This is a genomic window from Rubripirellula amarantea (assembly GCF_007859865.1).
GTDB lineage: Bacteria > Planctomycetota > Planctomycetia > Pirellulales > Pirellulaceae > Rubripirellula > Rubripirellula amarantea.
Window position 1 is genome coordinate 922,744 of sequence record NZ_SJPI01000001.1, and the last position, 57,671, is coordinate 980,414.

General features: G+C 53.6%; 47 protein-coding genes (2 of these 47 only partly in view). 27 read left to right on the plus strand and 20 right to left on the minus strand.

The window, feature by feature from the left end; genetic code table 11:
- Together Pla22_RS03305 and Pla22_RS03310 are read right to left on the minus strand one after the other, a co-directional pair.
- Positions 1-88, minus strand: partial view of a lysophospholipid acyltransferase family protein gene (locus Pla22_RS03305; protein ID WP_146513343.1) — the 5' end (the start) only. Its footprint begins 1,136 nt before the window's first position; only the first 88 of its 1,224 coding nucleotides appear in the window; the start codon lies at positions 86-88; its stop codon lies beyond the left edge, outside the window.
- 16 nt (positions 89-104) lie between these two features.
- Positions 105-1,700 (minus strand): serine/threonine protein kinase, encoded by a 1,596-nt coding sequence (locus tag Pla22_RS03310; RefSeq protein WP_146513344.1) that lies wholly within the window; start codon positions 1,698-1,700, stop codon positions 105-107.
- A 473-nt stretch (positions 1,701-2,173) separates the two neighbouring features.
- On the opposite strand from Pla22_RS03310, the gene Pla22_RS03315 reads away from it, so the two are divergent.
- Genes Pla22_RS03315 through Pla22_RS03325 form a run of 3 tightly spaced genes read left to right on the plus strand, consistent with a single transcriptional unit; the run spans position 2,174 to position 4,708 of the window.
- Positions 2,174-2,878: a TIGR04282 family arsenosugar biosynthesis glycosyltransferase gene (locus Pla22_RS03315; RefSeq protein ID WP_165440499.1), complete on the plus strand. Its 705-nt coding sequence runs from the start codon at positions 2,174-2,176 to the stop codon at positions 2,876-2,878.
- Between the two features lie 2 nt (positions 2,879-2,880).
- A complete protein-coding gene (thiO, locus tag Pla22_RS03320) occupies positions 2,881-4,011 on the plus strand; it encodes a glycine oxidase ThiO (RefSeq protein ID WP_242631768.1) in 1,131 nt (376 codons plus the stop codon).
- Positions 4,012-4,021: 10 nt separating this feature from the next.
- A complete protein-coding gene (locus Pla22_RS03325; protein ID WP_146513346.1) occupies positions 4,022-4,708 on the plus strand; it encodes an NAD(P)/FAD-dependent oxidoreductase in 687 nt (228 codons plus the stop codon).
- 47 nt (positions 4,709-4,755) lie between these two features.
- On the opposite strand, the gene Pla22_RS03330 is transcribed toward Pla22_RS03325, so the two are convergent.
- From Pla22_RS03330 to Pla22_RS03365, 8 genes are read right to left on the minus strand one after another with little or no spacing between them, the layout of a single operon-like run.
- On the minus strand, positions 4,756-6,207 hold the full coding sequence (locus tag Pla22_RS03330) for a neutral/alkaline non-lysosomal ceramidase N-terminal domain-containing protein (RefSeq protein ID WP_146515197.1): 1,452 nt from the start codon (positions 6,205-6,207) through the stop codon (positions 4,756-4,758).
- Positions 6,208-6,254: 47 nt separating this feature from the next.
- The gene (locus tag Pla22_RS03335; protein ID WP_146513347.1) at positions 6,255-7,349 is read right to left on the minus strand and encodes an NHL domain-containing protein; all 1,095 of its coding nucleotides are present in this window, start codon (positions 7,347-7,349) and stop codon (positions 6,255-6,257) included.
- Between the two features lie 17 nt (positions 7,350-7,366).
- The gene (locus Pla22_RS03340; protein ID WP_390620240.1) at positions 7,367-8,647 is read right to left on the minus strand and encodes a DUF1501 domain-containing protein; all 1,281 of its coding nucleotides are present in this window, start codon (positions 8,645-8,647) and stop codon (positions 7,367-7,369) included.
- Complete coding sequence (locus tag Pla22_RS03345; RefSeq protein ID WP_146513349.1) at positions 8,647-12,393, minus strand: DUF1553 domain-containing protein; 3,747 nt, start codon at positions 12,391-12,393, stop codon at positions 8,647-8,649. Before Pla22_RS03345 ends, Pla22_RS03340 begins: the two co-directional genes overlap by 1 nt.
- On the minus strand, positions 12,393-13,811 hold the full coding sequence (locus Pla22_RS03350) for a DUF1501 domain-containing protein (protein WP_146513350.1): 1,419 nt from the start codon (positions 13,809-13,811) through the stop codon (positions 12,393-12,395). Before Pla22_RS03350 ends, Pla22_RS03345 begins: the two co-directional genes overlap by 1 nt.
- A 2-nt stretch (positions 13,812-13,813) precedes the next feature.
- Entirely contained in the window at positions 13,814-17,011 is a 3,198-nt protein-coding gene (locus Pla22_RS03355) for a PSD1 and planctomycete cytochrome C domain-containing protein (RefSeq protein ID WP_146513351.1), read from the minus strand.
- On the minus strand, positions 17,008-18,663 hold the full coding sequence (locus Pla22_RS03360; protein WP_146513352.1) for a FecR domain-containing protein: 1,656 nt from the start codon (positions 18,661-18,663) through the stop codon (positions 17,008-17,010). Before Pla22_RS03360 ends, Pla22_RS03355 begins: the two co-directional genes overlap by 4 nt.
- Positions 18,660-19,244, minus strand: coding sequence for a sigma-70 family RNA polymerase sigma factor (locus Pla22_RS03365; protein WP_146513353.1), 585 nt, complete (start codon positions 19,242-19,244; stop codon positions 18,660-18,662). Before Pla22_RS03365 ends, Pla22_RS03360 begins: the two co-directional genes overlap by 4 nt.
- A 479-nt stretch (positions 19,245-19,723) precedes the next feature.
- On the opposite strand from Pla22_RS03365, the gene Pla22_RS03370 reads away from it, so the two are divergent.
- The 8 genes from Pla22_RS03370 to Pla22_RS03405 all read left to right on the plus strand — a co-directional run bounded on the left by Pla22_RS03370 (position 19,724) and on the right by Pla22_RS03405 (position 25,403).
- Positions 19,724-19,966 (plus strand): flagellar FlbD family protein, encoded by a 243-nt coding sequence (locus Pla22_RS03370; protein WP_146513354.1) that lies wholly within the window; start codon positions 19,724-19,726, stop codon positions 19,964-19,966.
- A gap of 56 nt (positions 19,967-20,022) precedes the next feature.
- On the plus strand, positions 20,023-20,784 hold the full coding sequence (locus Pla22_RS03375; protein ID WP_146513355.1) for a motility protein A: 762 nt from the start codon (positions 20,023-20,025) through the stop codon (positions 20,782-20,784).
- Positions 20,785-20,786: 2 nt separating this feature from the next.
- Complete coding sequence (locus tag Pla22_RS03380) at positions 20,787-21,554, plus strand: OmpA/MotB family protein (protein ID WP_146513356.1); 768 nt, start codon at positions 20,787-20,789, stop codon at positions 21,552-21,554.
- Positions 21,555-21,589: 35 nt separating this feature from the next.
- A complete protein-coding gene (locus Pla22_RS03385; protein WP_146513357.1) occupies positions 21,590-22,153 on the plus strand; it encodes a dihydrolipoamide acetyltransferase in 564 nt (187 codons plus the stop codon).
- A gap of 174 nt (positions 22,154-22,327) precedes the next feature.
- Positions 22,328-22,795, plus strand: coding sequence for a flagellar motor switch protein FliN (gene fliN / locus Pla22_RS03390; RefSeq protein ID WP_146513358.1), 468 nt, complete (start codon positions 22,328-22,330; stop codon positions 22,793-22,795).
- Positions 22,796-22,824: 29 nt separating this feature from the next.
- On the plus strand, positions 22,825-23,523 hold the full coding sequence (locus Pla22_RS03395) for a FliO/MopB family protein (protein ID WP_146513359.1): 699 nt from the start codon (positions 22,825-22,827) through the stop codon (positions 23,521-23,523).
- 204 nt (positions 23,524-23,727) lie between these two features.
- Positions 23,728-24,549 (plus strand): ABC transporter permease, encoded by an 822-nt coding sequence (locus Pla22_RS03400; protein WP_146515198.1) that lies wholly within the window; start codon positions 23,728-23,730, stop codon positions 24,547-24,549.
- A 5-nt stretch (positions 24,550-24,554) separates the two neighbouring features.
- Entirely contained in the window at positions 24,555-25,403 is an 849-nt protein-coding gene (locus Pla22_RS03405; RefSeq protein ID WP_146513360.1) for an ABC transporter permease, read from the plus strand.
- Here Pla22_RS03405 and Pla22_RS03410 read toward each other — a convergent pair.
- The 4 genes from Pla22_RS03410 to hpnC all read right to left on the minus strand — a co-directional run bounded on the left by Pla22_RS03410 (position 25,382) and on the right by hpnC (position 31,652).
- The gene (locus Pla22_RS03410; protein WP_242631769.1) at positions 25,382-27,844 is read right to left on the minus strand and encodes an FAD-dependent oxidoreductase; all 2,463 of its coding nucleotides are present in this window, start codon (positions 27,842-27,844) and stop codon (positions 25,382-25,384) included. The genes Pla22_RS03405 and Pla22_RS03410 overlap by 22 nt on opposite strands.
- A gap of 214 nt (positions 27,845-28,058) precedes the next feature.
- Positions 28,059-29,651 carry a hydroxysqualene dehydroxylase HpnE gene (hpnE, locus tag Pla22_RS03415; RefSeq protein WP_242632010.1) on the minus strand — a complete coding sequence of 531 codons (1,593 nt, stop codon included), beginning with the start codon at positions 29,649-29,651 and terminating at the stop codon, positions 28,059-28,061.
- On the minus strand, positions 29,651-30,688 hold the full coding sequence (locus Pla22_RS03420) for a phytoene/squalene synthase family protein (protein WP_146513362.1): 1,038 nt from the start codon (positions 30,686-30,688) through the stop codon (positions 29,651-29,653). Before Pla22_RS03420 ends, hpnE begins: the two co-directional genes overlap by 1 nt.
- A gap of 52 nt (positions 30,689-30,740) precedes the next feature.
- Positions 30,741-31,652 (minus strand): squalene synthase HpnC, encoded by a 912-nt coding sequence (gene hpnC, locus Pla22_RS03425; RefSeq protein ID WP_146513363.1) that lies wholly within the window; start codon positions 31,650-31,652, stop codon positions 30,741-30,743.
- A 142-nt stretch (positions 31,653-31,794) separates the two neighbouring features.
- Here hpnC and ispH point away from each other — a divergent pair, with 142 nt between their 5' ends.
- Together ispH and Pla22_RS03435 are read left to right on the plus strand one after the other, a co-directional pair.
- Positions 31,795-32,748 carry a 4-hydroxy-3-methylbut-2-enyl diphosphate reductase gene (gene ispH / locus Pla22_RS03430; RefSeq protein WP_146513364.1) on the plus strand — a complete coding sequence of 318 codons (954 nt, stop codon included), beginning with the start codon at positions 31,795-31,797 and terminating at the stop codon, positions 32,746-32,748.
- A gap of 27 nt (positions 32,749-32,775) precedes the next feature.
- Positions 32,776-33,498, plus strand: a complete 723-nt coding sequence (locus Pla22_RS03435; protein ID WP_146513365.1) for a hypothetical protein — start codon at positions 32,776-32,778, stop codon at positions 33,496-33,498.
- A 43-nt stretch (positions 33,499-33,541) separates the two neighbouring features.
- On the opposite strand, the gene Pla22_RS03440 is transcribed toward Pla22_RS03435, so the two are convergent.
- Complete coding sequence (locus Pla22_RS03440; RefSeq protein WP_242632011.1) at positions 33,542-34,849, minus strand: 3-keto-disaccharide hydrolase; 1,308 nt, start codon at positions 34,847-34,849, stop codon at positions 33,542-33,544.
- A complete protein-coding gene (locus Pla22_RS03445; RefSeq protein WP_242631770.1) occupies positions 34,833-36,011 on the minus strand; it encodes a sulfotransferase family protein in 1,179 nt (392 codons plus the stop codon). The genes Pla22_RS03440 and Pla22_RS03445 overlap by 17 nt, the downstream gene beginning before the upstream one ends.
- Before the next feature lie 320 nt (positions 36,012-36,331).
- Between Pla22_RS03445 and Pla22_RS03450 the strand changes: the two genes are divergently transcribed.
- From Pla22_RS03450 to Pla22_RS03465, 4 genes are all read left to right on the plus strand, one after another.
- The gene (locus tag Pla22_RS03450) at positions 36,332-36,646 is read left to right on the plus strand and encodes a MazG nucleotide pyrophosphohydrolase domain-containing protein (protein WP_146513366.1); all 315 of its coding nucleotides are present in this window, start codon (positions 36,332-36,334) and stop codon (positions 36,644-36,646) included.
- Positions 36,647-36,784: 138 nt separating this feature from the next.
- Complete coding sequence (locus Pla22_RS03455; RefSeq protein ID WP_146513367.1) at positions 36,785-38,947, plus strand: hypothetical protein; 2,163 nt, start codon at positions 36,785-36,787, stop codon at positions 38,945-38,947.
- A 60-nt stretch (positions 38,948-39,007) separates the two neighbouring features.
- Positions 39,008-39,946, plus strand: coding sequence for an ABC transporter ATP-binding protein (locus Pla22_RS03460; protein WP_146513368.1), 939 nt, complete (start codon positions 39,008-39,010; stop codon positions 39,944-39,946).
- 96 nt (positions 39,947-40,042) lie between these two features.
- On the plus strand, positions 40,043-41,023 hold the full coding sequence (locus tag Pla22_RS03465; RefSeq protein WP_146513369.1) for a suppressor of fused domain protein: 981 nt from the start codon (positions 40,043-40,045) through the stop codon (positions 41,021-41,023).
- 74 nt (positions 41,024-41,097) lie between these two features.
- Here Pla22_RS03465 and holA read toward each other — a convergent pair whose 3' ends face one another.
- Positions 41,098-42,132, minus strand: coding sequence for a DNA polymerase III subunit delta (gene holA / locus Pla22_RS03470; RefSeq protein WP_146513370.1), 1,035 nt, complete (start codon positions 42,130-42,132; stop codon positions 41,098-41,100).
- 379 nt (positions 42,133-42,511) lie between these two features.
- Between holA and ffh the strand changes: the two genes are divergently transcribed.
- From ffh to Pla22_RS03500, 6 genes are all read left to right on the plus strand, one after another.
- Positions 42,512-43,984, plus strand: a complete 1,473-nt coding sequence (ffh, locus tag Pla22_RS03475; RefSeq protein WP_146513371.1) for a signal recognition particle protein — start codon at positions 42,512-42,514, stop codon at positions 43,982-43,984.
- A 233-nt stretch (positions 43,985-44,217) separates the two neighbouring features.
- Complete coding sequence (gene rpsP / locus Pla22_RS03480) at positions 44,218-44,634, plus strand: 30S ribosomal protein S16 (RefSeq protein ID WP_315854180.1); 417 nt, start codon at positions 44,218-44,220, stop codon at positions 44,632-44,634.
- A 14-nt stretch (positions 44,635-44,648) separates the two neighbouring features.
- Entirely contained in the window at positions 44,649-45,332 is a 684-nt protein-coding gene (gene trmD / locus Pla22_RS03485; RefSeq protein WP_146513373.1) for a tRNA (guanosine(37)-N1)-methyltransferase TrmD, read from the plus strand.
- Positions 45,333-45,374: 42 nt separating this feature from the next.
- Positions 45,375-45,728: a 50S ribosomal protein L19 gene (gene rplS / locus Pla22_RS03490; protein WP_146513374.1), complete on the plus strand. Its 354-nt coding sequence runs from the start codon at positions 45,375-45,377 to the stop codon at positions 45,726-45,728.
- A 149-nt stretch (positions 45,729-45,877) separates the two neighbouring features.
- The gene (locus Pla22_RS03495; RefSeq protein ID WP_146513375.1) at positions 45,878-46,333 is read left to right on the plus strand and encodes a YraN family protein; all 456 of its coding nucleotides are present in this window, start codon (positions 45,878-45,880) and stop codon (positions 46,331-46,333) included.
- Positions 46,334-46,393: 60 nt separating this feature from the next.
- Entirely contained in the window at positions 46,394-49,003 is a 2,610-nt protein-coding gene (locus Pla22_RS03500; protein ID WP_146513376.1) for a glycosyl hydrolase-related protein, read from the plus strand.
- A gap of 30 nt (positions 49,004-49,033) precedes the next feature.
- Here Pla22_RS03500 and queC read toward each other — a convergent pair whose 3' ends face one another.
- Complete coding sequence (queC, locus tag Pla22_RS03505; RefSeq protein ID WP_242631771.1) at positions 49,034-49,711, minus strand: 7-cyano-7-deazaguanine synthase QueC; 678 nt, start codon at positions 49,709-49,711, stop codon at positions 49,034-49,036.
- Positions 49,704-50,660, minus strand: coding sequence for a 3'-5' exoribonuclease YhaM family protein (locus tag Pla22_RS03510; RefSeq protein ID WP_207310288.1), 957 nt, complete (start codon positions 50,658-50,660; stop codon positions 49,704-49,706). Before Pla22_RS03510 ends, queC begins: the two co-directional genes overlap by 8 nt.
- Positions 50,661-50,912: 252 nt before the next feature.
- Between Pla22_RS03510 and Pla22_RS03515 the strand changes: the two genes are divergently transcribed.
- The 3 genes from Pla22_RS03515 to Pla22_RS03525 all read left to right on the plus strand — a co-directional run bounded on the left by Pla22_RS03515 (position 50,913) and on the right by Pla22_RS03525 (position 55,175).
- Entirely contained in the window at positions 50,913-53,051 is a 2,139-nt protein-coding gene (locus Pla22_RS03515) for a protein kinase domain-containing protein (RefSeq protein ID WP_146513378.1), read from the plus strand.
- Positions 53,052-53,356: 305 nt separating this feature from the next.
- Positions 53,357-54,052: a hypothetical protein gene (locus Pla22_RS03520; RefSeq protein ID WP_146513379.1), complete on the plus strand. Its 696-nt coding sequence runs from the start codon at positions 53,357-53,359 to the stop codon at positions 54,050-54,052.
- A gap of 94 nt (positions 54,053-54,146) precedes the next feature.
- Complete coding sequence (locus Pla22_RS03525) at positions 54,147-55,175, plus strand: c-type cytochrome domain-containing protein (protein ID WP_146513380.1); 1,029 nt, start codon at positions 54,147-54,149, stop codon at positions 55,173-55,175.
- Between the two features lie 20 nt (positions 55,176-55,195).
- Here Pla22_RS03525 and Pla22_RS03530 read toward each other — a convergent pair whose 3' ends face one another.
- On the minus strand, positions 55,196-55,375 hold the full coding sequence (locus tag Pla22_RS03530; RefSeq protein WP_146513381.1) for a hypothetical protein: 180 nt from the start codon (positions 55,373-55,375) through the stop codon (positions 55,196-55,198).
- Between the two features lie 279 nt (positions 55,376-55,654).
- Here Pla22_RS03530 and ppk1 point away from each other — a divergent pair, with 279 nt between their 5' ends.
- Positions 55,655-57,671: the 5' portion of a polyphosphate kinase 1 gene (gene ppk1 / locus Pla22_RS03535; RefSeq protein ID WP_146513382.1), read on the plus strand. It continues 224 nt past the right edge of the window; only the first 2,017 of its 2,241 coding nucleotides appear in the window; its start codon is at positions 55,655-55,657; the stop codon falls past the right edge of the window.

The window sequence follows — 57,671 nt, forward strand, 5'->3', positions numbered from 1 at the left end:
CGATTCGAAACGTCTGAATGAAAGACGGCCACAGATTGCCCCGATGCGGCGGAACAAACTGATAGGGTCGTCCTAAGACAACGCTCATAGGTGCATCCTGCGCCTTAAGGAGTGGTCAAGCGAGCGAGAAAGAAGCCCACGGAAACAGCTACGATTACCAGAGCCAAGATTAAGGCTCCCAACAACATGGGATCCATCGCTTTGCGTTGCTGACGCCCTGAACCCTGTCCTCTCGACGAAGCACTAGATCCCGAACGACTTCGGTAGACGTCGGAGTTATCACCTAGTTGAATGCTCGACTTACCGCTGTGCGAACGTTCGCCCTGAGCTGCATTCGACGAAGACGATGACCCTTGGGGCTGTCGCCCCACAGTTGAATTGGGACGGTAGCCCGATTCAAGTTGCAAGTCCAAGAAGCTACCGTCGATCAAGTCCGGCCGTTTTCGCACATCGACCAATCGTCCGCTGTCACTACTGCTAATTCCTTCTTTGCGAAGAAGAGCGCTTCGCGAATCGGCGAGTGTTTCTTGGCCTTTGTTGCTGATCGTGTCTCCCTGAATGTCCGACGGTCGGCCAAGGTCACCGAACGAAATCGACGACGAGTTCCCATCTGATTCGGGTCGATCACCAAGCCCTGCTGTAACTTTGGCTCCTTTGGGAACCTTCGCGACAAACTTCTCAAGCACCTCGGCAACGTCGGCGGCGGATTGGTAACGATACTTCGGATCCTTTTGGATCATCTTGACGCAAATGCCTTCGAGCTCGCCCGGACAATCAGGACGAAGTTGGCGGATCGCGGTGGGCATTTCGGTTTGGTGCTTTGCAATTCGCTGCGCCAACGTCCCATCACTAAACGGTGGCTTTCCGGTAAGCAGATAATAGAGCGTACAACCGAGCCCATAGATGTCAGCACGATGATCAACCGTGTGACTGTTAAGTGCCTGCTCGGGTGCGAGGTAGTCGGCTGTTCCCAAGACGTTTTCGTTATTGGCCACCGTCAAGGACTCGTCATCACCGGCCGCAACCAACGCCAAGCCCATGTCTAGCAATTTGACAACACCGTTGGGGTCAATCAACAAGTTGGCCGGTTTGACATCTCGATGGATCACACCTTTGCTGTGGGCATGTTCAAGACCGCGTGCTGCCTGAGCGATAAGATCAGCCGCAGTGGAAAAGTCCGTCGCGCCGTCGCGTTTGACAAGCTGTTGCAGGTCGACTCCATCGACGTACTCCATGACGATGTAATGAACATCACCCTCGTTGTCGATGTCATAGGCAAGCACGATGTTGGGATGATTAAGCGAAGCGATCGCTTTGGCTTCGAGTTGAAAGCGAGCCAAGTAGGTTGCGTCGGCAACTCGGCTCTTGGGGAGCACTTTGATGGCTCGTCGATCACCCATCCGAACATGCTCGGCCAGATAGACGCTGCTCATTCCCCCCGTACCGATATGCCCGAGCAGCTTGTACTTGCCGAGGAAAAACCCCTTGTACTTTCCTACCAGCAGCTTTTCGATGTGCCAGGATGTAATCAGGCCTTCGCGTTTGAAGAGCTTGGCGAGCTTCATCGGATCAGAAGGAAGACCGCCATCTAGCTGGGCCCGAACCTTCTCCACAAGCCGGGCCGATTTCTTCGGATCGACGATGCCGCTTTTGGCGAGCATTTTCACAAATGTTTCGGAGTCGATCTGTTTTTGAGTCATTGGCTTCCAGCCATCATCCCAACAAAGTGATAATCTCAAGCCCTAGAGAGAGTCTAACAGTCGCGACCGTGAAGTGCGAATAACAAGGGCTATGGGAAGAGTATCTCGCGTGTGAGAAGATAACACGTTTGGAAGAGCCAGTTAAGCGTTTCCCGCCCATCTGGCAATTTCATTTGGCACTGTTTATCTCCCTTTGCTTAGTCTAGTTGCTCCACGCCAAAATCGTGCCAAACAAACCCAGAACTCAGCGAGTTGATCCACCGTCGCCTGACGCAAACCTGCCAGACCTACAGCTCGACATAACCCCACCTAGAGACCGTGGTGCCGAGGGCCAAACGGCGTCACCTAGATCGGCTCCGAGAGACCCAGCGACGCAGGATTCACCAACACAGGATTCACCAACGCACAGCTCATCTGCACTAGGTTCATCACTGGGCTCATCAACACTGGGCTCGTCAACACTGGGGTTGATGATGAAGTACTGGAACCCCGGCGACGTCAAAACTCGCTTGGGGTCCTCAATTGGATATCAGCAAGCTGCCCACCTGCATCGGACCTTCGTCGGCCACTTGTGCCAACAATTGGCGAAAACAGCCGGACTGAGAGAACTGGTCGTCTGGCCTCCTGAACAGATTCCCCTGGTTTCGCAGCAACTTGCCCAATGGCAATCTGAATCCTGGAATATCCGCGTCCAAGTCGATGGTGACCTGGGCCAGCGAATGGCAAGATGGATTGAAGATACGCTGGCCCATTGCGAAGTTGCGATATTGATCGGTGCCGATTGCCCGGTGCTCAGTCACGACGATATCTCCACCGCAATCTCTATGCTTCAAGCCAATGACGTCGTGTTGGGTCCTGCTGCCGATGGCGGGTATTATCTGGTCGGAATTCGAGGGCCGTGGAAAGATCAGATGAACCGACTGTTTGAAAACATGACGTGGAGCCAAGGCGACGTCTTCCAAACAACCGAGCGGCGAATCACCGAAATCGGTCTCAAGATGGGTCAATTGCCAATCCGAGAAGACATCGACACCAACGCTGAACTATCGCGATTGCGAAACGAGCTGACCATTTCTGACAACCCGACCGACCGCACGCTAAGTCGACAGATTGACTTAATTTTGAACACCGATGCGGAAGACAACACGATCTCCTCATTGCCAATCGCTTCTGAATGACGATGCAAAACCGAATCACGATCATTGGTGGTGGCGTTATTGGCCTTTCCTTAGCTTGGGAAATGTCAAAGCGAGGATGTGCCGTAACCGTGCTCGACCAGGGCTCGATGGCCAGCGCCACATCATGGACGGCCACCGGAATTTTGCCGCCGGCCAACTTTGAATTGGCGACTGATCCGCTGGATCAACTCCGAGGGCTTTCCCATCGTTTGTATCCCGAATGGTCTCAACAGCTACAAACGCTGACTGGAATTGACATCGGACTACGTCGTTGTGGCGGTTGGTACTTGGCCGATTCGGCTGGCGAGAGAGCAGCCATGATTGGCATGCGCAGCTATTGGGAAGATCTGTCCATTGATTGCGAATCCGTTGAGATCTCACAGTTAGCCGAGCGGGAACCAGAACTCGCTTCGTGGGCGGCGAGCGTATCGGATGTTGCCGCATGGTGGGTTCCCGATGAACACCAGATTCGGCCACCTCGGTTGCTGTCGGCATTGATCGCCGCGTGCCGAAAATCGGGAGTGGAATTGATCGAAAACTGCCGCGTGAGTGGCATTCAGTCCTCACCGGCGGATTCGATCGTGAACATCAAGACAGATAAGCAAACGTACCAGTGCGATGACGTGGTCGTTTGCTCGGGCTCATGGAGTGGCCAAATTGCCGAGCAGTTGCAACTTCAGCAGTCCATCATTCCGATACGTGGGCAGATCTTGCTTCTGAAGACCGAACGTCCCTTGTTGAAAGCGGTACTGAATCTGGGAAACCGGTACATCGTCGCTCGCGAAGATGGTTACACGCTCATTGGGTCCTGCGAACAAGAAGCAGGGTTCAATCCGGTGACGCAACCAGACATCATTTCGGGTCTAGACGACTTTGCCGTGTCGATGCTTCCTTCGTTGAAGTCAGCGACACGAGTGAAGTCATGGGCGGGCTTAAGGCCGATGACCTTCGATGGATTCCCCATGATCGGTCGGGTCCCCAATCACAAACACATTTATGTAGCCGCTGGACATTATCGCAGCGGTATTCACTTGGCTCCCGCAACTGCTGTGACGCTTGCCAGTGCCATCCTTAATCAACCTTCCGAGATGGAACTCGATGCGTTCCGAATCGGTAAACAGCAAACTCGATAGACGCCTTCTTATGAACGATTTTGACGAACTTACCCTTGATCCCCCTGGAACCATCGCTGTGATCGGCGGCGGTCCGCTCGGTGTAGAGGCATCACTTTACGGTCGCTACCTTGGTTATGAAGTCACGTTGTTTGAAACTCATACGGTAGGACACTCGGGTGAACCCAAACGCAATGAACCGTTGCCGATCCTTCCCGATCAATGCCTATCATCGCTGGCGATCTCTGCACTGTCGGCTCAACATCACGAATCGGGTCCGCAAGTGCTGCCGATGACGTACGGGCAATGGATCGATGAAGGTCTCGGGCGACTTTGCCAATCCGATCTTCTCCGTGGGCGAGTTCGCGAGCACACCGCGGTTCAAATGATCGAAATGAAGCCAGTCGAAACCGACGATGAGGATCCGGACGATGTGCCCGATGACTTTTGCCTGCACCTCCGCAATGAGGGTGGTGACGAAACTGCGATCTTTGAATCGGTAATCATCGCGACAGGGCAGGGCGGGGAACCAAAGATTGCGAACGCGACGGATACTAGCTCAGTCGATTATCTGTTTCGCATCACGGGCAATTCAGACGACCTTAACAGCAACGATCTCAACGCACACCTTCGTGCTGGCTACCGACAAATCTCGAAGATCTTCGCGTCCTTGATGGGTCGCGAAGATCTAGACCTATACCGACCCAAGCGGGTTTAGCTATGAATTGTTGACGACACTCGCAAGTTCCTCTTGCCGATCATTTGTCATTTCACCGCAGGTTCTTTGGCGAGTTGGTTGAACATGTCGAGGACTTGTTCAACGATCAAAACCGATGCATCCTTTTGCACACGATTGGTTCCAAGCCACGTTTCGTATCCGCCGAGTTCGTGCTGGGCAGGCGTCGGCAGGTAGCCTTCGGAACTGTTGGCCAGTTCAATCGTGAAGGTGTCAGCAAAAGGTGTCTTCTCCTTCAGCTCCAAACCAATTTCCACAAAGACCTCAAACGGTAACGCAGCAATTGCAAGGTTTCCAATTCGAAACGCCTGCAAAGGAACCGCGACCTCATCCGGTCCTTCAAATTGTCTTTGAGCAGCGGCACCATGGTATCGCTCTTGAGCGTGATACGTAGGCGAGTCATCGGACTTGGCGAGAACCTCGGCGATATAGTTGCGAGTCGTCGCATCAGGCTTACGTCGCTTCAGCGTCAACTCTCGGTGCTGCGAGCCAAGAGTCACACGCTCGTTGTATTCGATGTTGTCGCACGCCTCTTTGACGTGATTGGCAACTAGGTCCGCTACGAGGTTGATCTTCTCGTAACGCTCTTCCGATGAACGTGGTTCACGGAAATTGACATTGTTGATATCGCCCGATGTACCGTTGGTTAACAAGCCTACAAAGGGCGGGTTCGCCGACTTGGTATCCAATAGTTCTGCGATGCGTTCTGCAAACACGCCAAAGTAGTCGGCCGAAACGTCCCCTTTGTTGACGTTGCCTACATAGTGCAGCGAATAGTTCGCCAACACTGCGATGGGTCGACCGTCCGAAGACTGGACACTCAACACGGAAATCTCAGGATCAATCGGACCAGCCGGCTTCACCAGCGACGGATGGTTTCGAACTGGATTCATACGAACTTGATCCACGCCGCCGTATGGGTTTCTTCGCAGGTCAGGATCAGAAACGTACCAGCGACGATTGAACACCTGAGAAGGTTCGTCGATGCCTGACCAACCGATCTTCGCTGGCTCAAGGTTCGCCATTGCAAGACGCACGGATTCCACAATCCCTCGCACCAACACGGGACGGTACTTCTCTGTGTTCGCTCGCGTAGCCGAGTGCGTATGCGTGGCCGCCATCAAAACGTTTTGCGGAAGCAACGTTGTTTGCTCTGCAATTTCCTCGCGAGCTTCGTCGAATATCTCACGCGGAATCCCGACACTGTCGCAAATCACAAAGCCGAGTTGCGTTCGGCCGTCATCCAATACTAAGCAACGGGCGTGAAGTTTGTCATGAATCACCGCAGCGGGAAAAGGCTCAAACCCGCCCACCACAAGTTCGCCTAATGGCGGAGTGATATCAGCGACAGCCGCTCCCGCTCGCAAATCACCGCCGGACGTTCTTGCGACGACCTCATTGGCATTAACCCCACTAGGCGAATGGGCGATTAGCACTACCCAAACGCATGCTACTTGAATTAGTCGAAACCTGGTTGTCATCATCTAGCCTATCTTGAAGTAACGAGTGCAGGCGTATCAGCGTGCGTCTAAGGGGAAACACATCGTACCCGGTGGTTGTTCGTGTCGCCGATGTAAATCAATCCGTCGGGTCCGATGCCAATTCCATGCGGCCGATCCATTTGGGCTTCGGTGGATGGTCCGCGATCACCGTCACCGCCGCGCTGCTTGGGCCCAATTCCCGCAACCGTTGAAATGAGATGAGTGGTGGTGTCAATCATTCGAATGACTTGGTTTTCTGTATCCACCACATACACATTGTGATCTGGCCCCACCGCTATGCCCTTAGGCCCGTTAAACATAGCGTTGATCGCAGGACCGTTGTCGCCTCCGAATCCTTGCTTTCCAGTTCCGGCGATATGCTTCCAGGTGCCACTGGTAAGTGAAAGCGTCCAGACCGAATGACCTTCCCGTAACGCCACCCACATCGTGTCCCCATCAATGAACAACGCGCGTGGACCAACAACGGAGTTCCCCAACGCTAACTGTCCGTCCACGGGAGGGCGCTTTCCACCATCTCCCGCGATTGTATCAATGACTCCCGTTTCCAGGTCGATCCGACGAATCCGGTGATTGCCAATATCAGCCACATACAGACCCCCGCGGTGGTCCAAAGCGATACTGTGGGGGCGGTTGAATTGTGCATGCGTTGCGAGTCCACCATCTCCCTCAAAACCAGGTTCTCCGGTGCCTGCGATCGTTTGAATCACCCCTGTCGCTGCGTCGACGCGACGGACAACGTGATTCATCATTTCGACAAAGTACATATTCCCTTTCCGGTCAAAACGCACCTCGTAAGGTTCATTCAGTTTCGCTTCGGTCGCTTTGCCGCCATCTCCGGAATGCCCCTTTTTCCCGCATCCTGCTACCGTCGTTAATTGACCTGACTTCCGATCGACACGCATCACGCGATGGTTTTGCACCTCGGTAATGTACAACGCATCGTCGGGACCAACCTCTATTCCAAACGGTTGACCAACATTGACCGCAGTCGCTTGCCCGATAGAACCATTGTCGTCGGGCTTCCCAGTACCGGCTACCGTATCAATGGTGGCTGCTAACAAAAGGTGGCCGTTCAAACCGACCACCCATGCAATCACACTCAATGCAATAATTTTCATCATCAGTTTCTAATCGTTGGTTAACTAAACAGCTTGGCAATCGGTTGTCCCTGATCAGTGATCGGAACGGGGCGATCACCAGCGTAAAGGTTCTTGCGATAGTCCACTCCCACGGCAGCACAAATCGTCGCGAAAAAATCAGGAACACTGACGGGATTGGAAATGATTCGTTTCGACAGTTCATCTGTCTCTCCCCATGCTCCTTGATGCGAAAGCCCACCACCGGCAAGCACACAAGTAAACGCGGTTCCTTGATGGCCGCGGCCACCGCCACTGTCAAACTCCGGTGGTCGGCCGAATTCGGTAGTGATCACGATCAACGTCTTATCGAGCAATTTTTTATTCTCGAGGTCGATCATCAATGTCGCGACCGCCGTGTCCAGCTCTTGAATCAAACGGTGCTGTTGTTCGATCCCCGCATTGTGAACATCCCAACCAGCGCCATTGAGGAAGTTTAGATTGTGAGAAACTTCAATGAACCGCACACCACGTTCGACCAATCGTCGGCTGAGCAGGCATCGCTGTCCAAATTCACCACCGTATTGTGATCTCAATTCACTTGGTTCGCGATCAAGATCGAACACCCGAGAAAAATCAGGGCCACTTAGCTTCAGACTTTGCTGGATCGCTGCGTCATAATCGAGCAACCGTTGTTGAGAAGTTGCATCACCGTTCTGGTTGAGCGCGTTCAAAAACTGTTCGCGCCGTGATTGTCGTTGATCTGATAAACCGTCGGGGCGACTCAAACCCGCTGGCCCGCGACTGGTGTCGGTCAAATACAAGTAACTATCACGAGCTCCTAAAAATCCGGGGCCACGTGTAACATTGGGGTAACCGATCAAAACGTATGGTGGAGCCACATCGCTAAGTGCACCACGCTCGTGAGCAACAATGGATCCGATAGATGGATACGTGATCGTGCCGCTAATTGAACGCCCGGTATGCATGCGGTTGGTAGCTGCGGCGTGTTCATCGATGACTTCGTGATGAACACTGCGGACGGCGGTTACGCGGTCCATCAACGGCGCCAAGTTAGACAAATGCTCACACACACGAACTTCAGGAACCGCAGTATCGATAGACGAATAATAGGAACCGGATCGCTTCGCTGCGGGGTCACCCTTGCGTTTGGGATCGAATGTATCGATTTGCCCCATCCCTCCACCAAGCCAAATCGAAATCACGTGCTCGGCGTTTCCGACAATCGAGGCATCAGACGATTCACCGTGAGCAAACGCAGGCAGCATTGAAAGCGCACCGGCGGCAAGAAGCTCACGACGACTTGGTGAATATTGATTCATCATGGGATCCAGACAAATTCACGGTGATTAAGGAGACTCCAGACAACGTCTTCGTAGACTTCACGCCATTCGGTTTCCAATCTCGGATCCGGCAATGGGCCCGATTGAACGCGGCGTTCATGCTCCACTTGAATCTCGTTGGCCTCAGGACGTAAATGATTAAACCAAGTCACCAAGGGCAGTGGTTTGAGTTGAACAAGTTCGGAAACATCCGGTTCGGCGATCAACCGCGACTCGAAACCGCTCGCGAGAGCGTGCACGAACGTGTCTCGCTCATCCGACGTTGGCAGGCGTCCAAGACACCGCAAGAACAATGATTCTACCAGAGAACTAGGTGAATCGGCTTCAAGAGCCAGTCTCGCCAACTCACTATCGTGTGATGCGCGCGCGAGCGTCATCACCAAAATTCCGTTGGCCAGGATCCCCGGCTGCAGCACATTGGGATCCGTCTCACGCTGAACAATCGGCATTTGTCTCGACCCGGTCCAACCGAACGCTTCAAGCACGTCGACAACGGCCCGTGCTTTCGGCAGGGATAAGCTTGGACGGTCCCGCTCATTCTTTAAGTCACCGAACATCCACGCACGGCGCGGCCGCCCTAGTGTTTGACGACTTCCCAGAGGTCGACGACCATCATGCACAAACGTTAGTTCTTCCACATCAATGGGTTGTCCCGCAGCATGATGCAATGAATCGACGACCTGTTCAGCGGTTAGGCGACGGCGTTCCGGAGCATTGAAGAACCGCAGTTCAGCCGCAACAGTCGCGTTGTTTCCAACCGCTTCACGCTGATACAGATCCGACGTCACGATCAACCGAACGATGTGCCGGAAATCGTAGTCATGCGAAACCAATTCGGCAGCAAGCCATTGAAGCAACTCGGGATGACTTGCTTGTCGACCTTCCCAATCGTGTACGGGTTCGACAATCCCCACACCAATCAACTGCTTCCAAATGCGATTGACCAACACTTGAGAAAACCTAGTATTCGACGGAGCAGTCACTAAAGCCGCTAGTCGTTCGCGAGTGTCGCTTGGTGTCATCATCAGTGCATCGATGTCTGGTCCGTCGTCAACGCCGGTTACGGAGGCGAAGGGCCACTTTGGCGTGACCGCTTCATCAGGTTTCAGGGTGACTTGGATCAATGATTCGCGATCTGTCTGGCTTTCAAAAAATGCTGCGGGAACTCGACTGGTTGAAGGAACGGTTACCGCCTTTCGATCCATCATTGCCGCGAGTGAGTAAAGGTCGCGTTGTGAGGTACTGTGGTACGGCGAGTCGTGGCAACGAGCACATTGCAGCTCAATCCCCAAGAACGCAGATGCAATCACATGACCTTTGGCAGCCATGGGAGCGTCATTCTCGGCAGCGATGCCAAAACCAGCGCTACCGCCTTCAGCGGCATCTCCACGCAACATAAGCAATTCGGTGACCATTCTATCGATCGGCTTGTTGTCGCGAAGTGAATCGTAGACAAACCATCGAAACGGACCGGTGCTGTTGAGCGAAGCGTTCAGCAGCGATGGATTCTCTGCCAGCAAGTCTTGCCAAAAGCCCATCCAATGGTCCGCAAACCTCGGGTCCTCAATCAGCTGATCAATCACACGTTGGCGTTTCTCAGAACGATGGTCGTCCAAGAAGCGTCTTGCTTCTTCTTGCGTTGGCGGGACGCCGATTGTGTCAAGAAAAACGCGACGCAAAAACTTCTCATCACCCGTCACGCGTGCGAGCGCGACATCAGTTTCCGCCAAAGGTGGCGATGGCCAAAGAGCACCATTGGCCACCCATCGTTCCAACGTAGCAATTTGGTCGTGAGAGAGTCCTTCATCGGTGGGCGGCATCGCCCCCTCGCGAATTTGGGAAATCAATTCGCTTGCATCAAGATCGCCAGGAACGACTGCTGGAATCTCCGATTCACCAGCCATCATCGCTGCTTCACGCGAATTGAGTTTCAAATCTCCTTTGTCCTTATCTCCATGGCAGCGAAAACACTGCTCGCGCAGCAAGGGCAGAACCTCACCGTGAAAGTGCTCAACTTGCTCGCTGTCAGATTCAGCCGAGGCGGCGAGCGATGCTTCGATTTTATCGCTGATGAATTGGTCGATCAAATTTTGGTCATTCGGATTTTGACCTTTCGGGGAACGTTCGAGATGTTGAACAGTGGGATACTGATTGGTGGGATGCTGATCGGCCCAAGGCTTCGTTGTTAGCGAATTTTGACTGACCCACTGACGAGCTTTTTCGTGCCTACGATTCCAAAAGGCATTTTGAGAATCCGCCGCTGCTCGTCGGCGATCGTCATCGAATTCGCTGATCGTCGATGCCAATCGCGTTAGCTCGGCCAGGACCGCTGAGTCCGTCAGTGACACTCGCCGCTCGTTCGCGGCAAGCACATCATACGACCGCCCATCTTCGCCCAGGATCGCGACGCAGACTTCGCCAGTCTCGGTTCTTCGGCCTTTCCCACCGACAACCCACTCCAATACGACTCGGCAACGGCGACTAGCTTCGTTTGAATCCGACGCAATCGTTGCTTCACCAAACACTTCTTGTTGTCGATAACCATGGGCTCTAACGCCAGGCAAAGGCGGACGAGCGACCGGAGCCATTTGCTCTTCACCATCAGGTGGACTCTTGGTTTGAGCTTCCGTCCTCGCCACTAATTCGCCATCGATCCACAACCTGCTTTGGTCTCGGACCCGCATCAGGAAACGGTTTGTACCAACCGGAAGATCAACGTCAGCCGCCATTCGTAACAACAAAGGCGCCTTCCAGCTTGAACGAATTCCCCATGCGTCGAATTGCTGCGGAAGCTGAGACATCACGAAACTGTCGCTGGTCCATCGCAACGTTTCATCGGGCCAGCTTTCACTCTTGTAAAGCCAGCGTTGATGAGTGGGCAAGCCTTCGCAAAGTTGCACTAGGACACGCCCTTCAGGCACGCCGCTGACGTCGGGCATCACCTCAGGCTGCAACACGGCGACTCGCGGTTCGCCCACACGTCGAAACTTGGCAGCGATTGTTTGATCATCAAGGACCTCACGATGAATCGCCACCGCGTCGATCAAACCTTTGAATCGGCTGCCGATACGAACTTCGTCATCATCGACAATCGGTGGTTCTTCCGTCGGCCCTCCCATATCCCATTTTCCATCGGTGGGTTCACCATTGATATAGCCACGAATCGAACCGGGGTCCCCGAAACGATACGTGACCGCGATATGGTGCCATCCGGTCGCCACAGGGAAACTTTGATTCGATGTCCATCGATGCCAATGCTTGTCACTCGCAGTCAACTTGGTTGCGAAAAGAAAACTGATGCTGGCTTGACTATTCTTTCCGACAATTCGCAGTGCCCAATTTTGGTTGTCACGCGAAAAGTTGGGGGAACCCGTTCTTCCTTTGCCGATCACATATCGCGGTTCACCATTGCGAATGTCATTCGGATTCACCCAGGCTTCGAGCGTGACCGAATCATCAGTGGTGAAATCGAAGACGCTATTCGCCCCAACATCTGGCACCGCTAGGTAACCGCCATCGATCTGCACGGCCGTATTGTTGTCGGCGAAGTCTGGAAATTCGGGCGGACGAGGTCCCGCCTGATCTCGCAGGACGTTCCCGTGGATCTTAAGCTCGGTCGCTTCTTCACTACTGAAGTCCCAGCGAACATCACCGGGATATTCTGCAACTGCGGGAACGACGCAAAACGTGCAACCGAAGATCAACGCGAGGGCGGCGTAACGCATTAGCTAATCAGCCCTTCAAAAACCTTGCCTTCGTTCAGATCGACTCGTTCAGGCCGTCCTTTGTGCATGTAAACGACCTTGGTGTGGTCCATTCCTAGCAAACCCATGATGGTCGCATGGATATCGTGGACATGCAGCTTGTCCTCGACCGCGTACAGTCCCAATTCGTCCGTCGCGCCGATCGTTTGCCCACCCTTCACGCCGCCACCGGCCATCCACATGGTAAACCCGGTTGGATTATGGTCCCGCCCAGTCCCTTTTTCGCTCATTGGCGTGCGTCCGAACTCGCCGCCCCAAATCACCAGAGTTTCATCGAGCAAACCGCGTTGCTTCAAGTCCGTGATTAAGCCTGCGATCGGCTGATCGACACCACCACAAAGTCGCGAGTGATTAGATTCAATATTGCTGTGAGCGTCCCACTTACTGCCGGCGCCCGAATACAACTGCACAAATCGCACACCACGTTCGACTAGCCGGCGAGCCAACAAGCACTGTTGCCCGTAGACCTCGGTTTCTTTCTTGTCGATTCCGTAGAGTTCTTTGATGTGTTTGGGTTCTTGTTCTATATCGATCGCCACGGGAGCATCGGCTTGCATCTTTGCAGCCATCTCATAGCTTTGAATCCTCGCGTCTAACTCGGTGTTCGATTCACGACCTTGATAGTGGCGGCGATTGAGTTGATTGATAAAGTCAAGTTTGCTTCGTTGCTGTAAAGCGGAGACATTCGTGGGATTGTGTAAGTTGCGAAGCGGTTCGGCTCCGGTTTCGAACAGAACACCTTGGTAACTCGAAGGCATGAAACCCGAACCCCAAATCCGGACTCCATTGACAACCATCGCGGCGCTATCTTTCATCACCACGAACGTGGGAAGAGAATCGGTCGCTTCGCCAAGACCGTATGAAACCCACGCCCCCAACGAAGGTCGACCACCAAAAACGGCCCCGGTGTTCATTTGACTCACACCACCAGCATGATTGATTCCGTCCGATACACAGGATCGAATCACGCACAATTCGTCGGCGATGCTGCTGTGTTGGGGCAACCAATCAGATATCCACAAGCCACTTTCGCCGTGTTGTGCCCACTTGCGTTTACACTCCAAAAGCGGCGAATGAGCTTCACCCATCGCGGTGACGGGACGGGTAAAACTATCCGGTAACGATTGGCCAGCGAGCTTGTTGACTTGCGGCTTTGGATCAAACAGGTCGATATGACTTGGCCCACCTTCCATGAACAACCAGATCACATTCTTGGCTTTGCCGAGTCGCTGCGGAATCTTGCTGGCCGCCGGATTTTCCGGACGAGCCGCAACGAGCGATTGCCCCGACATCGCGGCGTAGGCCAACGCTCCGAAACCACCGCCGGCGGCAGTTAGGAAATCGCGTCGTGATTGAGGTTGAATGATTTGGTTACACATGATCAATGCAAATACAGAAATTCGTTGGAATTGAATAACGCGTGACAGAAACTTGTTACCGCGCTTAACGTCTTCGCCGAGATGTCGGTGCTCTTAGGTTCCATTCGACGCAGCCATGCCGTATCGGGTGCAGGACGTTCACCATCGGTTCCCTTGAACGCCAAATCGATCAGCAGACCTTTGCCATCCTCGCGATCCACGGATAAGTTTGCGAATTGCCCGTCCCACTGGTGACCGTTTGCATCACGTCCTCCTAGGATCAGCTTGGACTTCGTGTTCTGAATTCCGCTGACCACTGCCGTATCCACCACAACCGTTTCAGGTTGAGCGTTTGGATTGGACAAATCATGTAACGAGAACGTTACCTTTCCGTTGGTAGGATTGTCCTCGGATGTGCTGGCTGAAATGGTCACGCTCACTTGGACGGGCTTGCCAAGCGGAAATTTCAATCCGGATGCGACAACTTCATACTTCGGTTCGTCTTGAAACGTTCGTCCCACCAACTGCACGATTAAGCTGCCGGGCTGATAGGCCGACTTCTGGCTCGTCACCCCGATGCTCCATCCTTCGGATTTGGTACTACCGTTCCAACGCGACAGCAATGTGTTCACACTGGCGTCGGGATACAAACGATCTAAAACCGTGATCGTCTTAACAGTGAATTCGTCACTAAGTTCGATACTCCCTTGCAAATGCAACCGCTCGAAGCGACTTCCAGGTTGAACCCAAAGAGCATTCTCACCCACGGACCTATCTTGGAACGCTGCAAAATACTGTGACACTGGGCGTAGCCCTGTTTCGCCGGGATACTTGTCTTCGACTTGGGGAGCATTCACTAACGAAGCTTGCTGACGGACAAATCCAATCGCGTCACTGATTTCGGAATCAGTCGCGTCACGACCATAGGCAAGCCGATACGCCATCCGAACGTTGTCATCTTCGAACTTGTCTTTACCGGCAAGCAAACGTTTTGCAAATGTTTCCGCTCGACTAAGCGTCCAAGCGCCGTTGACTAGCAGCAACGATTGCACCGGAGTGGTGGTCGAAGTTCGGTTGGGCGCTGACTCGAACCCCAGGGGTGCATCAAATCCGCACAGCATCTCGTCTGGTTTGTTGCGAAGTTTCTTCACGTACACGCTGCGATAGGGTGACGTACCGGCAACCGATGCTCCGCCATTTCGGTGTTTCAGCTCACCAGAAACTGCCAACATCGCGTCTCGCACTTGTTCCGCATCGAGTCGCTGCGGTGGGTAACGCCATAGCAACCGATTTTCAGGGTCGAGCTCGTTTTCCAAGGATGTTGGTTCGCGATGAGCAGTCTGACGATAGGCAGCACTGTTCATCATTAGTTCATGCAGAGGTTTTAACGTCCATCCACTTTCAATAAAACGTTGAGTCAACCAATCCAGCAATTCAGGATGACTTGGCAATTCGCCAAGCGTGCCAAAATCATTGGGAGTCGGTACGATTCCGGTCCCAAAGTGACGCTGCCAAATCCGGTTAACAATCACTCGAGTGGAAAGCGGGTTCTCGTCCCGCACAATCCAGTCCGCCAGTGCGGTTCGGCGACCCGTTGTCATTTGGGTTGGCGTGATCGTTGGAGGTGGTTCATTCATCAGTGCCAAGAACGATGGCTCTACCGCTTCCTTGGTTGTCCGTGTCATCAGATAGGTAGGTGCTGGCTCACAACTAACGTCAGTCGCGACAAAAGCGTCGGGAAGCGGATCTGGTTTGATCGCGTCGAACTGCTTCAATTGCGTCTCGAGTTCTTGATACCTTGCCAACTTCTCTGAATCTTTCTTCAGCTCTTTGGCATAGTCGAACTTACTGGCTGCACGTTGTGCCTGACGCTCCACGAGGTAGGACACCTGTTTCTCATAGGTAGTTTTTTCGGCTTCAGGCTTGAAGTAGATGGCTTGAACGTCGGGCGGAAACTGCTCGACGGTGTATTTTTGGTCCGCATCGAAACGTTCCTTTGCCAACGAATGAATTTCATCGCGAATCTCAGCCGTTGCATCCTCCCAAGCCGCGAACTTCTGGCGGTACGCTTCGATCTCTTCTTTTGTCGCTAACTCACGTTTCAACGGCCACGCGACGGATGACAAAAACGCCTGGAGACCGAAATAGTCTTTCTGCAAAATCGGGTCAAACTTGTGATCGTGGCATTGGGCGCATCCAATACCGATTCCGAGAAACGCTTCGCCCGTGACCCGAGTCATTTCATTGACGATCAGGTCCCACTGCATGACGGCATTGCGTTGGTTCCATTCATAGACTCCATGACGAAGGTACCCCGTACCGATAAACACATCGGGGTCGTTAGGAGCAATTTCATCGCCGGCAAGGTGCTCTCGCACCAATTGGCGGTAGGGCTTGTCATCATTGAGCGAAGCGATGACGTAATCACGGAACTTACCCGCACTGGGTCGAAACGCGTCCTCGTTGTAACCGTCGCTTTCGGCGAAACGAACCACATCAAGCCAGTGCTGAGCCCAACGTTCGCCGTACCGAGGGCTGTCGAGCAATTCTCGAATGAGACGCGGCCAAGCATCGGGCCGATCGTCATTCACAAATGCGTTCACTTGATCGGGCGTTGGCGGCAAGCCGTGAAGGTCAAAGTATGCGCGTCGAACCAACTCGATCCGACTAGCTTCGGCGGCAGGCTCGAGTCCTTCACTTTCAAGTTTACGCGCAATGAACCGATCAATCTCGTTGACCGCCCATCCATCGCCGCAATTGGGAACCGACGGATCGGCAACCGGTTGAATCGCCCACCAATCGCGATCCTCTTGCGTAAACTCTTTCTGGGAAGGACGAATGAGATGTTCTTTATCACTCGGCCACGGCGCTCCCATTTCCACCCAGCGTGTCAGCACTTCAATCGCCTGATCGCCAAGTTGCTTGCTCGGTGGCATCTCGAACGAGTCGTAGTTGATCGCTTCCACCAGCAAGCTCTCGTCTACTTGGCCTGGCACAACCGCTTGGCCGCTTTCACCACCCTGCAACATCATCGCTAACGAATCGAGTCGCAGGTCACCTTCCTGTTTATCCTCGCCGTGGCATGAAACGCAGTTAGCGGCCAGCAACGGGCGAACTTCATTCTCGAAAAAATTCTGGTGTTCGATATCACTAGGGTTAGCAGCATATGCCAACGCCGAAGCGAAACCGAATCCGAGAAAAGCTACACAACGATAGTTCATCTTGCATCTCTCATTTGGGGATCCAACGCAGGCAATCCACCTATGAACACAGGATCGACAAAGTTTCCGTCGTCCATTGCATCTTGTAAGAAAAGTCCTTCGACCGATTCGTTCTCGGCATAGCCCAAGTCGGACAAGTCGATACCGACGGCCAAACCACGAAAACGCATGGTTTGCTTTCTTGGAATCGTTTTCAAACGGTTCCAAGAATCAAGTGAATCAGCAACCTCGGTGGTGAAATGAACGTGGAAGCTTCGAAGCTCCATTGCCTCGGGCGACTCCATGGTCAGATCGTATTTGCGGATGGTGTGAGATCGAAGACCATCACGAAACGCCAGCGGGCTAACATGGAAAGCATCACCATCCATCGGGTTGCCAAATGTTTGCAGATCGAAGAAGACCACATCGGCACCAGGTCCATTTCGAACAGGTCGTTCAAAGCCAATCGCCATACCCGGAGTCCCACCGGTATCGAGCATTTCAGGATCGCTTGTTAGTGGTTCCACACTTCCGCCCGGGTTGATTGCTCCCGTGACAAGACTGCGATCCGAAGCGACTTCCATTCGCGAATCGGGCAACTGCTCACGGCCACACAAAAACGCCACTGATGTTGTTGAATGAAACCAAGTTAATCGCGACGCAATCAAATCATTGACGTCAATGGTTTCGGACCGTCCACCGCGCTGCACGGTAACACTGGTCAAAAGATCGGCACCGCCATCAACCGTAGTCGCCTGATACGAAACCACTCGGTCGGGCAAACGACGCCGATAGCCACTCGCATCAAAAGGAACCGCTACGGTATCAAACGCGCCTTCGGTCGCAAATTTCCCTGCCTGACCATCGGTCAAACGTTTCTGAGAATCTGCTTCAGGACGACCGAGGGGATAAACGTCCGCCTCACCCTCAATCACATGCACTTCGGTTTCACTCGTTTCGGCCACACTGACAGAAAACCGAGTCCCACGATCAACCACTCGTGTCATCGGAGTATCAATGCGAAACCCTTCGGCGCCATCGGGTGCGTGAACCGAGCACCGACCGACGTCTAACGCCAAACTTTCATCTGAGGTCACTCGAAATACCGCCGGCCCTTCGAGAATCGCGGATGCCCCCGCGGGGAATGCAACCTCGATCAATCCACCGGTCAAGACATACTCTCGCCCCACTGAAAGAATCGAATTCACCGGCGGTGGCAGCTCACCAAAAAATCTTGCCTGCGATGCACTCGCCAACCTCACTCGACTTGTCGCGGGCGGATCCACGACGGCGACTGGATCATGTGATTGCCAGTAGGAAACGCCCACCAGTAAAACCAATACGGCAGCGGCAGCGAGCAACCACCGAACGACCGGCAATCGGCGTTCGACGGACACACCCGCACGATCGACGCGTGACATGACACTGCCGACAAACTCGCCGTGGTTGGCCGGCAATTTTGACATCGTCTGACGTACAAACTCGTTCCGTTGCGTTGAATGCTCTTGCACCGTCAATCCTAGAAGGCGGTGCGTTTGATAGAGGTCAGCCGCCTTCGCTAGCAGTTCATCGTCGGTGCTCAACAATTCGCGGAGGCTGGCCATGCCGTCGTCATCCAACTCTCCTTCGAGAAAATCGGTCCACAAATCTGCAAAGCGATCTTGTGAATTCACGATGCACCTCCTTCAAGCATTTCCATCCGAGCCTCTACGCACTTTTGCAACTGTTGCCTGATTTTCCAAAGCTGCTTCTTGACTGCCGCAACCGAACGCCCACTTCGTCGAGACATCTCGTCGAGGGGAATTTCTTCGTCATACCGCCAAGCAACGAAACACCGCGACTGCTCGGCCAGAGCTTCTAGACACTCGGTCAACGATTCAAACTGGATCGCACAGTGGTCCGGTGGATCGTCACAACGACGATCGAGTTCCCGCCTCAGCAAATCCGGCCCAAATCGAGAGTGATAATCAGCGATACGCCGTAACCGTGTTGTTTCAGTTCGCAATTGAAACCGAGCGATCGTGAACAACCATCCAGCGAAATTGGTTCCTAATTCGTACTCTGGCAATCGCGTGAATGCGGCAACAAAACTTCGTTGTGCGATCTCGTCGACGTCCACTCCGGGCGGCGCATGGGCTGCAAACCACGCCCGTAGCGGACGCTCAAACCGGCGTACGATTCCCTCAAACGCAGACGTTTCGCCGCGTAAAACCCGGGTCAGAAGATCGTCAATGTTTGGATCTGAATCGTTCATCACAACATTATGGCAGAAGATCCCCCCGGGTTACCCCGAACCGATGTTTTCACGCCGAGCAATCTCGCGACAGCGGCAGGCAGTGACATTCTGTTCACATCGCCATCGGCCCGTACGTGTCACGTTTCATCCGGGACGCTCCGGGTCGAGGTTGATGGACATCATTAACCTTGCCGTAACGCGAAAGAATCGCAGCGGAATCTGCTTCGAGCGGAAAAGTGAGGTGACATGCAGTGCGGCGGTGCGGATTGTGACGGTCAAGCCGGTAGTGCGATCTAACGAAGGTTTTCCTGGTCCGGGGCGATGTTTCTTTTTCACCACATCCGTCCGCTACGTTCACCGTGTCCTAGCTTTGATTGAATCCAAGGTGGGATCTCGTTTGGGAAACCAAGCATGATTCGCATCCTTGAATTCGAATCGCACATTGAATGGTTTCATTTGAGCCGATTGGCTTGGAGAAACGTTCCGGGGACTTCTTGATGATCAAACTGACACGACTCGACGGCGAGCCATTTGTGCTCAACGCTGAACTGATCCGCTATGTAGAGAAGCGGCCAGACACGTTTATCACGTTGACCTCCGGTGATCGCATCGTCGTTGCTGAAACGATGGATGACGTCATAGAGAGAGCTGTGCAGTATCAGCAGCACAAGCACTTTATGCCGCCGCCGGTGCGAATGACCGCAAGCTCCGACGCTTCGATCCCCAACGCCAGCGCCTAGTAACTTCGCCCTCAACCAAACCTATTTACTGATTTTCGAGTCAGAGACTACACATCATGGATATTGCCAGCCTCATCGGTTTGATTCTCGCCATCGGCCTGATCATCGGTTCGATCGCGATGGGCAACGCCCCTTTCAGCGCCTTCATTGACATTCCATCTTTCATGGTGGTGGTGGGCGGTGCGTTTGCGGCTGCGTTAATTTGTTTCCCGATGGGAAGCATCATGAAGTCGCCACTAATCGCGCTGAAGGTATTGCTCAACAAGGGTGAAGATCGTCTGACGATGATCAAGCAAATTGTTGAACTCGCCGAGACAGCCCGCCGCGATGGATTGTTAGCCCTGGAATCAAAAGTTGGCGACATCCAGAATCCTTTGATCAAGACCGGCATTCAAATGGCCGTCGATGGCAGCACTCCTGAAGTGGTCGAAGAAGTTCTGCGAACTGAAGTCGAAGCCATCCAAAAACGACATAAGGAAGGCAAGAGCATCATGGACCAACTCGGTCGTTTTGCTCCGGCGTACGGCATGATCGGAACTTTGATGGGTTTGATCATGATGCTTCAAGACATGAGCGATCCGTCGGGTATTGGTGCGGGTATGGCCGTCGCGTTGATCACCACCCTTTACGGAGCGATCGTCGCGAATGTGTTCTTTAGCCCGTTTGCCGAGAAGCTCGGACTCAATAGCCGCAACGAGATGGTAAGCCATGAGATTGCGATCCGCGGTGTGATGGCGATTCAGTCTGGCGAAAGCCCTCGTGCGATTGATCAAAAACTACGCACCTTCTTGCCACCAAAACAACGGGATGCTGAATAGCCATGGACGAAGAAGATGATGTCATTGGAATTCCCGAATGGGTTGTCACCTTTGGTGACATGATGAGCTTGCTGCTTACGTTCTTCATCATGTTGGTTTCGCTTAGCGAGATCAAAGAAGAAGAAACGTACCAAGCGCTCGTCGATTCGATGCAACGACAGTTCGGATATGCTCGCACCTTGGATGCTCTTGCTCCCGGTGAACAGAAGCCACGGCAATCAGCTTTCACCACACTTGCGACCACCGGTCGAGCCAAGAAGAAAGACACTGCCAACGGTGGTGTTCCGGATAAGGCACCGGTGGGCGAAGAGCCCAAAGTACGAATCGTTCGTCCAGGGCAAATGACCGCCGTGGGTAGCGTCGTGTTTTTCGAGATCGGCTCGGATGAGCTGACGACATCGGCACGCGGGGTATTGAAGAATTTGGCTGCCCAACTGCGTGGAAAGCCTCAGAAGATCGAAGCCCGTGGTCACGTTTCGGCTGAATTCGCTGCTCGCACAGGGAATTCAGATGAAGCGATGCTGTTGGGCGTCAAACGAGCCGCTGCGGTTCGTGAGTACCTCGTGAAGGTAGAAAAATTGCAAGCAAATCGCTTCCGTATCTCATCGGCTGGCGACAGTGAACCCATGAGCAATGGACAATCGGCGACTCAGAATCCTCGAGTCGAAGTGTTCATGCTCGATGAAACGGTTGAGGATTTGCTTGGAACAGCCGATGAAAGAGATGCGGCAACGATTGAAATCAGTGATTCCACCAGATCGAATCCTTAATCCAATACAAATCCGTTAATAAATACGAAGCTGAAATGGCTGACGAAATCGAAGAAAAGCAAGACGAAACGACCGCTGAACCCGTGGCTCCGCCAACGGGTGGCGGTGGCCGCACGTTGATAATCGCCTTTGTGGCAGTCGTCGTTTTGATCGAAACCGCAATGTTCTTCTTCCTGGTGCCTAGCGCCGAGGATGTCAGCGCACTGGCCGAAGCCAAGCTGATCAAGTCCGTTCAAGAAGTCGACGCGGAAGCGGAAGAACAAGCTTCGGACGAAAATAAGGTCCAAGAATTTCAACTGGGAATGTACGGCGAAGTTTTCAGCCCGCACGATACGGAGCGAAACTATCGCGTGGAACTCGATCTCTATGGTCTGATTCGCAAAAAAAATGCGGACAAGATGAAGCTGGAGTTCACGGACAAAGAAGGACGTCTACGCAACGCAATCCGCCGCAAAATCCGTAATAGCTCGCTCGAGGAGCTCAACGAGAACAATCTTGGACTGCTCGAACGGCGAATTTTGACGTCGTGCAATCATTTGCTCGAAGAAGACCTGTTGCTTGCGGTCGGCTTTAAGAGCTATCAACTGCTTGAGCAGTAGCGCATCATCGCAGATTAGGCCGTTGCGCAACGGCGCAAATCAAGCGGTCACGTCTTAGACGTGCAATGGGCGTGAAACACGAAGTCGAGAAGTCGTATCGCTAGTTGATGCAGCAGCAAATGCCGAGCATCATCGTTGCCGAACTTCATCAAGGTTCCAAGGAAGGAAATCGCAGTGGCAGATCCGGAAGACAAACCTCAAAAAAGTGGCGATGCGGCAGCAACGGCCCAAGACGCGAAGCCAACTGAGAAGCCGAAAGAGAACGTCGACACCGACGATATTGAAAAGCTCTTAGAAGAAGCCTCTGAAAATCTCGAGCAGGCCGTGGGCCAACCCGCGGGAACGCAGAACCAGCCCAAGCCGTTTCAGCTAGGTGACCTCGCCGGCGATGCAGCGCCAGGTGAGAATCAGCCGATCGAGTTGCTCAGTGAAGTCGAGATGGACCTTCGCGTCGAACTCGGACGAACCCAGATGCGTCTCGAAGAGGTCTTGCAACTGCGATCCGGTAGCGTTGTGGCCCTAGATAAACTTGCGGGCGATCCCGTCGACATCTTCGTCAACGGTCGACTCATTGCACGCGGAGAAGTGTTGGTGATGAACGACAATTTCTGTATACGAGTAACAGAACTTGTTGGTGCTTGACCACTTCTTACAACGAATAGGCCTCTGCGATGCTCTCCCCACGATGCTTCACCTTGTTCATCTTTGCCTCATGCGTTGCCGTAACCAGCAATGGGCAAGACCAACCTGAAGTAAATCCTTCGGTCTACGGTCGCCGAGCGGTGGTCAGCATATCCGAAGGCCAAACAAACTCGAACACACTCGTTCAGGCCTCTTACGAGACCGACCCCAGCACACGCGCTTCTAACTTCCCGACACTGAACTCGATGGCCGTCGACGACACGGACGAGTCTGGGGACTCATCAGCCGTGCCGGACGCGGACTTTGCTGCACCGATGGTGACGGTCACGTCCTCATTGGCAGTCGTACTCGGTCTTTTCGCCGCGATGGTTTGGATCACTCGCAAGTACGGGGCCAAGAGTATGGGAAGCCAGATCATTCCCAAGGACGTGCTCTACAGTTTGGGCAGCACTTCGATCGACCCAAGAACTCGAGTATCGATGCTTCGAGTTGGCGGAAAAATTTTGGTGATCGCACATACGGCCAGTGGGATTGAACCACTTTCCGAGATCACGGACGCAGACGAAGTACGCCGACTAACGGCCGCGTGCAGCGGAAAATCCAAACAAGAATTCGCCAGTACGATCGCCTCGATTGAACGCGAGGGCGCCGAAACCGGTTTTGTCGACGGCATCCGCCCGACTCCAGCTACCCCTCGTCGCCCGGGAAGCCTTTTCGCGACGGCTTAGGTTCTCTGGATTCAAGTGGGACAACCACCTTGGCTCGTCAAAACCAAGGATTGACGATATGAATGGTGCAGTGTTTCGTCCCTGCAACGTTTGTTCGATATTGGTCCAGTCCTCGTGAGTCAGCCCGTCGCCTCGCCCACCGACACGTGCCCGCCAACGATCGCCTTGCAAACGGGCATCCGGCAAAGGCTGCGTGTCTGGGGAATGATTCTCAAAACAGCGCTCGGCGAACGCTTGGTGTATCGAGGCGATTTCGCCCTGGGAACGCTGATGCGTTTCCTACCGATCATTACTCAAATATTCTTGTGGTACGCGGTTTTCGATTCGATCGGCGACGCTGAGGGAGAAAACGCGACCAAGATTGGCGGTGCCGAAAACGGATTCGGATTTCGCGAGATCGTTGCCTACTACTTGCTAACGATGATCGCGCGTGCGTTCTCAAGCATGCCAGGACTCGCATCGGGAATTGCTCGTGAAATTCGCGAAGGCGAAATCAAGCGTTACCTGATTCAACCGATTGACCTGATCGGCCTGCTGCTACTGAGCCGCGTGGCTCACAAGATTGCCTACTACGTGGTCGCCGTCGCACCGTTCGCACTGGTGTTCTATCTGTGTCGGGATTACTTCGAACACGGTTGGCCCGAGCCCCATATCATTGTCGCGTTCATTGGGTCGCTGATCATGGGCTTCCTAATTGGGTTCTTCTTAGAAGCTGCCATCGGCATGATCGGCTTTTGGTTCTTAGAGGTTTCTTCGCTCCTGTTTGTCTACATGTTGTTCAGCTTCTTTTTGTCGGGGCACATGTTTCCGCTATCGTTGCTGCCCGACAACATCGAAGCGGTCGTGAACTTTCTGCCACTGAAGTACTTGGCTTACTTTCCAGCCGCCGTGTTCTTGGGAAAGATCCCGGAAGAAGATCTTCCCATGGAAATGGCCATCGAGGCAGCATGGCTGGCATTCTTCATCATCATTTGCCGCTTCGCCTATTCGCGTGGCGTAAAACGATACAGCGGTTACGGCGGGTAAAGATCATGCAACCTTCGTACACAAAAGTGTTTGCCACGTTCGCTCGCAATTCATTGATCCGGGACATGACGTTCCGGACCAACTTCGTGCTGCAGTGCATCAGCAGTCTCGGTTGGACAGCGATGAACGTAGGCTTCTATCTGATCTTGTTTCAGTACACCAACTCGATCGGACAAGACAGCGGCTGGGACCGCGAAAAGTTTTTCTTGTTCATCGCAACAACGTGGTTCATCAACTCGCTCGTGCAAGCGTTCTTCATGCCCAATGCGGAAGAGTTCAGCGAGTTGATCCGCACTGGCGGGCTAGACTTCGCGTTGCTCAAACCGATCGATACGCAATTCTTAATTTCGTTTCGAAGGATTGATTGGTCGGCATTGGCAAACTTCTTTGCTGGTGGATTGATCGCGGCCGTCTCGCTCTATCGGTTGGCCACGCGAGAAGTGGATCCCATGGTTCCGTCGTTGGGGTCGCTTGTCCTGTATGTCGTCTTTGTTTTGTGTGGCGTTGCGATCATGTATAGCCTGATGATCTGCTTAAGCGCAACAAGCATTTGGCTTGGCCGCAATCAAACGCTCTATAACTTTTGGTTTTACATCACCAACTTCAGCCGCTATCCGATGGAAATGTACAACCACGGATGGGGCTCAGCTCTTTACGGATTCTTTACGTTTGTCGTCCCCGTCTTGGTGGTCGTGAACGTTCCTGCTCGGCTGATTGCCAAGCCGATTGATCCTCGGACGAATGAAGACTGGTTGCTGGCGGCGTGGGGGCTAGTCGCGACGGTATTGAGCGTCATCGCGAGTCGCTGGGTCTTTAAGAAGGCACTACTGAGCTATCGCAGTGCGAGTTCGTAAGTCGGCTTGCGATCGATCGTCAGGTCCCGCAAAACGACTCCTGCAGCCGCCATCCCCGAAAGAAACGCTCCCTCGATGCGAGGCCCGCCGCACCAATCGCCACAGGCAGCGATTCCAGCGGCCGAATCCCACAAACAATCTTCAGTGATTGGATTCTCGGGGATTGCATAAAGCCAACGGTGGGCCGTGATGTAGCGGATGTTTTCGGGCGAATGTCCTGTCGCTTCGGCGAACGCAGCGAGCAACTGCGTTTGGGCTTCGTCGCGAGTAAGTTCTAAATTTGACGCCGTCCAGTCATTCGACGCGTGCACGACCCACGACTGTCCTTGCTCGGGCATACGACGCGGTTTCGAGTTATTCTTTGCAATCCATGACAACGGCCCTTCGTTGATAAACGCGGCATCGAAGTCAATGTTTTGCAGGCCATCGGCATAGAACATCATCGACCAAGTCGGGTTCATTCGAACTTCTTTGACGGTGGATGCCATGGCCGAGTGACCGTCAATGAGTTCCAAAGTCTGCAGCGGAGGACAATTGCAGATCACTTTGTCAAACGGTCCTTGGGTGTCACCATTGGCATCCCGCAATAGCCAATCGTCATCCGCTGTGCGTTCCATCTTCACGATCCGCGTCTCAAAGTGAATGGGAAGCTCGTCGGCTAGATGTCGTGCAATCGAACTCATGGTCGGCACTCCGACGTAACGCGACGTCGAGTGTTTCTCGCTAACGATCTCACCACCGACTTTCAGCTCGACGATGCGACCAAGCCAGGGTTGAACCACGCCATCATGGATCCAACTGTGGACATACCGGCAAAAACGTCGATCCTTGGCTGTAAAGTACTGTGCGCCATGGTCGAAAGTGAGTCCTTCGACATCTTGCACCCGCCGTGTCGCGGTCCGGCCGCCGACGCCACGCGACTTCTCGAAAACAGTCACATCGATACCGTGGTCCATCAAGGTCCGCGCCGCCATCAGACCGCCGATCCCAGCACCGATGACCGCAACTCGGGTGTCAGAAACCGTATTGGGTCGCGCAACAACCGTTTGCACGCTGTCCCAGCTAGGGTCTTCTGTTATTTCGTGCGAGCTATCATTTCGGATGGCTCCAAAGATCGGTCGTTCATGTTCGGTTGGACGGTCAAATTGTCCAAAGCAAGCTAACACTCCCGCATAACCGCAAGGATCGCGTCCGTCGAGTGCGTACCGGTGATTCAAATCCATTGCCATCCGAATCGCAGCACCCGGCGTAGCCACCATCGCAAGAATTGCTTTCGCCCAGTCCGTACGCAACCGAGGGTGCAATTCGCCGTGACGAATCAGGCTACGCTGGCAAGTATCCCAATACTCATAAGATGAACGTGCTCGGGACAACGTTTCCCAACTCAAGTGATGATATCGAGGATCCGTTGCATGCGATCGCAAAGATTCACGAGCCCATTGCGGCAGCGCATCCATCGTCTCGATATCTTCAAGTCGGTGGTTGCAGAAGTGAAACGACATCTCGCGCCAGATAATCAAGCGATCAATGAATTGGTGAGCTCCCGCGTCGTGTGCCTCGCGAGCAATTCGAAACGGGCTCACCATACCGAAGTGAAGATACGCGCTCATCCGGCTTACGCCGTCAATCGAACTCGCATCCTTTCGTTGCTCGGCGTACTCCGACAAGTTGCTTGCTTTGAACCGATTCCAGCGAGTGTAGCCGGCGCGAGTCCCGCCGGGTGTATCAATTACCGGAGCGATGGAATGATCAACACGGCACTTGCGAATCAGGCTGGCGAGACAGGCGTCCTGCAAATCAAGTGGCTCAAACGGCAACGAACCTCGGTAAATTTCACAACCAACAACTTGTTCTGAGTAAGGCGCCGCGATCCGATCGGCAAGCAAATCCGACGTTGCTTCTTGGTACGCGACTGGACAATCATAGGAACGATCTACCAACGGCATCGGAACGATACATGAGGCGTCTACCATTGCAATCGGCGTCTCCGTTCGGCAAGCAAGCCGTTCGATCCATCCGGCAACGGGGTGAACCGGCATCTCTTCGGTGACCAGCACCTTTGCTTGGCGAGTCAAGTCTCGCAGATGCGGTCCTCGTTGTTGACCGTGCTCTAGGTGAAAGTAGGCAGTGATCCCGCGATCAGCCAACTCGCGTTGAACGTCACGTTGGCCTTGCAGAAGAAAACTATGAAACCGATCGGACGCGAACGGATAGTCTTCTGACAATGCGTGATAGACAAACAGAGGCAGATTGTTTTGCCGGGCCCAGCAAATCGCAACGTCCAGCGCCGGATTTTCGTGAGCCCGAAGGGCATTGTGCATCCAGTACAGCACAAACGTCCCAGACACCGCCGGGTCCTCTCGCCGTGCATCGGATTTTCCCTCCATCGCATTGTCAGGCGGAACCGTCCAACGCACGCGTTCTCGTAGCGACAAAGGCAAACTGAAATCCACGCGGTTCAAACTCCGATACCAAATTCACCACGATGAAGTACTGATAGACTCAAACGTTGACCGCTTGATTCCTCGGCTAAAGACTCTGTTGGCTATGTTAGACCCTTGGCAATCACCGCTACGCCGAGGCCTGAATAGTGGCCTGAATAGGAGTGCGATAACTTATCGAGGTGGCTCTGTGACATCACCCCCACTGGCTTGCCTATTTCTTGATCAGGCAACGGGCGAGAACCCCAGGCTTAGTCGCCACTTCGGGGGTAAACGGCGATTGGTCACGCATTTGCAGTTCAAGGTGTGGCTCTTCTGATTCGGCCAACTTGTCAGAAGTTGAACTTATCGCCAGCGAATCCATCCACCCTTTGGCGGCGCTGCGTCCACTGATGACGGCCCCTTCCATCGTTGCCGGCCATCCCGTGTCCGTCCAGTCTCCCGCCAGCCAAAGCCAGGGCAGGGCAGTGGTCGCCGAAGGGCGTGACGATGAGATTCCTGGACGCACCGAAAATACAGATCTCGGATCAGTGACCACTCGGTAACGAACCAGTGATGCGTTTCGTGAAGAAGGAAATTCGTGATGAATCTCGGCCAACACTTGGTTCATTAGTTCTTGTTTCGGCAATCCTCTGACATCATGCGAAGCACTGATCACAACTTGGCAATAATACTCTTTCGAACTTGAAGCGCCCTTCGCTGGCTCGTTGGTAGATTCCCTAATGTCGTTTTGAAGTGGGTCACGAAAAATCCATTGAGTTAGCGTGCCAACCATTACCGCGTGAGGCTGCTTCATCCATGGTCGATCAAACCAGCAATGAATGCCGGTGATGGATGAACCTTGCATTCGATCAATTGCCTCAAGATCGCCTACCGCATGACGGACAGACACGTGCGCCAACAATGAAGCTACTCGATACCATGGAACAGCCGATATCACTGCATCGGCTTGAATAACTTCTCCAGACCCGAGTTTGATTTCTGAGACAGCGTTTGATGTCGATCCGGGCTGATAATTCGAAGACTGGCTATGCGATAATTGGCGAACTTCTCCCGCTGTTTCGCCACAGCGAATCGTCACTCCTAACTTACCAACTGCATCGGCAAGCTCATTCCCGATCAGTTGAGACAAGGGAACCTTCGGGACGAACACGTCACTTGCTCCCTTTGACATCGCAAATCCATCCACGATCACCTTTCGAGCCGCTGCCATCGAAACAAGTTTTGTCTGTTCACCTAAAGCACTCACCAGGATCACGTCCCAAAAGTTCGCAATCGTGGCTGGACTTTGACCGATCTCGGATAACCATTGTAGCGCCGTTACATCGCCCAAAGATGCCGTCGATGTTCGGATCAATCGCCACATCGCCTTTTGCACTTCGCGTTTTTGGTTGCCAGACAAGTAGTTCAATCGCCCAATGGTTCCGGACAAGTGCAAGGGTGCCGGCAACCAGCGTGAGGCAGCAAAACGACTAGGCGGAAAATCCGGATGGTGAAAGGAAAGCTCTGGATACCGAATCCACTGATCAAGCAATTCCGAACGTTGCATCAGAGCCAAGAGTTCCCGACAACACCCCATGGCAGCGTGCTGGCAATAGTCCACGGACTCGCCCGATGCGGAATCGAAGAACGAACCAGCCCGCCCGCCTGCTTGACGCCTTGCTTCCAGCAGTGTGATTTGCCAATGCAAGTCCTGTCGAACTCGAGAACGTTGCCATCGAGCTGACGCTTCGGCTGCGGCGAGCCCCGCGAGTCCCCCACCAATGATGACAAGGTGACGACGACGTTCATGCGGTGAGTTCGACATCACGCCTGCGGAAATCCATTCGCATCGCCGCTCGACTGGCTCACCTCAATCGGAGGTACCGGCAAGCGACGAAAGATCGGTGGCACGAAGTGACGAGACACCAGACCGAGCTTCTCGCTGGTAGTCAACCGCACCCGGCGTACGAGGACCGACCCCGGATCATCGGCAATTCGCTGCAACAACTTTCGGTAGGTTCGCCACATCATGCTGAACATGGGTTTTCCATCAGCGTGCAGTGAATCCCATATATTCCAACCTGAATCGAACAGCTTTTTCGCACGCTCAGCCTCTTCAGCGATCAGGCAGCACAACCGATCATCAGGCCGCGGCGAAAGCAAATCGTCTTCGCTCAATTCATGCATCTCATAATGCTGACGCGGCAAATAAATACGGCCTCGCCCAGCATCTTCGGAGATGTCTCGCAAGATATTGGTCCATTGGAAAGCCAAGCCACAATCGATGGCAGCGGCTTCAGGAAGTGGCTCGTCAAATTCCCAAATGTGTAAGCACGCTAGTCCGACCGCTGACGCGACAAGGTAGCAATAATGTTCGACTTGTTCGTAGGTATCAAAACGCGTTTTCTGCTGATCGGCTAAAACGCCATCGATGATCTCAAGCATGTAGCGAGATGGAATGTTGTAGCGGCGCGACGTGTCGCTCAACGCGGGCAAGATTTCTCTTGCGCAACGATGCAAGTCAACGGGCAGGTGACATTTATTCTTCCCCATTCCGTTTCTGGATTCGCGATACGGAGGCACCAATTCATCCGCTAGCAATACTCGCCCGTCGTTGGGATCCCCGATCAAGTTCAGCGCCGTCGTTCGTCGCCACCAATCGAGCCAGCGCGTCCGCAGTGCCGGGGGTTCGTCACAATCGCCGAGGTCATCGGTGATACGTGCGAACGCATAGAGCGCGCACATTGCCGAACGCTTTTCGCTTGGAAGAAGCCAAAACGAACGATAGAAGCTACTGCCGCTGCGTCGCGAGATGCGACGAACGTGACGATAGCTCTGCGAAAGGGTGACCGATTGCTTCATATCATCAGGATAGCAGATCGGCCAATCTGCAATTACTAAGCAAGCGCCACAATCAAAGTCGCCGCAGAAACGCTTTGGACAGCAAACCCAACTGAGTCCATTTCCCAACCGTCGGTCGCCGAGCCAAAACGTCATAATCAATTCGTCGAATGGCAGCGAGCGTTTGGATTCCGCCATGAGCGAAAAGCTTAATGTCCGGGGCCAGCCATTTAGGAACGTGATCGGCAAGCGGAAGTCCCATTTCGAACAAAGCTTGTGCCCGATCGCATTCACTAGCGATAAGTCGCCTCAGCGGTTCTTCCGTGCTGGACTTGCAAAACATTGCTTCGCAAACACCATACGAATCCCAATGGTCCTGTGGCAAGTAGATCCGACCCATCGCGTAATCGCGGGCAACATCCTGCCAAAAGTTTGCCAACTGCAACGCGACACAAATGTGGTCCGACAACTTGCGAGTCTTCGGCTTGGAACATTCGGCCAACTTCAAAACGATGCGACCCACCGGGGCAGCCGAACGAAGGCAGTACTCGTTAAGCTCAGCAAAGTTTGCGTAACGCACCTTGTGCTGATCTTGTTCAAATGCATCCAACAGGTCGTCAAATGGCTGTTGTGGCAATTTGAATCGGCGAATCGTCGCATCCAACGCCAAGAAAACATTCGAGGTCGGTGAATGAGCAAACGCGGCATGCAACTGCTCACGAAAGCGAATTAGCGACTCACTTGCGGCAGTGGGCGATTCGGACTCATCCGCCAAATCATCGGCAATCCGACAAAATGCGTAGACATCAAAAAACGGCTGACGAAGTCGTTTGGGCAGCAGCACGCTGCCCACCAGAAAGTTCTCGTAGTTCCCTTTAGCGAGCTGCTTGGTCAGCGTTTGGGCTTGCCGGAGGGTGGCCAATTCTTGGGTCAACTGTCGAACCAACTCGGGTTTCTCAGCGATAAATCGAGCGGAAGCCGACATGAACGGTAAAAGCACGCAACAGAGAGAAAAAGCTTGGGAAGGATACGGTTAGACGATAAGTAGTCTGAGCGGTTATCATCAGACTTGCACTTCATTTTCACCCTATTTTGCGTCGTTTACGAAGCGACGAAGTCAACGAACCATGAAAATCATCTTGGCAGCCCCCCGAGGTTTCTGCGCTGGCGTCAATATGGCGATCGATTCGTTGGACCTTACCCTGCAAAAATTTGGGGCCCCTGTCTACGTGTATCACGAGATCGTCCACAACCAATACGTCGTCAACGCCTTTCGTGAAAAGGGTGCTGTTTTCGTGGATTCGATCCAGGAGGTGCCCGAGGGCAGCGTGCTGTTGTTCTCGGCCCATGGTGTCTCGCCAGCAACACGAGCGGAAGCCGCAGCAAGAAAGCTTACGGCACTCGACGCAACATGCCCTTTGGTCACGAAGGTTCACCTGGAAGCAATCAAGTACGCAAAGGCGGACTATACGATCATTTTGATCGGTCACGAAGGCCACGACGAAGTGATCGGCACGATGGGTGAAGCTCCCCATGCGATCTTGCTTGTCGAGGAAGAAGAGGACGTTGAGAAGCTAAAGATTGATGACGAGACCAAGTTGGCCTACCTGACCCAGACGACTCTTAGCGTGGACGACGCCAATCGAATCATCGCAAAACTTAAATCACGTTTTCCGAACATCGAAAGTCCACCCAAAGAAGACATCTGCTACGCCACCCAAAATCGACAAGAAGCCGTTCGACTATTGAGTCAAGACGCCGAGATCGTACTTGTCCTGGGTAGCCAGAACAGCAGCAACTCACAACGCCTGAAGGAACTCGCTGCTGAAACGGGGCAAGTGTCTTATCTGATTGATGGTCCCCAGAATCTTTCCCCCGATAGCTTCCGTGGCGACGAGACGGTATTAATCACCGCCGGTGCCAGCGCGCCAGAATCAGTAGTTCAAGCAACGATTGATTGGTTGATGGAACGATTTGATGCAACGGTCGAGATAAAGCAGATCCGCGAAGAATCCGTCCACTTCCCACTCCCCAAGCCTTTGCGTGAGTTTGCTAAGACCGCAAACGTCAAAGGCATCTAAAAAATACGGCAACGAAAGTACCCTTGCATGTCAGCAAATGAGCAAAAGCGTCAAAAGAAACTAGCCAAGAAACGCTCGAAGGAACTCGCTCGAAAGAAAGAAGTCGCTCGGCAGAAGAACTCACTGCAATCGCTCGCTGGGAAGATCAAAGCGGCGGCGGAACAGCCCATCGACCGTTGCTTTGCGAGCGAGAACCTTTTCAACGAACAAGATCGTTTCGGAACGGTTTTTATCTCCCGCAGAATGGCCGATGGACAACTCGCGTGCGTTCGCTTGCTGATTGATGGATTGTGCTTGGGTGTGAAGCATGCCGACGCGATCGTTTGCTTTCCGACGGAGGCCAACGAGTTGATCGATCGCATCAAACGCACCGAAGACATGCGTGTGACGAGCCCACCGGCGGCTCGCAAGTTAGTCGAAGGTGCAATCGAGTTCGCCCAACAATTTGGCTTTGAACCTCATCCTCAATACGCCAAGTTTTTACCGATTTGGAACGGCGTTGATGCGAGTGAATGCATGACGGAATTCGAGTTCGGTCGTGATGGCAAACCGGTATACATCTCGGGGCCCGATGACACGCCTGAGTCCGCTTCGAGAATCGCAATGCAACTAGCCGAGAGGGCAGGGGAGGGCAATTTCGAAATGGACTACGATGCCGCGTATCGCCTGGGCGATCTCGAATCCGATTCGGACTGGGTCGATGATCCTGAACTTGATGTTGATATCGACGAAGACGTGCCCACGGCGTAGACCGCAAGTATTTCGACTGCGGCTCAGAGCAATAATCCTGGCACTACTTTAAGTTTGCAACTTTCAGTTGCCTAATCCAGGCATCCGTGGTCGGATCATGACCTTGAATCATGATCGTGCCCGCTTTGGTACGCAGGCCTCGACGAGGGTTCTCATCGGGCTTGCGATCGTCAAACCAATTGCTGACTTGGATGCCCTCGACCCATGCCGCCATCATCGGCCCCTTCGCCAACAACACGACGCTGGAATAACCTTCAGGATTTCCGGCAACGATTCGTGCTTCTTGGCGTTTGAAGAATCCACCGGTTCCGTGATCGGCTGGTGTCAGTGGGTTTGCGTCTTTGATTTGGTTACTAAGTTGACACTCGTAGCCCATCATTTCATCGCCCGGGATGCAGCGGAAAAAGATGCCGGAGTTCATCTCTGGCTCGGCCAACCTGTACTCGGCCAGCAACACAAAATCATCATACGATTCTTTGGTCTCAAGCTGGGTTCGCCCCCCTTCGACATGCATTTCACCATCATCGGTCATGCTAAAGCTGCCGGGCATGTCAGGATACGTGGTCCACTGCGAAAGACTTTCGTCCAGCAAGCTTTCCAGTCCTAACGGACGCAGTTGGATATCTCGAAACTTGGTTTCGCCGGTAAGGTACTGCAAACCGATTCGTCCACCGGGAAGTGGCGACGGGTCCTCGTAACGGCAAACTTCGACATCGTCGATCGTGACGGTGACCGTCGCCTGATCAGCGCGAATGGATAGTGTTCGCCAACCATCGGATAGTTCCCCGCCACTTAGATCCGATTTTTGACGTCCGTTGAGACTGCCGGTTGGGTAGTCGCTATCACCATCGGCCAAGTTGATCTCGTAACAATCTTCAGACGGATTATTAGGATCAATAGGAGTCCGCACCAAGACACCACTATCGGCATCAGCGGCCGATTGATACTGCAATTGCAGTTCAAAATCCTGCCAAGGCATCGACGTGCACAGAAGTGATGATTCCCCACCACTGACCACTATCGTCTCGTCTTTAACTTCCCAGTTCGCCTTTCCGATGATCTCCCATCCAAACATGGTATAGCCATCAAACAGCCGAATCCAACCTTCCGAAGCTCGGTCGCGAGGTAATCGCGAGGCCAACAATTGGTCAGCACTGACCTCGTATGCCTTCGTCGTCGTCACAACCGCGGTCGCAGCATCTTCTGGCGATTCAGAGGCCACTTCAACCGTCGGAGTTGATTTGCGGCATCCAGAAAACACGAGCAGGACTACGATCGACAACATGCTTGTGAACATGAATGCCGGCACTCGCAAACGCACGTCGGAATTGGCTTTAGGAACCATAACCATATCTTTCAAAGTAATCTCGCCAAGCAGTTTCGATGGACTCTTTATCGTTCGTATCAAGATCGTGTGAATTGGTTTGATAGCCCCGGTGTTCGTTCTCGACCCATTCCTGAATGATCGGACGAACCGAATCAAAATCGGTCAGGTGCAGATCGTGGTAGACACGTTCAAGCGTGGCAACGGGGTCAGAGGTTAGATCTTCGTATCGAATATCAATCAAACGATTCGCCGGAATTTTATCCCGATCACGATGAAAAGCACGGTACATCTGTGCCAAACAATCGATGACATACTGCTGCAGCCCCTCGTTATTAGGAACCTGCAACGATTGTCCATCGTTAAGGCCTTTCCACAAACGAACTGTGGAAGGAAAAAGTTCCCTGGGGTCACGCGTGATATGGATGAACTTCGCATCCGGAAACTCTTGGGCTAGCGCGGCGATGCGTCCCGTGTGAGTCGGGCTCTTGATGATCAAAGGGCGTCCCGTCGAAACACCAACGGCAACCAAGAACTGGCGAAGCGCCTTCAACCATACCTTCACGTCATTCTCAGGAACGTTCTGGAAGTCAAAATAGTCCATATCGACCGGTCCCTCGTTGGGGAACGCGATCCGACGATAGGGCGATGGCAGGCCCAGATTCATTAATGCAAATTCATCTTCTTGCGGGCGATCCCAGCCAGCCGCCATGTTGTCCATCGGCCGCTTGCCCGGTAGCAACCAAGTCGCAAAGCGACGAAAGAACCATTGGGATATCAAGAAGTGATGAGGGGCAAAGCATTGGTAGGTCGACGGACTACTAAATCGTTCATCACGAACAAGTAACTCATGCAGCAACGTCGTTCCGCTGCGCCAATGGCCGATGATAAAGACAGGCGGTCCATGCAATTCGCCCTCACGAAGCCGGCGGCGAAAAATGGCTCGCTGGATGATCGCCATTACGGTGTTGGCGGGAGTGGCAAGCGAGATCCCGATCAACATGCCTATCCGGCTTGGATGGATTCGGAAGTGCCCGGCCCGCAGCAGACCCCACCACGTCAATGGCCTCATTCCATGCCAAAAACGTGGCGAATAAAACGGGTAGCGATGAAATTCCTGCTTCGATTTCACGGGCGAATGGTGATCAGCAGAATCGGCCAACGGTTCGCCTAGGATTGAGAGGGACACGAAATTTCGCGGAACGCAGCTTTCGAGACGGAACAAAATGGCCGCTCGAGCTGTACTGAACAGGTGGAATAGCTTAGCTGACTACCGCCCGAGCGTGCAGCGGGATATCTTTCAAATCACGGTGTCCCCGTTGGGCCCCATATGACGGCGCTGCCTAAGGGACCTCCAACAATGGGTATCCTACCGAGGGTCTCGGGTATCTCGCGAGAGTTTTTCTACGATCGTGGTAACCATTTTCCAGCTTGTCCAACCGCCCCCCCAACAGTCGCCTGTTCCCGCCGATGATGTGGGGCCGAGCCAGCATTGAATCGTAAAGCGTTATGAATCGTGAAGAGTTGTCGATCAGTGACCTGCAACGTCACATCCGCGAAATGTACTTCGAAAAGGATGCGGCACGAGGCATTGAGGGCACCTTCATGTGGTTGATGGAGGAGGTCGGCGAGCTTGCGTCGGCGTTGCGAGGTGATGACCGCGAAAATCTGGCGGAAGAATTTGCCGATGTTATTGCATGGCTAACAACGATCGCCAACGTTGCCGATGTCGACCTAAATGCTGCTTTGGTCGCGAAGTACGGTCACGGTTGCCCCGGTTGCAAGCGACTGGTGTGCGAGTGCCCTGATAGCGAGAAACCTTAATCGTTGTTGTGCCGTTTGAGCGTGCTCAGATCTTCCCCTGAACCTTCCACCTTCAAGAGAACCACCGCCGTGAATTTGCTGGGTTGCTCGCGTTGTTCGCTCGTTCTTAAGACTCGCTGCGCAACCGTGTGGTCAACCGTGTGGTCAACCGTTGGCTACGCAGCCTTCGTCCTCGCGGTCACCTTCGCTTCGATCGCAAAAGTTGACGCGCAAGAATCCGATGCGAGTAATGCATCGATCTTTCAATCCGTGGGAATCAATGGCCACTATCGGGTTGGAAGTTGGACAGGTGTCCAATTGAGCCAGCCGAACGAGGATCTGCGAATTCAAACGCGAGACGGCGACGGAGTCCGGGTAGAGTTTTCAGCGGACGATTCTTCAACGCGATGGGTCTACGTGATCCCCGGAAGCGAAGCGGCACCATTAGTGGTTCTGCGAGGTGACGAGGTGGTCACCCGCTCGCGATTTCCCGCGGAAGGTTCACCCTCACGCGGCCCCGCAATGATCAATTCTGAGATGCCCTTTGTTCAAGTGTTTGGGGACGCATTGGGTATAGACCAAATTGGTGAAAATGAACTGTTGCGTCGTGACGCCACGGTCGCGACGTTCATTCCGACTTCACCGGACTCGCTACCGGATTCGTCACTCGGCTACGACGCCATTGACGTCATGGTGGTCACTCAATCCGGCCAAACCGTGCTTTCAGAAATGAGCGAGCAACAGCAGCAAGCCGTTGTTGATTGGGTGCATGCGGGAGGCCAGATCTTTTTGTCCCTCGGGCAGAAGTCACCGGAACTGCTCGATGCCGCAGCGTGGCTTAAGCCTCTATTGCCCTTTGAACTCAGTGGCACTGTCGAAATCAATCCATCAGCGCTGGAAACAGCAACATCGTCGCAAACGCCCCTGGACACATTCGAAGGCCTTAAGCTTCCTCGCGATATGGGCCGAATCGTGTTGATGGGACGGACGATGCGGCGCACGACCACGCCGGTCGCCGTTGAGTATCGTTATGGGTTCGGTCGCGTGATTGTGTTGGCGGCCGATCTGGAAGACCAGCGGTTCGCCACGTGGCCCGAACGCATGGATTTGATCACTCAGTTAATTGGTCCCGACATGTTGCCGCCTGAACGGCGAGACGAAGTGGCGAACCGATTGACCGCGTACAACGATCTGTCAGGCCAACTGCGAAACTCACTTGATCGGTTCAGCTTGAAGAATTCGACGGGGTTCTCCACCATTGCTTTGATCCTAATGGGGTTGATCGCGATGATTGGGCCGCTTGATTATTGGCTTGTCAATCGCGTGCTAGGACGACCATTGCTGGGCTGGCTAAGCTTCCCAGTCACAATCGTCGGATTGTCGGCCCTGCTTGCCTTTGGCGCGCGCCCTCACGTCCCGCAGACCGAAGGTGCCGACACGACCGCCACTTCGTTGATGCAGTGCAACCGTATCGAATTCGTTGACATCGATGCGGCAACGGGCAAGGGACGCGGCGAAAGCTTCAACTTCATCTACACCCACGATGCCGCCCGGCTAGATGTCGATTTCAACTTTGGCGATCCGCTAATGAAGGTGACGCAGAATGTCCATAATCACGCGGGACCGTTCGGGTTTCCTGGCAAAGCTTTCGGTGGAATCCAAATCGCCATCGAGGACACGCGGCTACCGGCCTACCGAGCGCAGTACAATCTCGGACACGAGTCCAATTCGTTGATCAAGGGACTCCCACTGGCTCCGCGCAGCAGCAAAGGTGTGCTTCACCTCTGCGACTTTGATACTTCGGTGGGTGCCAATCAAAGTTTGATTCAACGTCCTGGCAGCGAACTTCTGCAGGGTGAATTAGTGAACCCGCTGCCGTACGACATTCACGGCGGCATGCTGATTTACCGCAACTGGGTATACCTGTTGCCAACACGTTTTCCTGCTGGCGGTCGCGTCGCTTCATTGGATCTGCTTCGACAAAAGAACTTCCGTTGGTTGCTATCTCGTAAAGTCGCAATTGAAAGTGATTCCAAGAGCGAAGCCTGGAACCCGGCTTCAACGGATGAACTTGATCGCCTTGCAGAGATGCTGATGTTCCACGAAGCCGTCGGTGGAACTCAATACACAAAACTAAAACACGACGCACTGAAACGCTTAGACCTCAGCGACACCCTTTCCGATAACCGATGCATTTTGATGGGCCAAATTAAAGAAGGCTTCACCGAGGTGCTGGTTGGCGATTCGGATAAAAAAGTTAAGCCACAAGGGGATGCCCTATCCATTGCCCGAGTGGTCTTGCCGGTTTCGGCAGCTAAGTGATTGACTTCAGTTACCGGTGTTCTTTCGCAGCTTCTCCCCTCAACCCTGGCCGACACAAACGTGATTAAGACTGTCGATCTGACAAAGAAATACGGCGATGCTTTTGCGATCAAAAGTATTGATTTGAATTTGGATGCCGGTGACCTGTTCGGTTTCATTGGACCCAACGGTGCTGGCAAAACGACCACGATGCGAATCATCGCGACTCTGTTGGAACCAAGTTGGGGCGAAGCGTACGTTTGCGGACACAGTGTTCACACCGCACCCAAAGAGATCCGACGTCTTGTTGGTTACATGCCCGACTTCTTTGGCGTGTATGACGATATGACGGTAGTGGAGTACCTGGAATTTTTTGCGGCGTCCTATCGCATTGGTGGCGAAGCCCGACGCAAACGCGTTGACGAAATGTTGGATGTCGTGGACTTGGACTTCAAACGAGACGCCTACGCCAACACACTCTCTCGCGGCCAAACCCAGCGGCTTGGTTTGGCTCGAACGCTGCTTCACGACCCACAAGTTTTGTTGCTCGACGAACCTCTTTCGGGGCTCGACCCTCGCGCGCGTATCGAGATGCGAAACCTCCTTCGCAAACTCGGCGAAATGGGCAAGACGGTGATCGTTAGCAGCCATATCTTGCCTGAGCTAGCGGATGTCTGTAATAAGGTCGGCATCATTGATAAAGGCGAGCTGAAACAGAACGCTACCAAGGCCGAGGTGATTCGGATGGTTCGCCAGCACACTGTGCTCGTCGTGCAACCGGCACAACGGGAAAAGATGGACACGATTGCTCAATTGCTATCCGGCAACGAACTGGTCCAGGGCTGCGAAATGGGCGACGGTGCAGTGAGGGTGGTTTTGGTCAGCGGTGTCGAAGACTACAGCTCCCTGCCCAAACTTCTAATCAATAATGGCGTGGATTTACGCAGTTTTCGCGAAGAAGAGTTGGATCTAGAGTCCGCATTCATGGCGTTGACCAAGGGCACCAGCACCAGAATGTAAGCTGGTTTGACAAGGCAATCGACTCCCACCAAGATTTCTTGAACTAGACTTGGGCGTACGTTAGCACGGGACACCCTAGCGCCGAGTCTTTGCACCATGCCTCGCCATTGGTTCATCAAATCCAAGTCTGGTCAAGTCGGCCCGATCACCTCCAAACAACTCTTGCAATTGGCGAGCGAGGGCAGGGTACAACCAGGCACCGGGATCAGTGGTGATGGTGAAACTTGGGTCAAGGCGGAATCCGTCAATGGCTTGAAGTTTGGCGACAACGAAGTTCGACGTTGGCACGTGAAAACCAAGGACGGTGACGCGGGTCCATTCACCGAAGCAAAGCTAAAGCAACTCGTCGACGCCGGTCGCATCAAACCCAACGTCTTGATTAGCCACAACCAAATCAAGTGGATCAAAGCGTTTGAGCATGGTCCACTAGGATTTCCATCTCGGCCTGAACCCCACGCGATCGCCCCCAAACCCAAGTCGCCTACACGGCGTCCCTACGATGGCGTTATCGCGGGCGAGTACCGCAAACGATTTGGCCGTTGCGGTCAAGTCTTCACCGACAAGCGAATTGATGTTCACGTTTATCACGCGAACGAACTTCGACCGGTCACGACCGTGGTAACAAGCGGCCTCAGCCAATATGCGTTGCCAACCGGTCGCGGAGTCATCTCGTCACGCCGAGAACTAGTCCTTTACGTCGAAGAGTTCCACGAAGCTCACGCGGAACTGCTGCGGTGCCTGTCTCGAGCAATCGTTAGTGACTCGACAACTTGGGGCTACGGGACCGCCATCGCCAACCGCGAACCGGCGCGTCCAATTTTCAAGAAATCTTGTCTTGATCATTTCCTGATGATGGTTCCCAACATTGTATCGGACTTCGCGATTCGCAACTCAGTCCAGATCGAAGGCGATCCTTTGCACATGGTTTGGGTATTTCCCATCACGATCGCTGAACGTCTCTATGTCGAGAGCCGGGGAATCCAAAGCTTCTGCGGCTTGCTCGACCAAAATCAAAGCAAACTCACTTTAGACCCCCGTCGCGAGTGTTACGCTCAAGAGACTATGGTGTCAGCGTAATCGTTGGCTAGCTATCTCATGTGCGACAACGTTGCGTCGAGCCCGAGTGAATGTTCGATGGCAAGTATTGGCGACTACGACTTGGCGAGCTTCATCACAAGTTGCTCCATCAGAAAACGATCGCGACCTTCGGCGCTATGGGTTCCTTTGAGCCTGAGGTCGGCATCGAGGAGCCATCCAAGAAGTTCTTTCGCGCGGGCACGCCCGAGTCCTTTCAGTTGCGATTTGGCGCGTTGAATGTCCGAGGGACGATTGATCCCAGCCGATGCCAACGCGTCCTCGAGTTGCCAACTGCGTCCCTCGCGTTCACGGTGCTGCACCACTGCGGTTGCCATTCCTAGACGGCGAAGCGACCAAGCAATCTGAGGCAACAAGGCAATTGGCTTTTGACCACCACTCATCAATTTGTCGAGTTGCTTGATTGCCTCGGCTGCATCACCGGCTGCGATGGCGTCGGTGATTTGCCAAACCGTCTTGCCCTGCCAACCTTCGACCACGTCTCGGACCAACGTCTCGTCGATCGCTTCGCCAACGTCTTTGTAAAGTGCGAGCTTGGCGATCTCGGTATCGAGCATGCCTGTTTCTTCACCCAGCATTTCGACGAGCGCATCGGCGGCCTCTTTTCCCAGCTTTGTTTCATGGCGTTTGGCGACATAACCAGTCAAGAACTTCCGTCGAGTGGCGGCGGTAACTCCGATCTTTGAATCCGCCGCATTTCCACAAGCAACGAGCAGAAATTCCTTGTTGATGGACTTGTAGACACGGGTGTTCGAGGCAAGTGAATCCAGTTCAAGCACAAACCGACTCGCCCCGCCGGGCTTGGCCACGTACTTTTCGATTTCGGATCGGTGATTGCTAAGAAACTTATCGGCACCACGAATTACGATCGTTCGCTTATCACCCATGTCGAACAACGATGCAGTTGCCAAATCGTCCCGCAAATCGGACCATTTCGCGGTGTCACCATCGAATTCAGTAACGTCGCCCGCCGCCGATATCGCTTGCATCACCCAACACCTCAGCGCCGCGTCATTGCCAAACACCCCCACAACATCCGGATAGGACTCAGGAGGCTTGGGCAGAAATTCAAAGGCGTGGATCAGCGTCATGCCTGAACTTTATCAAGCTCCAAGCCATCTCACCAGCAAGCAAAAACTGGTGAGCGTCCTTCAAAGAATTCGTGAGCTACCCCAGTACCTCTAACGCTCGCTTGACGTCGGGCAAGAACGTCGATGTATGCCGGCCGGATTCAGGCCGCGAAGAACAAACGATTCGGCAAACGGCCTTCAAGATCGGCTCGATTGGAAGGACTTACCCTCGGATGAGTAGCAAACGCCTCTAGAACGCCCGTTTTCTGTGGGATTCCCGGGAAAACTGCACCCGGACTCCATTTACAAAACCGGGCTGGCTCCTCTACACTCCGGGGCCCGAAAATCCGGCGATTCGCTGGGTTTTGGCGATTTCGTGCTCTGAATTCGTGCATTTGAAGTGTTTGAGTCATTATCTGACGGTCTGCAGTCCGCTTTCAAAAGCTTGTCCGGCAAAGGCAAGCTGACCGAAGGCAATATGCGTGATGGGCTCGACATTGTTCAAAAGTCGATGCTCGAAGCCGACGTAAGCTACAGCGTCGTCCAGGATTTCATGAAGCGAGTGTCCGAGAAAGCTCTCGGAAAACGCGTTTTGTTGTCGCTTCGTCCTCACGAAGAATTGGTCAATATCGTTCACAGCGAATTGATCTCAATTCTCGGCCCTGTCGATCCATCGCTGCACCTCAAGAGCGAAGGCCCGACGATCATCATGCTTTGCGGATTGCAGGGCTCGGGAAAAACGACGACCTGTGGCAAACTTTCGCAGTTGCTCAAAGAAGAAAACATCAAACCATTGTTGGTTGCTGCCGACTTGCAGCGACCAGCCGCTATCGAACAACTGCACGTCATCGGTCGCCAACTCGATGTGCCGGTCTACAGCGAACCGGACAACAAGGATCCCGTCGCGGTATGCAAAGCCGGCGTCGACAAAGCTCGAGCCGAAGGGGCTCGTGTAGTGATCCTAGACACCGCGGGTCGGCTCGCCATCGACGAAGAGTTGATGAGCGAACTGAAGCGGATCGACAAGAAAGTTTCGCCTGACCAAGTCTACCTCGTCGTCGACGGCATGACGGGCCAAGACGCCGTCAACAGTGCCGGCAAGTTTAACGAAACGTTGGAACTTGACGGCGTCATCATGACGAAGCTTGACGGCGATGCACGTGGTGGTGCGTTGCTTTCGGTCAAACACGTCACCGGTGTGCCGATCAAGTTCATTGGTACCGGCGAGCACTTTGATGCACTTGAGCCGTTTCGTCCTGAAGGCATGGCCGGGCGAATCTTGCAGATGGGCGACATCGTTGCTGCTGCTCGCGAAGCTCACCGAATCGTCGATGAGAAAGAACGTGAGGAACTCGAAGCGAAGATGGCTTCGGGCGACTTCACGCTCGACGACTTTAAGAACATGATGGAAAAGGTCGCCAAACCCGGCTTGATGGGCCGCATGATGGGATTAATGCCCGGGATGGGCCAGTTCAAGGATGTGCTTGAAAGCGACGAAGCGTCCAAAGGCATCAAACAAACCATCGGCGCGATTAACGCGATGACGATGGAAGAACGCAGCAACCCGAAGATCATTGACGCTCACCGTCGGACCCGAATTGCTCGGGGTGCAGGCGTGCAGACGCCAGTCGTTAGTCAGTTGATCAAGCAATTTGACGTAATGAAACCGCTGATGCAGGGAATGGCTGGCGGCGGCATGGGCGATCGAATGAAGATGATGCAGCAACTGCAAAGCAGTGGCGCACTGACCGATCCCAACATGCGTGGAATGAAGACAAAGCAAAGCACGGGCAAGCGATTGTCCAACGCCGAACGCGCTCAACTGAAAAAAGAGCGTGATCGAATGAAACGCAAAATGAAGAGAAAAAAGTAGGTGTCAGGTGACCGGTTGCAAGTCCAAGGCAGAGTGCCTGGAACTGACCATGACCTGTCATCTGTTACCTGATTGTTGAAACCTATTACCTAATTATTCCTAAGTGCCCACATTGGGCACCGACCCGGTCGCCCGCTGACAATTTTGCCGGCGGGTCTCTAGGAAGTCTGACTTGGAAATCTTTACTCGCATCCGAAAGGGAGCACTGAAACGTAATGGCAGTTCGAATCCGTATGAAAAAAATGGGACGCACCCACCGTCCTTTCTTCCGCATCTGCGCCATGGACCAACGCAGTCCACGTGATGGTCGCGTGATCGAAAACCTGGGTACTTACGACCCAATGTGCCCCGAGACTGATGCTCGCGTCACACTTAAGAATGACCGTGTTGCTTATTGGATGGGCGTGGGAGCCTTGCCGACCGACAAGGTTGCTGTGCTGATCAAGAAGTACGGCGCCGAGGGAACTCACCTCGACGCTCAAAAGGCAGCCCTGGAAAGATTATCCAAGCGAAAAGACTACACACCGGCTCCTCCGGAACCAGCTAAGCCTAAGAAGGCCGAAGCGCCGAAGGCTGAAGCACCAGCCGAAGAAGCTCCTGCAGCGGAAGCCGCAGCCGAGGCACCTGCTGAGGAGTCTGCCGCCGAGTAAGGCGATTGAATCTGATGCGATTCGATATCGTCACCCTGTTCCCGGACCTATTTGATGGCTACCTGACTCAAGGCCTGCTCGGCAAAGCGATCGAGCGAAACTTGACTCAGATTCACCGACACAACCTCCGAGATTTTGCACCCGATACCACTCACCGCCCGGTTGATGATAAACCGTTCGGAGGTGGCCCCGGAATGCTGATCCAGGTCGAGCCGACAGTGAAATGCGTTGAAGCGGTTCAGGCACAGTCAACCACTCCGGCCCGAACGATTCTGCTGACCCCCCAAGGAAAGCGTTTCAATCAGCCGATGGCGGAAGACTTTGCGGTCAGCGAGCGACTAATCTTGCTCTGTGGCCGATACGAGGGTTTCGATCAACGAGTCACCGACATCCTCGAACCCGAGGAAGTCAGCGTCGGAGATTTCGTCCTCAACGGTGGTGAAGTGGCGGCGATGTTAATCATCGACGCCGTCGTCCGGCTGATCCCGGGCGTCCTCGGTGACGAGCAAAGCAACATTGATGATTCCTTTAGTCGCGGAAACCGACTTCTGGAATTTCCCCAATACACAAGACCAAGAGAGTTTCGAGGCCACAGCGTTCCCGACGTTCTGCTTAGCGGCGATCACGGCGCCATTGCCAAATGGCGAGAAGAACAAACACAGCTTCGAACCAACGAGCGTCGCAGCGATTTGCTGTGACCCTTTCACCAAACACCTAACCCTGTAACTGAGAATAAAACCATGTCACAAGCCATCATGGATCTGGTCGAAAAGACCGCGTTGAAAGAGAACCCACCCCAGTTTGAAGTGGGCGATACCGTCGACGTTCACTTGAAGATTTTGGAAGGCAACAAAGAACGCATCCAAGTTTTCACCGGTGTCGTTATCGGAATCAGCGGTCAAGGATGCAAGGAAATGTTCCGCGTCCGCCGCATCGTTGCCGGCGAAGGCGTAGAACGTAAGTTCCCTCTGCACAGCCCCAAGATCGAAAAGGTCGAAGTCGTCCGCAGTGGTGTCGTTCGTCGCGCCAAGCTGTACTTCCTTCGCGATCGCGTCGGCAAGGCTGTTCGCTTGAAAGAACGTCGCCGCAGCTAAGTGGCTCAACCGAGTTGACTCAGCAATTTAGCACGACTCGCAAAACGAGCGATGATGATCGCTCGTTTTGACGTCGTGCATCTATAGGTAGCAGCAGCCTTCGGGCTGGTCGTAAGCAGAAGCACTTCTCACGGAGCGAGCGAGCGACGATGACGCGATCACTTCTGAAGAATCTGAGGGCTCGCTACATCGCTTGGCGGTTCGGTTCGATTGATCCGACCGGCAACGTGGGCAAACGAGGTGAACAAGCCGCCGCGAGGTTGCTTCGCCGAAAAGGACTTCGCGTGGTTGCCGAGAGCGAATCCGACCGTGGCGGTGAGATTGACTTGATCGCGCTCGACGAGAAGCGAAAGATCGTCATCTTTGTCGAAGTGAAAACACACTCGACCACAAAACCAGGACACCCGGCCGAGCGTGTCGATTCCGAAAAGCAGGGCCGTGTTTCGCGAGCAGCCATGCGGTATCTCAAACGTAAGCATTTGCTTGGCATCCCAGTTCGATTCGATGTCATCGCGGTTTGGTGGCACTCCGGCAATCTCGAACCTGACAAAATCGAACACTACGAAGCTGCCTTTGAGTGCGCGGGTGACTTTCAGATGTGGTGAGGCGCCCAAGTCCGATTCGATCCGATCCGATCCGATCGTCGAAATCGCTAGACTGTCGTCATGAGCACACGACGAAATTTCATCAAAGCAGCCGGACTAACGCTTGCGGCTTCTCGAAGGTTGACCGCTGATGACGCCACTGTCAAACGCATCTACATCGCCGCCGATGACCACACGGACTACATGTGGACCGCCGACGAAAGAACCTATCGAGAGTCCTTCTTAAGAACGCTCGACCACTATCTTGACCTTGCCGACGCGACGGACGACCGAGACAACGACTACCAGAGCCGTTGGAATTGCGACGGACTACTTTGGTTTCGCGAGTACGAACAGAACCGTTCTACCGAGGCAGTCGAGCGGTTAGTTAAACGCATCAAGAGTGGTCACATCAGTGTGCCGATGACAATGCTGGTCTCGTGTTATGGAGGCATGCCCACCGAGGCGGTGCTTCGCGGGATGTATTACGGTGGTCATGTTGAGCGAAGGTACAAATTAGAACTGCCGATCGCTGTGGCAATGGAAAACCAAACACTGCCATTTGGACTTGCCTCGCTGTGGGCCGGTTGCGGGGTAAAGTACTCGTGGAAAGGGATCTGCGCCTGCGTTAGCAAAGTGAAAGACTCTGGCACGCGTCGCAAACATGACGTCTATTGGTGGATTGGCCCCGATGGCGAACGCATTTTGATGAAGTGGTACTCGCTGGCGGGCCCCCTGCGACGCGGCGTTTACGCCAACGAAGGTCCAGGTGGTTACGCCGAGGCCCGCTACCCAAAACTCGCGATCGAGTACGTCGAATCCGACAAAGGGTTCCAACAACAGAACCCTCATGATGTCATCGGCTTGTTCGGCCAGGGTTGGGATGATCTAGAAACGATCGTGCCGCTCTCAGACGTTGAAAAGAGCTTCCCATCCGTTGCCGAAGACCTGTCGACCAAGACACGAAGAGTCATCGTTAGCAACGAACGCGACTACTTCGAGGACTTTGCCAAGTCTCACGGTGACGATCTGCCTCAAGTGTCGTGTTCTTACGGAAACGAATGGGACCTTTACTGCGCATCACTTGCCGAAGTCACAGCAACAGTGGTGCGAGCGACGGAAAAATTGCGGACGGCAGAGTCGATGGCAGTGCTTGCCACCTCGCTAAACCCTACTTTCAAGTCAAAGCTTGATGCGAAAGAACTCGAGGATCGACGCCAACAGGCGTGGATCGCCTATGGACTGTACTGGGAACACGACTGGACCGCGGACGGCCCGATATCACGTGAACGCCGAGCCGCATGGCAACGTAAAATCGCCAAGCAAATCACGGACTACATTGACACGCTTTACGACCTCGCCGCCGCGGAACTGTCCCATCAAATCGCCGCCAAGAACCCTCGGTCCTTTGCCGTTTTCAATTCGCTCGGCTGGACGCGTGCAGACGTCGTCGAATTTGAACTTGACCAAATTCCCGATCCGGGGCAAACCTTTGGCATCTTCGATGTCGAAACGAACCAACCTTTGGCGTCACAAATTCAAGTGCGGGGACATGTCGCCAAGATACAGTTTGTGGCCACCGAAATTCCGTCGTTCGGGTACCGCGTCTATGAAGTACGTGACCTACCACAAGCGACCGAGACGGTATCGCCCACGCGTTTTCGCAATGGCAAACTGATTTCGCAATTCCATGAACTGACCGTCACCCAAGCGGGGGCAATCACAGACTGGAAGTCGTTGGTATTAGATCAGGTTCTTGTATCGGAGCATCAAGTCGCCAACCATCTTGAAGACGCGAAGGGCAAGATGACGCTGGAATGGGAGGGACCAGTGAGCACCGTTGTGCGAATTGATGTCGCACGACCGATCAAACGGCAAACTCGCATCAAGCTCTACGAGTCTTTGGATCGACTCGACATCGAGAATCAAATCCTCGAGAACTTCAGCGAGCTTCAAAAATGGCAGTTCCAATTCAATCTAGACAATCCCCAAACGCGTCATGAAGAACTTGGCGTGATCATGCAAGCGGACACGATCAGTCGGGGCGGAAACTATGCCGATGAGAACGCACGAACGGATTGGCTGACACTCAATCACTTCGTCACAGTCCAGGGAGATCAAGCCTCGGTAACGATCGCCAATCGCGACTGCCGCTTTTTTCATCTAGGCGTGGATACTAACGGGCCAATGGATCCACGATCCCAAGAACTTCACATCTTGGCTGGCGGACAAGTCGACGGCCAAGAGTTGGGCATTCAAGAACAGGGCGGCGATCGAGAATTCACTCAGCGGTTTTCGCTTTTCGCCGACCAAAGACTATCGGATGTCGATGCCATGAAACGTTCATTAGAATTCGCCAATCCGATGACCGTAGTCTTGCTTAAAGGTGCCGCCCCAAAGGCAGTTCGCCCCATTCATCAATCGCTCGTGACCATCGAGAGTGATTCCGTGATCATCTGGGCGATCAAACCAGCAGAGCAGGGCAGTGGAGGCGGAACGATCGTGCGGTTGTGGAACCTAGCGAACCAATCGTCGATGTATGCGCTGAACTTCAAACTCGGATCAAAAAAATGCACCAAAACCACGCATGTGGAAACAGACATCGCCGAGGTGCAGATTGCGGATTCGAAGGTCACTGGCGAACTGGAAACCAACGCCATGCAAACCTTGCGATTTGCGACGAATGATTGAATCAACCGCCCGCAACGACCTGCGTTTCGGCTAGGTCAAGCCATTTTCGGCAAAGCCTTTTGCCCTCAGCAAACATGCATCACAGTGGCCGCACGCGATGCCGCCTTCGGCCGGGTCATAGCACGAAATCGTTTGGCTGTAATCGACGCCAAGTGACAAACCTTTGGCGATGATTTGAGCCTTAGTCATGTGCAGCAGCGGCGTGTGAATGGTTAGCTTCCGATCGCTTTCAACACTTTCTTTCGTGGCCAAGTTGGCCATCGTTTGGAACGCAGCAATGAACTCGGGGCGGCAATCCGGATAGCCGCTGTAATCGAGTGCATTGACTCCGATGAAGATGTCGCGAGCCGATAACACTTCCGCCATCGCCAAGGAGAGCGAAAGGAAGATGGTGTTGCGAGCGGGCACGTAAGTGACTGGGATATCACTGCCTATCGATTCAACGTTATCCGACTTAGGGACAGCGATATTTCCGTCCGTGAGCGCCGATCCTCCGAATGCCGCGAGGTCAATATCGACGACTCGGTGTGTCGTCGCAGCAAAGCTCTTGGCCAAGTTGGCGGCGCACTCGAGTTCATACTGATGCCTCTGCCCGTAGCGAAAGCTGATGGCATGAACTTCGAATCCACTATCTTTGGCGATCGCCATGCAGGTGGCGCTATCGAGTCCACCCGAAAGTAATACAATGGCACGTTTCGAATTAGTCACGCTTCTTCCAGAGCTTGCGTCCGATGGATGGGTTGTAGTTTGTCCAGTTTCCGTCAGCCGAAACATCTGCTTCGATTACTGACGTGTAGGACGACATTTTTGCATCGAGATTATCGATGTGATGCAGAGCAACGGCTTCGAGCGTGACCGGGATTTTGGGGCTGCCGTACTCGAGAATGCCATGGTGACTGACAATCATGTGCTCGAGATGCAACCGCAGTTCGCTCGGAAAGTCGGCATCGCCAAGCTGATTGATTTTCTCGGCAAGCATTTGCACACCGATGACAATGTGTCCGAGCATCTGACCACGATCGGTGTAAGAGATCTCGCCATCGGCGGCAAGCTCGTCGATTTTGCCAAGGTCATGCAAGAACGCACCGAAGATCAACAGATCGGCATCAAGCTGGGGATACCGCGGGGCAATCAGCTTGGCCAATTCCATCATATCCACGGTGTGCTTCAGCAGTCCGCCCGGGTACGCGTGATGGTTGGTGACCGCGGCCGCTGCTTTGCAGAAACGCGAAACGAAGTCGTCGTCGGCAAGAAACGCGTCACCTAGCCGTCGCAAAGATTCGTTCTGGAGAGCAGCGAAGTTTTCTCGAAGCTGTCCAACTAGTTGTTCCGACTTCGCTGCGTCGTACCGATCAAATTCTTCTAAATCAACTTCGCTCGGGTCCATCCGTTCAAGATCCGAGACGATAATTTGCAGGGCACCGTTGTGGATCTGAGTGCGTCCGCGACAATAGATAAAATCGCCACGGTCAAAGGAGTCGTAAGTGCGTTCGTCGGCATTCCAGAGCATGGCGGCCAGCACGCCAGTCTTGTCGGCCAACTTTAGCAGAATGTACTTTCCACCTTGGCGATTGACGCGAAGTTGCTTGTCAGCAGCGCGAAAGGCTTGTTCGAGTTGCTGTCCGTCGGCCAATTCAGAAACAGGGATTCGATTCACGTTACAATAGTCAGATTCGTGGAAGTGCATCAAATGCAGAAAAACCACCGGCGAAGAGATCGGGGTGGGCAGTTAGAATGACGACCAGCGACGCCTGTTGACAAGACCTGATGCGATTCTCGCCTGACAAGGGTCATATTTTGGGCCTCCGCACTTCCAACCCAGCCTGTTTTGCTACCCAGCCTGCCTTTCAGTCTCCACTGTTTCTAGCCCTCACCACCACGATTCGATTCTCGCCGCGAATCAACGAACATGCCCGATTCGTCTCATCCGCTTCTCGACCCACCTCAACGCGAAGGCGAAATTGGTCGACTAGGCCCGTATCGCGTACTCGGGGTCCTGGGCAAAGGAGGAATGGGTGAAGTTTTTCGGGCCGAAGACACCCGGCTGAAACGTTCGGTTGCGTTGAAGGTGATGAAGGAAAAAGTCGCGACGACATCGAATGCTCGCCAACGATTCATTGACGAAGCTCGATCCATGGCAGCCGTGCATCACGATAACGTCGCTACCATCTTTGAAGTGGGTATCCATCGGAAGATGCCATTCTTGGCCATGGAGATGCTGAAAGGCGAACCGCTCGATAAGCGGATGAAAGGACGCCGGCGATTCGACACCGAAACGGTACTGAAGATCGCCAAGGAAGTCGCGTTGGGCCTGGAAGCCGCCCACGCGCAAGGCATCATTCACCGAGACATCAAGCCCGCGAATATTTGGCTGGAAGAGCCATCGGGACGTGCCAAGATCCTTGACTTTGGCTTGGCGATTGCCGGTGCCGACCAACTCTCGCCACGCAACTCAGTCATCGGTAGCCCCGGGTACCTTTCACCCGAGCAGGCTCGCAATGAACCGATTGATGACCGCACGGATCTCTATGGCCTGGGCGTGGTCTTGTACCAAATGTGTACCGGTCGCCTGCCGCTTGCATCAAGCTCGATGTCGGGCCAGTTGATCAAAATCATCTGCCATCCAATCCCGACGATGGAAACGATCGTCGCATCATCCGATGCACCGCACCTGGAAGTTCCCCAACCGTTGCAACAAATGATCTATGGCATGCTGTCGAAGGAACCGAGAGATCGGCCATCATCAGCAAAAGCTCTCAGTAAACTCGTCGATCAAGTCGCTGAGCAATGCCGATCCGAAAGTCATGCTGCACTTCAGATTGTGACGGAACCAGGCCGTGAAAAGTCTTCCGCCGTTAAAGGAAAATCGCCTTCGATTCCCAGTGAAGATGAACCAGATTCTTCATCAAAGTGGACTTTGGTTGGAATCGCATCCGCGGTGCTGTTGCTTGTTGTTGGCCTGGTTACATGGCTAGCGATGCCTGATCGCGTGGCAAGCAATCCGGTTGTTCAAACGGCAAAGAGGCCGGTTCAAAAAAGTCAGCCTATCAATATCATCGCGATGCGATCGATGAAACTGTTACCCGTCAGCGCGGCAAGCTCGGAAGTCACGTCCGGAGATGCGGCACGGTTTAAGATCCCAATCGCAAACGAAGCAGGCGATGCATCGGTCGATCCCAAAACGATCTACGCTTCGACTGGCTACGTCGGTAAGCTGGTGACAAAAATCAAACGCAAGTCGGGTGGATCGTTCACGTCGCCGACTTTTCCTAAGCGGTTCTCGGCAAAGCAACTTCCTGATCGAGGTCAAACCGACGAGATCGAAGTTCAGTTCTTAACATCGAACCTAACTGCAGGTGAGTACGATGTACGGTTTGAATTCCAAACCCCTGGAAACCAAAAGTTCAGCGAGATATCGAGTGGTTTAACGGTTAAGGAAAACTTGGCGCATTCAGACTTGCTGGGTTTCGAAATTCTGCGGACCCACGTTGGCGAAGGAGCTGATACTTACCTGCACAGCGATTGGAATTCGCCGATGGAATCGAAACGCGAGATCGAGTTGCTGCGTAAGGGCATGGATGGTTACACCAAAGAAGAGCACGCGTACCTGAGGTTTGACTTGAGCAAAAGCAAGGTGGATGTTGCCAAACTCGACCGCGCTATTTTGATGCTGACCGTTTCGGGCGAAAGCAACACCAGCAACGTGGTGGTGCAAGCCTACGGGATCAAGAACCCCGAGCGTATGAACTGGGACCCCAGTGATCCTGGCTCATTCACGTGGGAGAACTCTCCCAGCGCGATGGGGATCACCAACGAAGTTTTTCTAGGACAGGTGACGATCCACAACCACGACGAAACCTTGAAATATCAAGACGACCAAGTGCGGATTTACTCCGAAGCGCTCGACGATTTCCTACGTGCCTCGCAGGGCAACCCCGTCACGGTGGTGTTGGTAAGCGAAACGTGGATCGACAAGCCCATTCGCTTTCGATCCAAAGACGGCAAGCTCGACCAAGCACCCGCACTAGCTTTACGGGCCAAGCCTTGAATGTCCGGATGGCCGAGAAACGCAAGTTGAGCCTCGTTGCGGCCGAGATCTGACGTGCGGAAAATCAACTTAATGGCCGTAAAGGCGTGTTGCGTCCAAACGACTCCTAATCCGGAGGAACTCCCTATCGAAGACGATCCGCTCGTCGCGTTCGGACGGGAACGTAACGGTCGAGACGCTATGGAGCAATGATTTTGGATTGGCCGACAATGGCTCGCTAACGGCTCCATCGACGTTGGAAGCTGGTACCAAAGTTGCTTTTCAACCTCACCACAAACCCATGGTGAGTGGTTAAACTAGGAACAATGTCTGATATCAATGCCGCCAAGACCGTCACTGGACGCAGCACCGTTAACTTGGTGCGGTCCTCGCATCCATGGACCGAAGCCGATAGTGCGGCCGGTTTCGTGCTTCGGTACCTCGTTCCCATGCGTCGTCAACTAACCGCAATCATGGGGGCGAGCGAACTGGCCGACAATGCGCTTAAGTTGCTGCTAGCTCATTTGGTTTCTGTTGGTTTCGGCGATCACAAGCGAGGTCGATTAAGAGACTTCTTGATCCGCGGTGTACGATCGGCAGCGAAGACAGCAGCGAATGAGTTGCCCGAAGCCAAACGGCCCGTCATTGATTTGGAATCAGTCACACTCGAGTCCAAAGAGTGGCTCACGTTTTGGCGAGAAGGGTTGCTCGAACGTGCTTGGCGATCACTCGAACGCATTGAGCATGCTCATCCTGAAAAACCGTTCTACACAATCCTACAAGGCGCTACTTCAAGCACTCCCAAAACACCTTCGGTGCTGGCGGCTCAGATTGCAACCGAAGCCGGGATTCAAATCAGCGAAGCGAAGGTACAAGAGTTACTTGTCGAGGCGCGCACAACGTTCGCTCAACTGATCGCCGACGAGGTGGCCGAAACGCTTGAAGATCCTTCTAGTGAGGATGTGAAACGAGAGATCGCTCTTCTGGGTCTTGGGAAAGCGTTCGCTGGCATTGCAGTTTGACGGCTTTGACCACGGTGATGCACAACGAAAGCATTTGCGATTAGACTGAAAGGGCACGGATCGACGCCCTCCTCCCTCCTAAAATAATCCCGCCATGCGAAGCTCCTACCTAACGATCGCTGTCCTAGTGATCACGGCTTCATTACTGCCCTCGATCGCCCGATCTCAAGACGGCTACGCTTTAGATGACGAAGGCAGACTCGTTAATTTCGAGCGAGACATTGCGCCGATCTTTAGAGAACATTGTCTGGAGTGTCACCAAGGCGATGAAGCGAAGGCTGACTTCAGAATTGACGACCGCGACAATGTATTGGATTACTTGGAACCGGAAGATTCAGATTCGAGTTCTATCTACTCGGACTATTTGACCGCAGCAGACGAAGACATGCTGATGCCTCCTCGCGCCCATGGTGGACCGCTCTCGGCAGCCGACCTTTCGCTGGTACGGGTATGGATAGACGAAGGAGCGATTTGGCCTGAAGACTTTGAACTCAACGTCGACGCGTTAGACGAAAAAGAGACCGTAGCTGTCGCGATGCCATCGTCGCTTGTCGGACGTGCGTGGGCCGCCCAAGGATTTTTGCACCCGGCCACGGTGCACTTTCCTATCGCGTTATTGTTGTTGGGTGGTGGATTTGTCGTTCTAGGGTGGAAGTGGCCCGCGGTTGGAACGCAAATCCCGTTGGCTTGCCTGTTGATCGGAGCCTTGACGTCGATCGCTGCCACAGCGATGGGTTGGTCGTTCGCGGTCGAACGTGGATACGGGTCGTGGGACCGCTTTGATGAAGCCATGATGGAAAAGGAGGTGTTCTGGCATCGCTGGAGCGCTTTGATCGTCACAATTCTGGCAACCATTTTTGCGATCGTCGCACTTGTTTCGCTTAAGAACAAAAGTCCTAAATGGACAGCGACTTGGAAGCTTGGCTTGCTCGCGTGCGCTGCAATGGTCGGGGCGGTGGGGCACCAGGGCGGCGAGATGAGCTATGGCAAAGATTTCTATCCGAAAGCTCTGCGAACGCTATTGGGTCAGTCCAATGAACCAGCCACGGAAGTCGAGAAGCCGCTAACTGATGAAGATGAATTAACTCAATCAACAATGATCGAAGAAGTGGTGGCGCAGTAAGGCTGTTTCGTTTAAGTCATTCATTGAGTCGCTGAGATTCCGATCTGGTTCGCTTCATGCCGTCCAGATGATGCATTGCCATCCAAGTGAACGTTGATTGCTGGGGATGGGTTGGGAAGTCCATCACCAACCTCGGTGAAAAGAGGCGTCCCCAGGACGATAGGCGAAACACTGAACGGGAAAATTCGCGAAATCCTCATGAATAGGATTGGCCCTGTAGGACCCTCAAGTAACAAACGTCCGGGGCATTCACCTATTTGCAAAGGACGCTTTCACCCGACGTTTATCCGCCAAACAGCTAGCAACTCGATCAGGAAGGGAAGGGTAGGGCGGTGGGCTGCAATCGCTACTTTGGGCCAACCGTCGGGCAGTGTATCTTGGGGTCTCGGCCGTTTGCTCTGTTCGCTCAAAACTTTGAACGACAGTGCCAAAGACTCGAGGCCTCATTCAGTCTTAGCCCTTAGCCCCCATTTCCACTCGTGTCAGCAAAGCCAACCTCCTCTGGGTCCTCAAAATCCAAGACTGCCTCGAAACGAAAGGCCGCTACCGAGAAGAAGAAAGCGAAAGCTAGTAGTCAACCGTTGCCAGCGGATCGTTTCATCAACCGCGAATTGAGCTGGCTGGAGTTCAATGAACGGGTGCTCAACCAAGCAGCCGATGTATCCCTTCCGCTACTGGAACGAGCAAAATTTCTGGCCATCACTAGCTCTAATTTGGATGAGTTTGTGATGGTTCGAATTGGCAGCCTCAAGATGCAGTATGCCCAGAACACGATGCTGAGAGACGCATCGGGAATGACGGTTTCCGAACAACTTGAAGCGGTTTCGTCACGTTGCCACGACATCGTTGCACGTCAATATGAACTCTACCGAAGTTCACTCGAACCGATGCTGCGTGACGCTTCGATTGAACACATTCAGTTGTCGGAAAATTCCGAGGCGTACGCCGAAGCCGCCGAAACGCGATTCCACAATGACGTGCTGCCGGTGTTGTCACCGCAGGCTATTTTTAATGAGCGTCCTTTTCCGTTGCTGCCTGGTCTTTCAATTCACGTTTGCGTTCGGTTAAAGCCAGACGCCAAGACGGCCGCGATAGTCGGACCGAATGACTCTGATGTCGTAGATGTCATCGAAGACGATTTTGCCGTCATTCCGCTTGGACGGGTACTGCCACGAGTGATGCCGATGCCCACGGGTCGAGGGCACGCCTATGTTTTGCTTGAAGAATTGGTATGCCACCACATCGAGAGTTTTTTCCCCGGACGAACGGTGGAAGAATGCGTTTGCTTTCGTATCACTCGCAATGCCGATGTCGAACTTCGCGAAGACGGTGCGGCTGACTTGATGAATGGCATGGAAGATGTATTGGAAAGTCGACGGCAATCTCGACCGGTTCGACTGGAATACACTTCGGGTGCTAGCGATGCCATGTTGGCATTCTTGTCGGAAAAGCTCCAGTTGAAGTCTCAGGATTTATATCCCATCGCTGGCCCGCTTGATCTGACTTACTTGTTCGGAGTGCACGGAATCGAGGGTTTTGATGGGCTACGCGATGAGGCTTGGCCCGCTCAGCGCAATCCTAATATCGACCCTGCTGAAACGATGTTTGAATCGATCAGTCGCGGCGACATTCTATTGGTCCATCCGTACGAACAATTTGATCCCGTTGTCCGTTTGATCGAGGAAGCGTCCAGCGATGCCAACGTGCTCGCGATCAAACAAGTTCTCTATCGCACCAGTCGCAATAGCCCGATTGTGGCAGCGTTAATGCGGGCTGCCGAGCGAGGCAAGTACGTGTCGGTAATCGTCGAACTCAAAGCGAGATTTGACGAAGCACGAAACATCGAATGGGCACGCGAAATGGAACAAGCCGGCGTTCAAGTGATCTACGGCATCCGTGGACTCAAGACTCACGCCAAGGTTTGCATCATCGTTCGACGCGAAACCCGAGGGATCGTTCGCTATATGCACTTTGGCACGGGCAACTACAACGAAGCCACCGCCAATCTTTACGGCGACGTTTCACTACTCACCTGCAACGACGAATTCGGTAGCGACGCGACTACGTTTTTCACGTGTGTCACCGGAGCAAGCCAACCGCAGAACATGCAGCATCTTTCCGCCGCACCTCTTACCTTGCGTCAACGAATTCTCGACCTGATCGATGGCGAAACCCGTCGTTCGCAGCAGGGACAACGCGCTGAAATTATCGCGAAACTTAACGCCTTGGTTGATTCGACGATCATTGATGCACTCTACCGTGCCAGCCAATCGGGAGTGATCATCAAACTCAACATTCGCGGTGTCTGCTGCCTTAAGCCGGGTGTGAAAGGCCTGAGTGAAACAATCTCGGTGGTTTCCATCATCGACCGTTACCTTGAACACGCCAGAATCATTCAATTCCGGCATGGTGGTGACAATCAACTGTTCATCAGCAGTGCAGACTGGATGCCTCGCAACCTAGACCGTCGGGTTGAATTGTTGGTACCGGTCGAAG

Bases quoted from the DNA above. Each gene is read 5' to 3' on its own strand.
- Pla22_RS03310 (WP_146513344.1), bottom strand. From the start codon at position 1,700: ATGACTCAAAAACAGATCGACTCCGAAACATTTGTGAAAATGCTCGCC.
- Pla22_RS03315 (WP_165440499.1), top strand. From the start codon at position 2,174: ATGAAGTACTGGAACCCCGGCGACGTCAAAACTCGCTTGGGGTCCTCA.
- thiO (WP_242631768.1), top strand. From the start codon at position 2,881: ATGCAAAACCGAATCACGATCATTGGTGGTGGCGTTATTGGCCTTTCC.
- Pla22_RS03325 (WP_146513346.1), top strand. From the start codon at position 4,022: ATGAACGATTTTGACGAACTTACCCTTGATCCCCCTGGAACCATCGCT.
- Pla22_RS03330 (WP_146515197.1), bottom strand. From the start codon at position 6,207: ATGACAACCAGGTTTCGACTAATTCAAGTAGCATGCGTTTGGGTAGTG.
- Pla22_RS03335 (WP_146513347.1), bottom strand. From the start codon at position 7,349: ATGATGAAAATTATTGCATTGAGTGTGATTGCATGGGTGGTCGGTTTG.
- Pla22_RS03340 (WP_390620240.1), bottom strand. From the start codon at position 8,647: ATGAATCAATATTCACCAAGTCGTCGTGAGCTTCTTGCCGCCGGTGCG.
- Pla22_RS03345 (WP_146513349.1), bottom strand. From the start codon at position 12,393: ATGCGTTACGCCGCCCTCGCGTTGATCTTCGGTTGCACGTTTTGCGTC.
- Pla22_RS03350 (WP_146513350.1), bottom strand. From the start codon at position 13,811: ATGTGTAACCAAATCATTCAACCTCAATCACGACGCGATTTCCTAACT.
- Pla22_RS03355 (WP_146513351.1), bottom strand. From the start codon at position 17,011: ATGAACTATCGTTGTGTAGCTTTTCTCGGATTCGGTTTCGCTTCGGCG.
- Pla22_RS03365 (WP_146513353.1), bottom strand. From the start codon at position 19,244: ATGAACGATTCAGATCCAAACATTGACGATCTTCTGACCCGGGTTTTA.
- Pla22_RS03370 (WP_146513354.1), top strand. From the start codon at position 19,724: ATGATCAAACTGACACGACTCGACGGCGAGCCATTTGTGCTCAACGCT.
- Pla22_RS03375 (WP_146513355.1), top strand. From the start codon at position 20,023: ATGGATATTGCCAGCCTCATCGGTTTGATTCTCGCCATCGGCCTGATC.
- Pla22_RS03380 (WP_146513356.1), top strand. From the start codon at position 20,787: ATGGACGAAGAAGATGATGTCATTGGAATTCCCGAATGGGTTGTCACC.
- Pla22_RS03385 (WP_146513357.1), top strand. From the start codon at position 21,590: ATGGCTGACGAAATCGAAGAAAAGCAAGACGAAACGACCGCTGAACCC.
- Pla22_RS03395 (WP_146513359.1), top strand. From the start codon at position 22,825: ATGCTCTCCCCACGATGCTTCACCTTGTTCATCTTTGCCTCATGCGTT.
- Pla22_RS03400 (WP_146515198.1), top strand. From the start codon at position 23,728: ATGATTCTCAAAACAGCGCTCGGCGAACGCTTGGTGTATCGAGGCGAT.
- Pla22_RS03405 (WP_146513360.1), top strand. From the start codon at position 24,555: ATGCAACCTTCGTACACAAAAGTGTTTGCCACGTTCGCTCGCAATTCA.
- hpnE (WP_242632010.1), bottom strand. From the start codon at position 29,651: ATGTCGAACTCACCGCATGAACGTCGTCGTCACCTTGTCATCATTGGT.
- Pla22_RS03420 (WP_146513362.1), bottom strand. From the start codon at position 30,688: ATGAAGCAATCGGTCACCCTTTCGCAGAGCTATCGTCACGTTCGTCGC.
- hpnC (WP_146513363.1), bottom strand. From the start codon at position 31,652: ATGTCGGCTTCCGCTCGATTTATCGCTGAGAAACCCGAGTTGGTTCGA.
- ispH (WP_146513364.1), top strand. From the start codon at position 31,795: ATGAAAATCATCTTGGCAGCCCCCCGAGGTTTCTGCGCTGGCGTCAAT.
- Pla22_RS03435 (WP_146513365.1), top strand. From the start codon at position 32,776: ATGTCAGCAAATGAGCAAAAGCGTCAAAAGAAACTAGCCAAGAAACGC.
- Pla22_RS03440 (WP_242632011.1), bottom strand. From the start codon at position 34,849: ATGGTTATGGTTCCTAAAGCCAATTCCGACGTGCGTTTGCGAGTGCCG.
- Pla22_RS03450 (WP_146513366.1), top strand. From the start codon at position 36,332: ATGAATCGTGAAGAGTTGTCGATCAGTGACCTGCAACGTCACATCCGC.
- Pla22_RS03465 (WP_146513369.1), top strand. From the start codon at position 40,043: ATGCCTCGCCATTGGTTCATCAAATCCAAGTCTGGTCAAGTCGGCCCG.
- holA (WP_146513370.1), bottom strand. From the start codon at position 42,132: ATGACGCTGATCCACGCCTTTGAATTTCTGCCCAAGCCTCCTGAGTCC.
- rpsP (WP_315854180.1), top strand. From the start codon at position 44,218: ATGAAAAAAATGGGACGCACCCACCGTCCTTTCTTCCGCATCTGCGCC.
- trmD (WP_146513373.1), top strand. From the start codon at position 44,649: ATGCGATTCGATATCGTCACCCTGTTCCCGGACCTATTTGATGGCTAC.
- rplS (WP_146513374.1), top strand. From the start codon at position 45,375: ATGTCACAAGCCATCATGGATCTGGTCGAAAAGACCGCGTTGAAAGAG.
- Pla22_RS03495 (WP_146513375.1), top strand. From the start codon at position 45,878: ATGACGCGATCACTTCTGAAGAATCTGAGGGCTCGCTACATCGCTTGG.
- Pla22_RS03500 (WP_146513376.1), top strand. From the start codon at position 46,394: ATGAGCACACGACGAAATTTCATCAAAGCAGCCGGACTAACGCTTGCG.
- Pla22_RS03515 (WP_146513378.1), top strand. From the start codon at position 50,913: ATGCCCGATTCGTCTCATCCGCTTCTCGACCCACCTCAACGCGAAGGC.
- Pla22_RS03520 (WP_146513379.1), top strand. From the start codon at position 53,357: ATGTCTGATATCAATGCCGCCAAGACCGTCACTGGACGCAGCACCGTT.
- Pla22_RS03525 (WP_146513380.1), top strand. From the start codon at position 54,147: ATGCGAAGCTCCTACCTAACGATCGCTGTCCTAGTGATCACGGCTTCA.
- Pla22_RS03530 (WP_146513381.1), bottom strand. From the start codon at position 55,375: ATGAGGATTTCGCGAATTTTCCCGTTCAGTGTTTCGCCTATCGTCCTG.